Origin of the sequence: Streptomyces sp. S3(2020) (genome assembly GCF_013044505.1) — a bacterium.
In the GTDB taxonomy this organism is placed as follows: Bacteria; Actinomycetota; Actinomycetes; order Streptomycetales; family Streptomycetaceae; genus Streptomyces.
In genome coordinates this window covers 1-57,671 of record NZ_JABERD010000003.1, presented here as the reverse complement: position 1 = coordinate 57,671, position 57,671 = coordinate 1, and the positions used below count along the sequence as shown (strand labels likewise).

The 57,671-nt window shown below is 69.0% G+C and carries 44 protein-coding genes and 4 pseudogenes (1 of these 48 running past the window's edge); 24 read left to right on the top strand and 24 right to left on the bottom strand.

Going from position 1 to position 57,671, the window contains the following annotated elements; translation table 11 throughout:
* From HLK59_RS02045 to HLK59_RS02010, 9 genes and pseudogenes are all read right to left on the bottom strand, one after another.
* Positions 1–649, bottom strand: partial view of a metal-dependent hydrolase gene (locus HLK59_RS02045; protein WP_171139415.1) — the 5' portion only. 23 nt of this gene lie to the left of the window's left edge; the window shows 649 of its 672 coding nt (coding positions 1–649); the start codon lies at positions 647–649; the stop codon falls past the left edge of the window.
* Between the two features lie 651 nt (positions 650–1,300).
* Positions 1,301–2,581, bottom strand: a complete 1,281-nt coding sequence (locus tag HLK59_RS02040) for a hypothetical protein (protein WP_171139414.1) — start codon at positions 2,579–2,581, stop codon at positions 1,301–1,303.
* A 133-nt stretch (positions 2,582–2,714) separates the two neighbouring features.
* Positions 2,715–4,532, bottom strand: coding sequence for a LamG domain-containing protein (locus HLK59_RS02035; RefSeq protein ID WP_240982136.1), 1,818 nt, complete (start codon positions 4,530–4,532; stop codon positions 2,715–2,717).
* Positions 4,533–5,911: 1,379 nt separating this feature from the next.
* Positions 5,912–8,176 (bottom strand): LuxR C-terminal-related transcriptional regulator, encoded by a 2,265-nt coding sequence (locus HLK59_RS02030; RefSeq protein WP_346779624.1) that lies wholly within the window; start codon positions 8,174–8,176, stop codon positions 5,912–5,914.
* Positions 8,177–9,120: 944 nt separating this feature from the next.
* On the bottom strand, positions 9,121–9,789 hold the full coding sequence (locus HLK59_RS02025) for a TetR/AcrR family transcriptional regulator C-terminal domain-containing protein (RefSeq protein ID WP_171139412.1): 669 nt from the start codon (positions 9,787–9,789) through the stop codon (positions 9,121–9,123).
* Positions 9,790–9,957: 168 nt separating this feature from the next.
* Complete coding sequence (locus tag HLK59_RS02020; RefSeq protein ID WP_171139411.1) at positions 9,958–10,908, bottom strand: zinc-binding alcohol dehydrogenase family protein; 951 nt, start codon at positions 10,906–10,908, stop codon at positions 9,958–9,960.
* Between the two features lie 245 nt (positions 10,909–11,153).
* Positions 11,154–11,342, bottom strand: a pseudogene (locus HLK59_RS50710) (hypothetical protein); the annotation flags it as partial.
* A gap of 43 nt (positions 11,343–11,385) precedes the next feature.
* Entirely contained in the window at positions 11,386–12,564 is a 1,179-nt protein-coding gene (locus tag HLK59_RS02015) for an MFS transporter (RefSeq protein WP_346779623.1), read from the bottom strand.
* Positions 12,565–12,735: 171 nt separating this feature from the next.
* Positions 12,736–13,086 (bottom strand): hypothetical protein, encoded by a 351-nt coding sequence (locus HLK59_RS02010; RefSeq protein WP_171139410.1) that lies wholly within the window; start codon positions 13,084–13,086, stop codon positions 12,736–12,738.
* A gap of 531 nt (positions 13,087–13,617) precedes the next feature.
* Between HLK59_RS02010 and HLK59_RS02005 the strand changes: the two genes are divergently transcribed.
* The 6 genes from HLK59_RS02005 to HLK59_RS01980 all read left to right on the top strand — a co-directional run bounded on the left by HLK59_RS02005 (position 13,618) and on the right by HLK59_RS01980 (position 21,008).
* Positions 13,618–15,849 (top strand): MMPL family transporter, encoded by a 2,232-nt coding sequence (locus HLK59_RS02005; RefSeq protein WP_171139409.1) that lies wholly within the window; start codon positions 13,618–13,620, stop codon positions 15,847–15,849.
* 104 nt (positions 15,850–15,953) lie between these two features.
* The gene (locus tag HLK59_RS02000; protein ID WP_171139408.1) at positions 15,954–17,153 is read left to right on the top strand and encodes a sensor histidine kinase; all 1,200 of its coding nucleotides are present in this window, start codon (positions 15,954–15,956) and stop codon (positions 17,151–17,153) included.
* The gene (locus HLK59_RS01995; protein ID WP_171139407.1) at positions 17,150–17,830 is read left to right on the top strand and encodes a response regulator transcription factor; all 681 of its coding nucleotides are present in this window, start codon (positions 17,150–17,152) and stop codon (positions 17,828–17,830) included. Before HLK59_RS02000 ends, HLK59_RS01995 begins: the two co-directional genes overlap by 4 nt.
* Before the next feature lie 220 nt (positions 17,831–18,050).
* On the top strand, positions 18,051–18,674 hold the full coding sequence (locus HLK59_RS01990; protein WP_171139406.1) for a TetR/AcrR family transcriptional regulator: 624 nt from the start codon (positions 18,051–18,053) through the stop codon (positions 18,672–18,674).
* 382 nt (positions 18,675–19,056) lie between these two features.
* Complete coding sequence (locus HLK59_RS01985; RefSeq protein ID WP_171139405.1) at positions 19,057–20,190, top strand: alpha/beta fold hydrolase; 1,134 nt, start codon at positions 19,057–19,059, stop codon at positions 20,188–20,190.
* Between the two features lie 11 nt (positions 20,191–20,201).
* Positions 20,202–21,008 carry an amidohydrolase family protein gene (locus HLK59_RS01980; RefSeq protein WP_171139404.1) on the top strand — a complete coding sequence of 269 codons (807 nt, stop codon included), beginning with the start codon at positions 20,202–20,204 and terminating at the stop codon, positions 21,006–21,008.
* Positions 21,009–21,199: 191 nt separating this feature from the next.
* Here HLK59_RS01980 and HLK59_RS01975 read toward each other — a convergent pair whose 3' ends face one another.
* Positions 21,200–21,790, bottom strand: coding sequence for a TetR/AcrR family transcriptional regulator C-terminal domain-containing protein (locus HLK59_RS01975; RefSeq protein ID WP_171139403.1), 591 nt, complete (start codon positions 21,788–21,790; stop codon positions 21,200–21,202).
* Between the two features lie 209 nt (positions 21,791–21,999).
* Here HLK59_RS01975 and HLK59_RS01970 point away from each other — a divergent pair, with 209 nt between their 5' ends.
* Complete coding sequence (locus tag HLK59_RS01970) at positions 22,000–23,307, top strand: DUF3533 domain-containing protein (protein ID WP_171139402.1); 1,308 nt, start codon at positions 22,000–22,002, stop codon at positions 23,305–23,307.
* Between the two features lie 60 nt (positions 23,308–23,367).
* Here HLK59_RS01970 and HLK59_RS01965 read toward each other — a convergent pair whose 3' ends face one another.
* Both HLK59_RS01965 and HLK59_RS01960 read right to left on the bottom strand, forming a co-directional pair.
* Positions 23,368–24,474: a DUF3500 domain-containing protein gene (locus tag HLK59_RS01965; RefSeq protein WP_171139401.1), complete on the bottom strand. Its 1,107-nt coding sequence runs from the start codon at positions 24,472–24,474 to the stop codon at positions 23,368–23,370.
* 68 nt (positions 24,475–24,542) lie between these two features.
* Positions 24,543–25,622, bottom strand: a complete 1,080-nt coding sequence (locus tag HLK59_RS01960; RefSeq protein WP_240982142.1) for a zinc-binding dehydrogenase — start codon at positions 25,620–25,622, stop codon at positions 24,543–24,545.
* A 257-nt stretch (positions 25,623–25,879) separates the two neighbouring features.
* On the opposite strand from HLK59_RS01960, the gene HLK59_RS01955 reads away from it, so the two are divergent.
* The 7 genes and pseudogenes from HLK59_RS01955 to HLK59_RS50700 form a co-directional block, all read left to right on the top strand.
* Positions 25,880–26,665 (top strand): SDR family oxidoreductase, encoded by a 786-nt coding sequence (locus HLK59_RS01955; RefSeq protein ID WP_171139399.1) that lies wholly within the window; start codon positions 25,880–25,882, stop codon positions 26,663–26,665.
* A gap of 30 nt (positions 26,666–26,695) precedes the next feature.
* Positions 26,696–27,634 (top strand): dihydrodipicolinate synthase family protein, encoded by a 939-nt coding sequence (locus HLK59_RS01950; RefSeq protein ID WP_171139398.1) that lies wholly within the window; start codon positions 26,696–26,698, stop codon positions 27,632–27,634.
* 74 nt (positions 27,635–27,708) lie between these two features.
* Positions 27,709–28,614 carry a LysR family transcriptional regulator gene (locus tag HLK59_RS01945; protein WP_171139397.1) on the top strand — a complete coding sequence of 302 codons (906 nt, stop codon included), beginning with the start codon at positions 27,709–27,711 and terminating at the stop codon, positions 28,612–28,614.
* 407 nt (positions 28,615–29,021) lie between these two features.
* Positions 29,022–31,241, top strand: coding sequence for an MMPL family transporter (locus HLK59_RS01940; protein WP_240982135.1), 2,220 nt, complete (start codon positions 29,022–29,024; stop codon positions 31,239–31,241).
* A 91-nt stretch (positions 31,242–31,332) separates the two neighbouring features.
* The gene (locus tag HLK59_RS01935) at positions 31,333–32,052 is read left to right on the top strand and encodes a response regulator transcription factor (RefSeq protein WP_171139396.1); all 720 of its coding nucleotides are present in this window, start codon (positions 31,333–31,335) and stop codon (positions 32,050–32,052) included.
* The gene (locus HLK59_RS51880; protein WP_171139395.1) at positions 32,049–33,482 is read left to right on the top strand and encodes a HAMP domain-containing sensor histidine kinase; all 1,434 of its coding nucleotides are present in this window, start codon (positions 32,049–32,051) and stop codon (positions 33,480–33,482) included. The genes HLK59_RS01935 and HLK59_RS51880 overlap by 4 nt, the downstream gene beginning before the upstream one ends.
* 496 nt (positions 33,483–33,978) lie before the next feature.
* A pseudogene (locus tag HLK59_RS50700) lies at positions 33,979–34,367 on the top strand (IS256 family transposase); the annotation flags it as partial.
* A 91-nt stretch (positions 34,368–34,458) separates the two neighbouring features.
* Here HLK59_RS50700 and HLK59_RS01925 read toward each other — a convergent pair.
* Together HLK59_RS01925 and HLK59_RS01920 are read right to left on the bottom strand one after the other, a co-directional pair.
* Positions 34,459–35,343 (bottom strand): intradiol ring-cleavage dioxygenase, encoded by an 885-nt coding sequence (locus HLK59_RS01925; RefSeq protein ID WP_171139394.1) that lies wholly within the window; start codon positions 35,341–35,343, stop codon positions 34,459–34,461.
* A complete protein-coding gene (locus HLK59_RS01920; RefSeq protein WP_171139393.1) occupies positions 35,340–36,443 on the bottom strand; it encodes a maleylacetate reductase in 1,104 nt (367 codons plus the stop codon). The genes HLK59_RS01925 and HLK59_RS01920 overlap by 4 nt, the downstream gene beginning before the upstream one ends.
* Positions 36,444–36,535: 92 nt before the next feature.
* On the opposite strand from HLK59_RS01920, the gene HLK59_RS01915 reads away from it, so the two are divergent.
* Both HLK59_RS01915 and HLK59_RS01910 read left to right on the top strand, forming a co-directional pair.
* A complete protein-coding gene (locus HLK59_RS01915; RefSeq protein WP_346779629.1) occupies positions 36,536–37,471 on the top strand; it encodes a LysR family transcriptional regulator in 936 nt (311 codons plus the stop codon).
* Positions 37,472–37,845: 374 nt separating this feature from the next.
* Complete coding sequence (locus HLK59_RS01910; protein WP_171139391.1) at positions 37,846–39,117, top strand: MFS transporter; 1,272 nt, start codon at positions 37,846–37,848, stop codon at positions 39,115–39,117.
* Between the two features lie 63 nt (positions 39,118–39,180).
* Here HLK59_RS01910 and HLK59_RS01905 read toward each other — a convergent pair whose 3' ends face one another.
* The gene (locus HLK59_RS01905; protein WP_171139390.1) at positions 39,181–40,053 is read right to left on the bottom strand and encodes a LysR family transcriptional regulator; all 873 of its coding nucleotides are present in this window, start codon (positions 40,051–40,053) and stop codon (positions 39,181–39,183) included.
* A gap of 172 nt (positions 40,054–40,225) precedes the next feature.
* On the opposite strand from HLK59_RS01905, the gene HLK59_RS01900 reads away from it, so the two are divergent.
* The 4 genes from HLK59_RS01900 to HLK59_RS01885 all read left to right on the top strand — a co-directional run bounded on the left by HLK59_RS01900 (position 40,226) and on the right by HLK59_RS01885 (position 43,916).
* Positions 40,226–40,801 carry an NADPH-dependent FMN reductase gene (locus tag HLK59_RS01900; protein ID WP_346779622.1) on the top strand — a complete coding sequence of 192 codons (576 nt, stop codon included), beginning with the start codon at positions 40,226–40,228 and terminating at the stop codon, positions 40,799–40,801.
* Positions 40,802–41,281: 480 nt separating this feature from the next.
* Positions 41,282–42,064: a CoA transferase subunit A gene (locus tag HLK59_RS01895; RefSeq protein ID WP_171139388.1), complete on the top strand. Its 783-nt coding sequence runs from the start codon at positions 41,282–41,284 to the stop codon at positions 42,062–42,064.
* The gene (locus HLK59_RS01890) at positions 42,064–42,711 is read left to right on the top strand and encodes a CoA transferase subunit B (RefSeq protein WP_171139387.1); all 648 of its coding nucleotides are present in this window, start codon (positions 42,064–42,066) and stop codon (positions 42,709–42,711) included. Before HLK59_RS01895 ends, HLK59_RS01890 begins: the two co-directional genes overlap by 1 nt.
* Positions 42,708–43,916 carry an acetyl-CoA C-acyltransferase gene (locus HLK59_RS01885; protein WP_171139386.1) on the top strand — a complete coding sequence of 403 codons (1,209 nt, stop codon included), beginning with the start codon at positions 42,708–42,710 and terminating at the stop codon, positions 43,914–43,916. The genes HLK59_RS01890 and HLK59_RS01885 overlap by 4 nt, the downstream gene beginning before the upstream one ends.
* 352 nt (positions 43,917–44,268) lie before the next feature.
* Here HLK59_RS01885 and HLK59_RS01880 read toward each other — a convergent pair whose 3' ends face one another.
* Together HLK59_RS01880 and HLK59_RS50380 are read right to left on the bottom strand one after the other, a co-directional pair.
* The gene (locus HLK59_RS01880) at positions 44,269–45,084 is read right to left on the bottom strand and encodes a LacI family DNA-binding transcriptional regulator (protein ID WP_171139385.1); all 816 of its coding nucleotides are present in this window, start codon (positions 45,082–45,084) and stop codon (positions 44,269–44,271) included.
* 486 nt (positions 45,085–45,570) lie between these two features.
* Positions 45,571–45,738, bottom strand: a pseudogene (locus tag HLK59_RS50380) (pirin family protein); the annotation flags it as partial.
* 247 nt (positions 45,739–45,985) lie between these two features.
* Between HLK59_RS50380 and HLK59_RS01875 the strand changes: the two are divergent.
* Both HLK59_RS01875 and HLK59_RS01870 read left to right on the top strand, forming a co-directional pair.
* Entirely contained in the window at positions 45,986–46,186 is a 201-nt protein-coding gene (locus HLK59_RS01875) for a hypothetical protein (RefSeq protein ID WP_171139384.1), read from the top strand.
* Between the two features lie 396 nt (positions 46,187–46,582).
* Complete coding sequence (locus HLK59_RS01870) at positions 46,583–47,986, top strand: MFS transporter (RefSeq protein WP_171139383.1); 1,404 nt, start codon at positions 46,583–46,585, stop codon at positions 47,984–47,986.
* A gap of 64 nt (positions 47,987–48,050) precedes the next feature.
* On the opposite strand, the gene HLK59_RS01865 is transcribed toward HLK59_RS01870, so the two are convergent.
* The 4 genes from HLK59_RS01865 to lnt form a co-directional block, all read right to left on the bottom strand.
* Positions 48,051–49,976, bottom strand: a complete 1,926-nt coding sequence (locus HLK59_RS01865; protein ID WP_171139382.1) for a GAF domain-containing protein — start codon at positions 49,974–49,976, stop codon at positions 48,051–48,053.
* A 65-nt stretch (positions 49,977–50,041) separates the two neighbouring features.
* Complete coding sequence (locus HLK59_RS01860) at positions 50,042–50,842, bottom strand: 3-hydroxybutyrate dehydrogenase (protein WP_171139381.1); 801 nt, start codon at positions 50,840–50,842, stop codon at positions 50,042–50,044.
* 54 nt (positions 50,843–50,896) lie between these two features.
* On the bottom strand, positions 50,897–51,376 hold the full coding sequence (locus HLK59_RS01855) for an NUDIX domain-containing protein (protein ID WP_171139380.1): 480 nt from the start codon (positions 51,374–51,376) through the stop codon (positions 50,897–50,899).
* A gap of 9 nt (positions 51,377–51,385) precedes the next feature.
* Positions 51,386–52,996, bottom strand: a complete 1,611-nt coding sequence (gene lnt, locus HLK59_RS01850) for an apolipoprotein N-acyltransferase (RefSeq protein ID WP_171139379.1) — start codon at positions 52,994–52,996, stop codon at positions 51,386–51,388.
* 235 nt (positions 52,997–53,231) lie between these two features.
* On the opposite strand from lnt, the gene HLK59_RS01845 reads away from it, so the two are divergent.
* Positions 53,232–54,305 carry an O-antigen ligase family protein gene (locus tag HLK59_RS01845; protein WP_171139378.1) on the top strand — a complete coding sequence of 358 codons (1,074 nt, stop codon included), beginning with the start codon at positions 53,232–53,234 and terminating at the stop codon, positions 54,303–54,305.
* A 31-nt stretch (positions 54,306–54,336) separates the two neighbouring features.
* Here the strand turns inward: HLK59_RS01845 and HLK59_RS01840 are convergent, their stop codons facing one another.
* Positions 54,337–54,882 (bottom strand): hypothetical protein, encoded by a 546-nt coding sequence (locus HLK59_RS01840; RefSeq protein WP_171139377.1) that lies wholly within the window; start codon positions 54,880–54,882, stop codon positions 54,337–54,339.
* A gap of 95 nt (positions 54,883–54,977) precedes the next feature.
* Positions 54,978–55,763 (bottom strand): aspartate/glutamate racemase family protein, encoded by a 786-nt coding sequence (locus HLK59_RS01835; RefSeq protein ID WP_171139376.1) that lies wholly within the window; start codon positions 55,761–55,763, stop codon positions 54,978–54,980.
* Between the two features lie 66 nt (positions 55,764–55,829).
* On the opposite strand from HLK59_RS01835, the gene HLK59_RS01830 reads away from it, so the two are divergent.
* Positions 55,830–56,996 (top strand): glycosyltransferase, encoded by a 1,167-nt coding sequence (locus tag HLK59_RS01830; protein ID WP_171139480.1) that lies wholly within the window; start codon positions 55,830–55,832, stop codon positions 56,994–56,996.
* A 4-nt stretch (positions 56,997–57,000) separates the two neighbouring features.
* Here HLK59_RS01830 and HLK59_RS01825 read toward each other — a convergent pair.
* Positions 57,001–57,671: pseudogene (locus HLK59_RS01825) on the bottom strand (Tellurium resistance); the annotation flags it as partial.

Here is a 57,671-nt window from a genome sequence, read left to right as displayed (position 1 = left end):
CGGTGTAGGACAGGCGGATACGGCCCTTCTTGACCTTCAGTGTCGGCAGGACGACCTCGGCCAGGTCGCCGAGGCTGGGCACGTGCGTGCCCCCGCACGGCGCGGCGTGCAGCGCATCCAGATGCACCACGCGCCGCCCTTCGGCGCGCAGCACAGCCGTCACTTCCTCCCGCCCTTCCGGGTCGGCCAGCCGCTTGTCCGCCTGGGGCACGTGAAACTCGATGCGTGCCTGGCCGGGGAAATGATTGCTGGCGGCCATCTCCCAGCCCTGCATCCGCCCGACTGCCTCAATGAGGTGTCCGGCGGTGTGCAGCGCGGCGTGCGCCGTGCGAGCCTGAAGATCGATCCGGGCCCGCACCGCCTGCCCCTCGATCAGGGGCGGCAGGCTGCCACCCTCAGGTGCCATCGCCACGACCAGCCCCGACTCGCGGTCCCGGACCGGGACGATCTCCGCGTCCTCAAGCCAGCCCGAGTCGGCGGGCTGGCCGCCGCCCTGCGGATGGAACAGGCAGTGCTCAACGGCAGCCCACGGCAGCCCCTCCCGCTCGCCGACCGCGATCACCCGCGTATCGACCTGCTCCAGGTAGGTGTCATCGAGGTAGACGGTGACCTGCGCGCCACCCCGGCGAATTTCGGCTGGATGAACCATACGTTCACTATACCGAACATCATTGGTACGGTGAACCTATCGTTCAATTTACTGAACGGCTTGGCTGTCGTTCCGCTGCCTTCGGCCACCCTGGACAGTCCGTCCGGCCCTCCCTTCTGGTGCCCGTCCGCAGGTCAAGCGCCCTATGAGCGGGGAGATCCATCGAGCAGATGCGGGGACACCATCGAGCAGGGGGTGGCCGCTTTCAGGGAGCCTCATCAGTGCCGCCCACTTCGCGAACATGGCCGACAGGATCTGACCCGCGCCGCAGATCCGGAGCCGCCGCCGAGTACGGCGGTGCAGATCGGCCCGTCGGCTCTCTGCCACGGAGGAACACGCGTGACCATCCCCCGGCCGACCATCAACTGCTCAACGAGGACGTCGGGGACGCTCGGGACGACAGTCGTCGCTCGGGGCGGGCATTCGGTGTGCTCGGCGAGCACGGCGACCTGGTCCTGGATGGCCCGGTCCGGCAGGCGCAGCTTGACGGCACCCACCGCTGCCGTCCATGCGGACTGCGGCGACACCTGCGTCGGTCAGCCGACATCCACAGGGGGATCAGCCGGGCCACCGGCCTGTCTACACCCCACTCGACAACCGTGACGGCCCACCAGATGAACCGGCGAGCCGTCACGAAAGATCGAGACCTGTCTAGAACACCACGGGGTTCGCGCCCGCTCCCGGGTCCTTGTCGAATCGGAAGTTGAACCGGGATTCGCCCTTGCTGCAACTCATGGTGGTGACGATCTCGGATCCCCACCCGAAGTCGGTGTCGTCTCCGAGACAAGTCGACCGGTTGAGCGGCTTGATCTGGAGTTGCCCCGTGTCGTTCCAGTACCGCATGTCGAAGAGTTGCGCGTTGTCGCCGCTGACACAGTCGAATCGGGTGAGCTGTGCGTCGGTGGCGTCCAGGCACTGTTCGGGTTCGTTCGCGTTCCTTTTCATGACCCTGATGGTGTAGTTGCCGTTTCCGGCGTTGACGAAACGGAAGTGGCCCCACGGCCCTGGCGTCTTACTGGTGGCCACGATGTAGGAACCAGTGCCTTGCGCCTCCACCTCGAGGGCGCGGTTGTCGTCGTGGGCGTTGAGCAGCTGAACGCTGGCGTTCGCGGCCAGACGGCGGAACCCGACGGCCAGGTGGTCGGAGCCGAAACCTCGGGCGATGCCGCCGTACCCCGCGATCCGTGAATTGGAAACCATATAGTCCAGTTCCCGGTTGGTTCCGTTTCCGCCCATGTGCGTGGCACCTCCGGACGTGTACTTGTGCCAGCCGCGTTGGAGCTGAAGGTTGGCGGGTTCACGGTTCCAGTCGCCCATGGCAGCCCAGGTACGGCCATTCGCCTGCGCAGAAATATTGTTGACCAGTGACACGCCGTCGTTTCCTCCGCTCGACAGCGCGTGCACGCTGTAGAAGAGCGTCTGCCCGAGCCGGATGCCGAGGGCCGGCCGGGACGTCGGAAGCCCGTTGTTGCCGTAGAAGACGGGGCGGGCGACCAACGTCGAGTCGGCCCTGAAGGGGGTCATGATGGCGATGTTCACCCGACCGCCGGACGTGCCGACCGGACCACTGAAGTCGGTGCGTATCCAGTAGATGTTCCAAGGCAGGTTGATGCGGTTGGGGTACGGGTCCCACTCGTACCGCTGTACGCGCCAGCCCGCCCAGTGCTGGGTGCCACCGAGGTAGTCGGAAGTCCATTTCGGCTCCCCGGCGCTCGCCGGGGGACGCGGACCGGCTTCCTGCAGCGCGATCACGTTGTAGCCGGAGTTGATCAACTGCATGATATCGGTGGTCCACTTGCTGCCGCCGGAGCCCGAGCCGCCCTGCATGTTGTAGGTCGCCGGTACGTAGTCCTCCACCGCCGCCTCGGCGCGCTGCGGTGTGGCGATGGTGACGAGGGTGCCTGCCAACATGGCTACCGCGAGCAGTGCCACGAAGGAGTTCCACCATCTGCGACCACCGCGACGGTGGTGCTGGTGTGCCCCGGATGCCCGGGGAAGGGAGATACTCATCGATCGTCCTTTCTGGCCCACGCCGATGACGGCGCGAAAGATGTGTGACACACGGCTATCCCTCGGAGGTTTCGCCGCCGGCGGGGTCGGCGGGCGCCGGGGCCGGGGGCGCGACGATCGTGATCTTGTTCGGGTACGCTGCGAGCAGTGGGTCGGTGACCGACGCGGGGGCATCGGTTTCCACGACCATCTGGTCGCTCTTCCCGTCGTAACGGACTGCCAGGCTGTAGGCCGTCGTGTTGCCGTCCGCCGACACCTGCCGGGCGGCTGCGTCCTGGATGCCGGTGATCTGGGCGAGCGTGAACTGCTGGCTCAAACCCGGAGTGGGGGTGGGCCAGTCGCTCGGGATGTCGCCGTACTCGGAAGTCCACCCCGGTGGCTTCTGGAGGTCGTTGATGTCACCGGTGTAGTCCTTCGGGAAGATGATCACCGGCCCCACATCGGGGTCGGCGAACGCGGCGAGCGCGCAGTTGTAGTCGGCCAGCGCCTGGACCTGCTGCCACTGCAGCTTCGTCAGGGCGTCCTGGACGACGCCGTCCGCCTGCGCTGCTGCGTTCTGAAGTACCGTGCCCGCGGTTCGGTTCTCGGGAGTGCACTTGCCAGGTGCCGGGTGCTCGGACGCGTAGGCCTCGATGTCGAGCTTGCCTGCGTACTGCGTGGCCAGGGGATCGGTGACCGATGCCGGGGCGTCGGTCTCGGCCACGACCTTGTCGCGCATCCCGTCGTAGTAGACGTTCAGCGCGTAGGTGGTGTCACCGTCCGGCTGCACCTTCACGGTGACCGCGTCCTGAAGGTCGGTGATCCCGTCCAGGGTGAACTGCTGGCTCAGGCCCGGGGTGGGGTGTGGCCAGTCGGTGGGGACCTGCCCGAACTCGTTGGCCCAGTCCGGCGGGGTCGTCAGGTTGTGGATGTCGCCGGTGTAGTCCTTCGGGAAGATGACCACCGGCCCCTCGTCGGGGTCCTCGAACGCCGCGAGTGCGCCGTTGTAGGCGGCGAGGGCCTGGAGCTGCTCCCACTGGTCCTCGGTCCCGGTGGCGACTGCGCGCGTCTCCGAGGCGGACAGGGCCCTGTTGTAGACGCGGAAGTCGCGCATACGGCCCTTGAAGTAGAGGTCGCTGGAGTAGAGCGAGCGGCCGAGGTAGTTGGCGGTGGTCGTCCCGCCGCCGATCGCGCCGGGGGTGATGGTCACGTTGGTGTTGCGGGCCTTCTCCACGCCGTTCTCGTAGAGGATGCCGGTGTTGCCGGTCTGCGTGTACGTGACGTGCTTCCACATGCCGCGCGCCAGCTGGTACGAGGTGCCCGGTCGGGTCTGCTGCTCGGCGGCGGAGTTGCTCATCGTGACGCCGGTGCGGAACTGGTTGCCGGTGGAGAACAGGTAGCCGTTGCCGCTGGAGCCGCTGGAGTTGCCGAGCCCGTACAGGAAGTACGGCTTGGCCATGGCCCGGTCGATCCACACGTCGAAGGCGACAGTGATCGAGCTGAGTCCGGCCATGATGTTGTTCGGCATCTTGACGTACGTGTTGGTGCCGTTGAAGTCCAGGCCCTCGGCGCCCTTCCAGGTGGCGGTGCCGTTGACCGTGCCGTCACGACCCTGGCCTGAGACGTCGTGGGCGACAGTGCCGGACGTCTCGTCCAGCTTGTATCGCAGCAGCAGGCCGTTGGTGATCTCGGCCTGCGCCGGCGTTGCGGTCGTCAGAGCGCCGGCGGCCAGCGCTAGTGAGAGGGCGGTGACAAGCCCACCCGTGGATGCCCGTCGCCATGGCGCGACACCCACGTGGAACAGCCGGGACGGTGTCAGAGCTGACAGGAAGCGCTGTAGCGCGGCCACGGGGCGGGCAGTCACACCCATCCCGGTCGCGTCCGATCTTCGCATGATCTTCCCTTTCGGATGGAAGCGATGCAGACGCCGGATGCGGCGACTGCTGGGGCGTCGGACGACCGTCCCGGACCGAGGTGGGGAAGCCGAAGGCCTAGGCAGCCAAGGCGCGTCCGCCGGTCGGGCGTTGCCGATGGAGTGGCCCGGGTGGACCAGGAACGGTCTGTCGGTAGTTGTCGGGAGGCGGTTCCCGCGACGGGTCGCCTGGGCCCGGTCGCCCGGCTCCCCTAGTTCCGACCCAGGAGGCTGGTAACGGACCTGCCGTCGCTGCGGCTGGTCCGCCTCGACGGGCGGCACCGCGAGCATCGGGGCAAAGGCTCACCCAGTGCCATGGGTAATTTTGCGGAGTTGCCTCGGAGCCTTGAGACGCGGATGCTCAGTTCGGCACCCGCCAACGCGTGGTGTCGCCATGTGCGCCGAAGCTGCGCCTGGCCCGGACGTTCTCGCCGTGGCCCTCGGCTGCGCGAGGGAGAGGACAAGACCGGCTGCGACCTGACCATGCTCAGTCCCTTTGGCCGCGAACGCGGCCACCTCCTGCTCCCGGCGGGTCAGCGGGCTCGACGGGCGGCCGACGGGGCAGCCGGTTCGGCCCCGGCGCCCAGGAGGTGGAGGCGTGGTGAATTCCACCCGACGGTTCGGGCCACTGTGGGCCCGTGGCCGTGGTGCGGCGCTCTGGCTGTGAATGTGATACATCCCATGGAAGTGTCACATTGCGCGGGCGTGTGACCTGGCCGCGGTGGATTCGCCAACAGCGTCGAGGAGGTGGCCGCCGGGGCCGGCCGACCTCCTGGCCGCCGCCGACGGTCCGTGGGGCGTGGAAGCCCCGCTGAATTTGCACCTGGCGCGGATCATCGCGCCTGGCCTCCCTTCTCCAAGTCGTCAGGAACCGAGGTGACACGGCCCAGCTTCACAGAGGTTGTGCGGCCCGACCGGCTCTCGCCGTGTGCCGCCCTCGTGCGAGGGCAACTGCAATCGGTCGAACCACAGCCGTCCATTGCCCCGAAGTCCGTCGGTGAGCCGGTGGCAGCACAGCACCGCGGCCGGCGCAAAGGTGTCTTCCCCAGGTCGACGCCGTGATTCAGAGCCGCCAGCGGACTGGCGTATCCGGCGCGGAGGTGGTCCAGGGCCTCGTCCTGGCCGGGGTACCAGGCGTCGGTAATGCGCGCGGCAGGGGCGATGTGCGAGCCGCGTTACCGCAGCAGCAGGCTCTCCACCTCTCCGTACTCGGAGAGCCGTTCCCGGCCGCCCGACGATATCGGGGGTCGGCTTGGGCGGCCTGCCGACCAGACCGTCACCGGGAGCTCCGGCAGGTCCGGCGTCGATCGTTGCCCTGGGCGCTGCACTCGATGCCCGTCGGGTCACGCCTTCCGTTGGTCTTACGGGGTGCGTGCCTGGTTCGCTGTCCACCAGGACGCAAGCCGGGCGCGGGACCCGAAGGCCAGTTTGGCCAGGATGTTCTCGATGTGGCGGTCGACCGTGCGCGCGGAGCGTCCTAGCGCGGAGGCGATCTGCCGGTTACTCATGCCCTCGGCCACCAGCGCGGCCACATCCTGTTCCCGAGGCGTCAGCGGGTTGGGAGTGTCGGTTACGGCGATCGGCCCGGATTCGGTGCGCAGAGCGTAGGTGATGGCCGCGTCGGGGCCACGGTGGTGACCACCCTCGGCAAGAGCCTTCTCGTACGCTGCCCGGCCCACGCCCCGTAGGATTGCTGACTCGCACTGGGCGTGTTGGTCGTCCATGTGAGGGCCGAACGTGGAGATAGTGGTGTCGGTATCCTGCCACAGAGTACGCGCGGTACCCAGCAGCTGCGCCGCCTGCTGGTGGTCGCCTCGCGCGGCGGTGATCCAGGCCAGCTGCTCCAGCATCAGCGCCACCCTGACGTAGTCGCTGAAGCCCTGCTCCTTCTCCAGAGCGGTCCGGATCAAAGCCATCGCCTCATCGTGGTCGCCATGAATCCAGGCGTCGTAGCCGAGGGCCCACAGCGCGTGTGCGTGGGCCAGCCGTTCACCGTGGGCTTCGGCGAGGACGACCGCCCGTCGGCACGTCTGCGTGGCGCGCGGGTCCCCGAGGTGGGACTGTGCGGTACCCAGCTGCAGCAGCGAGTGAACCGCCCCGATCTCTTCGCCCGCCTTCGTGTGGGCGGCCACCGCCTCTTCGAGGAAGGACACAGCCTCTTCCATACGGCCGCTGAACATCGCCAGTGTGCCGCGCAGGCCCTGGACGTAAGCACGCACCACGGGGTCGTCCAGTTGCTCGCCCAACTCTGCGGCCTCGTCCAGCCACCGGTGAGCGGTAGCGTGATCGCGTTGCATCACCGCTACCCAGGCGGTGACCCACAGCCCCCTGGCCCGGGCCGGGCTGGGTTCGGGCGCGGCGGCGAGCGCCTGGTCGAGCCAGCGGCGTCCCTCACTGAGGAATCCGCCCTCGCACCAGTGGAAACGCAGAGCTGCGGCCAGCTCCAGTGTGGCCTGCGGATCGCGGGCTCCGTCCAGCGCCGCACGCAGGTTGGCATGCTCGGCGCGGAGCCGGGTCAGGCTCACCTGCTGGCCGGGGCCGTACCAGCCGTCGGCGATGCCCTCGGCGAGGGTCAGGTAGAAGGTGTGGTGCCGTTGCAGCAACCGCTGCTCCTCCCCGGACTCGACGAGCCGTTCCCGCCCGTACTTGCGGATGGTCTCCAGCAGGCGGTAACGCGGCAGGCCCTCGCGCTCGATGGGCACGACGAGCGACTGGACGACCAACTGGTCGAGGAGATCGAGCACTTCGCCGGGGTCGATGCCGTCGCCCTCGCCGACGGCCTCGGCCGCGTCCAGGCCGAAGTCACCGGCGAAGACGGACAGCCGGTGCCACAGCAGCCGCTCGGAGGGGGTGCACAGTTCGTGGCTCCAGTCGATCAACCCGCGTAGCGTCCGTTGGTGCGGCCGGGCAACGCGGCTGCCGCTGGAGAGCAGCCCGAAGCGGTCCGTCAGCCGGTGGACCGTCTCGTCGACGGTCAGGGTCCGCAACCGGGACGCGGCCAGTTCGATGGCCAGCGGTAGTCCGTCCAGGTCTTCGCACAATCGGAGGACCTGGGCACGGTTGCGGTCGGTGACCTGAAACTCCGGGCGCACCGCGGTGGCCCGGTCCCGCAGTAGTTCTACCGCGTCATCCGGCTCCAGTGGGGGGACGGCGAATACGTGCTCGCCAAAGATTCCCAGAGCCCGGCGGCTCGTTGTCAGTATGCGCAGCCCAGGGGAGGCTGAGAGCAACACCTGCGCCAGTTCGGCGCAGGCCTCGACGAGGTGCTCGCAGTTGTCCAACACGATCAGCGGACTGCGGTGGGCCAGAAAGGCGGCGAGCTGGTCGATGACCGGTCTGGTGCCCAGGTCCGGTACCCCCAGCGCGGTTGCCGTAGCGTTCGCTGTCAACGACGGGTCCCGCACCGGGGACAGATCCACGAGCCACGAGCCGTCCGCGAAGTCCGTGGTCGACACGGCGGCCACCTCCAGCGCCAGCCGTGTTTTGCCCACGCCGCCCACCCCGGTGAGCGTCAGCAGCCGCGTTGCCCCCAGACGGCGGCGGACCTCGGTGAGATCCCGGCGCCTGCCCACGAACCTCGTCAGGGGTGCGGGCAGATTCCCCGCCCGTGATTTCTGTATGGTCACGTTCCTTCTCACCTTCCAACGGCTCGCAGGCATCCTGGAAAATCGGTACGCCTGTCCGCGGTGGCTGCACGATTCGTCGTGGGCGGTCGCACGCAGCCCTGTCGCCAGTTCCGGCCATCGGTATCGGTAACAGTTCCGAGGTCCGGCACTCGGGTAATCAGTGCGGCGGACCATATCGCGCTTGTCTCGCGGCTCCCCCTGTCAGTGTGCGTAATCACACCGCGCACACTGCCCGGCGCGGGTGAGTGCGGCCATGTTGAGGAACGCGACGACCAGGCGGGTGTCATGACAGGCGGCCATCGCGAAGCCGAGCAGCAGCGGGAGAACAGATCGACGACCGTCGCCGACCACAACCTGCCCCTGCCCGTTTCGATCCCGATGAGGTCGCCTGCCCCACGAGATCGGGCGCCCTGGGCGGCGATGCCCTTGCGTGCGAAGCCCAAGACAACCAGCCGCTCGCCCGGCCCGGTCTGCGACCGGCGGCAACGCGCCTTCGTCCGGTCGGCCCGGGCCCGGCCATGACCTTCACGACCGTGTTCACCGACGCCCGCCAGCTTCTCACTGACTTTGACGAGCTGCTGGCCTCCGCCCGCGCGATCGCTGTGCCGTCGGCGGTACGGGCGTCGCCGGTGGCAGGACGATGGCGACGGTCGCCGTAGGAGTTGTGCCACCCAGCACATTTCGGATACATCGTACACGAAATATTGTCGGACAGAGGTGGCGGCGCTCGATTCCTGAACCTTGGCCTGGTCGCACGTGCAGGGGGCCGTCTGATGGATTGGGGAATCAAAGGGCGCCGGGCGCTCGTCCGTGCTTCGTCGCAGGTGCTGGGGCTCGCCTGCGCGCGGGCCCTCGCCCGGGAAGACGCGCACGTCATCCCCAACGGGCGGGATCCGGACAAGCTGAGCCCAGTGGGTGTCGTCACGCTCAGGTGTCGTAGGCGATCAGTGACCGGCTGGGCGGTGTGGTGGGGCTTTGCCCGCTCCCGAGGACCGTACGGTCGCCCGTGTCGTCGCGCGGACCATTGCTCGATCGGCTGCCCCCTCACGCCCTGCCGAGTCAGACGCCTCGGAGAGTCGCGCTTCAATGCCGTCCAGGAGCGACCGCAGGCCGAAGGAGACATTCGGGTCGGGAGTGTCGGCGAGAGCGGAGCCGATCGCGAATGTGACGACGCTCTGAGCGGCTCGCTCGGCATCCCGTCTGGTGAAACCAGCGGACGTGCAGACGGCGAGGAGATGCTCGTCATGGCGGTCCCTGGCAGCGCCGTCAAGAGGCTGCATGGTCATGGCGACCAGGAGCCAAGGGTGCCGGAACAGCATCGAGCGCAAGTTGCCTGCCATGGCCAGCAGTGCCTGACGCCATTCGAGGCCGTCAACAGCAGAGAGCGGCGCCTGCGACCACACGGTGTCAGTTGCCAGCAGGAGCAGGTCATGCCGGCTCTTGACATGCCAGTAAAGAGCTGCCGCAGTGGTGCCGAGGAGGCCGCCCAGTCGTCGCATAGTCAGACCGTCGATGCCTCCTTCGTCCAACAGGGCGATGGCGGCCTGGACCACCTGCTCCTGACGCAGGACGTCATGGGGTGTGCGCGGGGTCGGCGATGTGGAGCTGGTCATGTCACCTCCTGTCGTGTTCGAAACCGCTGCTTCACCGGGCTGAGCGGGCGGCCCTCGCGCCGCCGACGACAGGGAGCGCACGCGTCGGGACGAGGCGGATGCTTTCGAGCACTCGCGGCCCGCCGCCACATCCGGGCGGTGTATGGCTCCTGCGGCGGATCCGTACTCTCAGCCGGGGATCAGGACGGGGCGGGGGCCCTGGGGAGCGGTCCACGCTTCGCTGACCTTGGAGAGCGGGTAGGTTTGCGCGCTGACGTCCACCTTGCCGTCGGCGATGAGTCCTGCATACGTGACGAGCTGGGCGACATAGCGCCGCATGTCGAAGGAACCGATGCCGCTGCCGCTGAGCCGGAAGGGGCGGCTGCGCAGCAACGGGGCCGGCACCAGGGCCTGCTGACCGGCCGCACCACCGATCTCCACGTAGCTGGTGCTTCCGGCGCCGGGAACGGCCGCCAGCGCCTGGAAGGCGGACTCGGCAGCACCGCCCCACAGGAAGTCCAGCACGAGGTCGGGCGCCTCGGTGCCCAGGGCGGTGCCGATGGCCGTCGCGTCCACCTCCTTGTCGCCGATGATCTCGACCGTTTCGGCGCCCAGCCCGGCCACACGCTTGAGGCTGTCCGCACCGCGGCCCACGCCGATCACGCGCCGCACTCCGAGCGCTCCGGCGTTCTGCACAGCGAGGCCACCAGCCGCTCCGGTCACCCCGAGGATCATCACGGTGTCCGGTGTGCCGAACTCGTCCGCGTGAGCGGTGAGCGGCATCCAGGAGGACATCCCCGGATTGATGCCCGCCGCCACGGCGACGGGGTCGGCGTCCTCCGGTAGCGGGAGTGCCAGAGTGACCGCCATCCGCTCGGCGAACGTGCCCCAGGGCGCGTCGATCTCGCCGGTGTACACCAGCGTGCCGTCGGCGGTGCGGGCCACCGCGTCCACCCCCGGAACCAGCGGGAACTGGCCCGTGCTGCTGTAATGCGCACCGGACGCCTTGGCGCGCACGACGGGATGGATCGCGGTCGCGACCAGGTCGACGATCTGTTGGTCCTGGCGGGCCCGGGGATCGGGGAAGTCCTGGTACTCGGGCACAGCACCACCCGCTGCCGCCACCACTGCTGCCTTCATCACTGCTCTCCTCGACTCGGAAATCGCCTCGACGTCTCGCCCCCGGCCGGGACAGTTCACATCTTGCGGATACAGTGTATCCAGAAAATAGAGAGCCTGCCATCTCAAGCCGCGCTTGCCGGGTCCTGCGCATGCCTCCGTCGTCACAGGCGAGGTAGCCGCGGCCGCCCCCAAGCGTGGAGGCCGGTGCCTACCGGAGCGGCGTCGCCCGGGGTGGTTGGGCCGGGTCCGAGGTGGGGGTGCCTCTATTGCCTTTCGTCAAGGCGTCCATGTTGGGGATTGGTGTGGTTGGGCTCGCCGAGGTCATGCGGCGAGTTCGACGTCCGTGGGGTTCGGGGTTCGTAGAAGGTGCCGTCCTGGAGCATGGTGAACAGGACGCGGATGTGCTGGCGGGCGAAACGGAGGAGGGCCTGAGTGGTGGGTGAAGGTCCTCGCCGGGACAAGGCCGATGCGGCGGACCGCTCGACAGGGAATCCGTCACGGGCGTGCCGGCATTCGAAGCTCCGGGGACGCGGCACCGTCCCGCCCGGCCCGAAGCAGGGCGGCCAAGACGCTCGCGGCCAGCAGCGCGACGGCCAGGCTGAAGCCGATCCCGGCTGTCCGCAGTCCCACCGCCTGCGCGGCCAGCCCCTCGCCGATGACGGGCAGGGATATCGCCACGTAGAGCACGAAGAAGAAGGTCGAGGCCACTTCGGCGCTCTGCCCGCTGGGAGCCTCGGCGTTGATCGCGGCCAGCCCCGCCCGAAAGGTCACGCCCTGTCCGAGTCCGGCGACCACTGCGGCGGCGAGGAGCAGCACCAGCGATTCTGCGGCCAGTCCCGTCGCGAGCAGGGCCATTCCCACGATGAGCACGGCACACCCGGCGGGCAGGGCGGCACGGCCGAGCCGCGGTACGAGCGTGATCTGCCCGAGCGCCGAGGCGGCGAACAAGGTGCAGACCACGGCACCGGCCAGCGCCGGACTGGACAGCCCGAGCAGCCGCCCCAGGAACGACGGCGCGACCGCCGTGAACAACCCCATCACCGCGAACCCGGCGAATCCCGCGGTCGCCGCCGGCATGAAGGTGCCTCGCATCGGCTCCGGCACGCTCGGACGCGCGATCCGCCAGCGCGGGCGCACCGTGACCGCCACGGGTTCGGGCATCAGCCAGACCCCTACGGCGACCAGGGCGAGCATTGCAAGGTGAACGATGAACGGAAGCTTCACTGGGGCCGGGGCCAGCTGCGCGAGGAGGCCGGCCAATAGTGGTCCGGCACCCAGCCCGCCCATGTTCGCCACGGTGGCTACCAGGGTGGCGCGCTCGCTTGCGCCGTCCTTCGCCAGGTCGGCCAGGGTGGCGGTCGCGGTGCCGGTGAAGATGCCCGCGGACAGGCCGGAGAGCACCCGTCCCACGAGCAGGAGTGGCAGATTGTCGGCGACCAGGAACACGCCCGCACTGAGCACCGCGAAGGCCAGCCCCGGCAGCAGGGTCAGCCGCCGTCCGATGGCATCCGAGACCCGTCCGAACAGCACCAGGGCGGCCAGGACCCCAACCGCGTAGGCGGCGAAGATCACCGTGCCCATCAGGGACGAGAAGCCGAGCCGGTGCTGGTAGAAGGCATAGAGCGGCGTTGGCAGGGTCGTGCCCAGCATCGTCACGGCGAAGGCAAGGGCCACCAGCCAGAACGCGGCGCCGCGCGGTACCGGCCACCGGCGCCCACGGCTCCTCGGCGCCGCGGGTCGGCAGGCATGTGAACCGTGCACGCTCGTGTGTCCGCTTACCGGACGAGCGCTCTCAACCCTGCGACGTTGGACTTGCAGATCGTGGACAAGCACTTGGCACCCGCTTCAGGCCTGGGCGGTGCTCGGAGCGTCCAGCACGCGGAGGAGCCGTTGGCCCGATTCCAGAAGCCTGGCCTTGGTCCCCTGAACGTCCCCCGCGAGTAGGACATGAGCGCGAAGTCCGCTCTGGCAGATGGCCAGGTGAGCGTTGACCAGGCCGGGGATGGTGACGGTTTCGACGGCGTGCCCGTCCAGGTGATCGCCCGTATCGGCGATGCGGTCGTCGCCGACATGGATGTCGACGCGCTCCACGTCGGGTCGGCCGGGCGCCATGGTGATCATCTGCGCTCCGCGCAGCAAGGTGCGGGCTCGTTCCGCACCCTCCCCACCAGGGAAACGGTGACTCTTCGCGGGCATGCCGAAGCTCCTTGCCAGTGGGGTCTTTGCCGGAGTGGCGGTATGTGCCGGGGCCTCGGTCGACATGTGCACGAAGTCGTGCCTGTGGACCGGGAGTCTGGGATGTGGGCCAGGGCGGACTACTATAATGGCTACAATGTATCCATTATCAAGACAGGGCGTCAAGGTGAACCGCCTTGACACCGCACCCTCGCCCGACTAAGCATCCTTCCGTTATGGTTACATGGTAACCATAAGTATCCGGGTGCTGCTGGCGTACTCGAATCGGCGTACTCCGCCGCAGCCCTGCGCCTCCTTAGTGGCGTGTTACCGCTACCTGCCAACGCCAGGTGGACCGGCACTTCCAAGGTCCGCCGGGACGGGTCGACGCCGACCAGGAGCCGCGGGAGGGGCCTGTCATACCGGAGGGGCCTGCCAGCCGATTCTGTACTACCTCATCAGTAGTGATGTTTGTGTCCAAGGTATGACGACGGGACGACCCGCCCCCGACAGGCTGAGCAGGTACCCGACAGCAGATGTGGAGACCCTTTCGTGGCCACCTTTCTTTATCGACTGGGCCGACTGGCCTTTCGGCGACGATGGACCGTCGCTCTGATATGGCTGGCCGCCATGGTGGCCGCCGTCTTCGCCGCGTCCCAGACGCCGGGGACCTCCGACGAGAGGTTCTCCATGCCGGGCATCGAGGCGCAGAAGGCCTACGACCTGGCGGAGCAACGCTTCCCCGGGGCCACGGCCGACAGCGCGACCGCCCGGGTCGTCTTCATCGCCCCAAACGGACAGAAGGTGACGACCTCGGACAACCGGGCGGTCATCGAGAAGGCTGTGGCAGAACTGGCCACCGGCCCTCAGGTCGACACAGCCGATGATCCCTTCCAGACGAAGGCGGTCAGCAAGGACGGATCGACGGCCTACTCGACGATCACCTACGACGTCAAGGTCGCCGAGGTCACCGACGCCAGCAAGGAGCAGTTGCTCGCGACCGTCGACAAGGCGCGAGATGCGGGCCTGACCGTCGAGGCCGGTGGCGAGGCGCTGGACAGCGGCGAAGCGGGCGGGTTGGCCGAGCTGATCGGCATAGCGGTGGCTGCCTTGGTGCTGATGATCACCTTCGGCTCGATGGTCGCGGCCGGGCTGCCGCTGCTGACCGCGCTCATCGGTGTCGCCGTGAGCCTTTCCGCCCTCACGGCGGTGGCTGACATCTTCGGACTGTCGGACACGGCCAGCACGCTGGCCATGATGCTGGGTCTCGCGGTCGGCATCGACTACGCCCTTTTCGTCGTCTCCCGCTACCGGGAGGAGCGCGCGCGCGGCCGTACGGCACAGGAGGCGTCCGGGCTCGCGGTCGGCACAGCAGGCTCGGCGGTCGTCTTCGCCGGGCTCACTGTGGTCATCGCGCTGGTGGGGTTGTCGGTGGTCGGCATCCCGATGCTCACCAAGATGGGCTTGGCCGCCGCGGGCGCGGTCGTCGTCGCCGTACTCGTCGCGCTGACGTTGGTTCCGGCGCTGTTCGGTATCTGGCCGAATGCCGCGCTCTCGCGAAGCGCCCGCAAGGCAGCCCGGAAGGGCGGGCATACCAAGGAGAGTGGCGGAGACAACGGGGGAACCCGCTGGGCGCGGTTCGTGCTGCGACGCCCGCTGCCGGTGCTGCTGCTCAGCGTCGCGGGCCTGGGCGCGATCGCGCTCCCGGTGGCCAACCTGCAGCTGGGCATGCCGGGTGATGAGGCGAAGCCCACCTCCACCTCCGAGCGCCGCGCCTACGACGCGCTGGCCGAGGGCTTCGGGCCGGGTTTCAACGGGCCGCTGACCGTCATCGTGGACGCCAAGGACTCCAGCGACCCGGAGGATTCGGTGAAGGTGATCTCGAAGGAGATCGCCGGCACGAAGGGGATCGTGGCCGTCTCCCCGGCTCAGTTCAACAAGGCCGGGGACACCGCGATCTTCGAGGCCGTGCCCTCGACCGCACCGACGGACGAGAAGACCAAGGGCCTGGTGAAGGCCGTCCGGGCCGAGCGTCCCGGAATCGAGTCGAAGGCCGGTGCGACCTACCAGGTCACGGGGACCACGGCGGCGAACATCGACATCGCCGACAAGGTCCAGGCCGCGCTGGTTCCCTATCTCGCGGTCGTGATCGGTCTGGCCTTCATCTTGCTGCTGGTGGTTTTCCGGTCCGTGCTCGTACCCATCAAGGCGGCCCTCGGCTTCCTGCTGTCGGTGCTGGCGGCCCTCGGCTCGGTGGTCCTGGTCTTCCAGCAGGGGCACGGCGCCGATCTGCTGGGCGTCGATCAGACCGGCCCGATCATGACCTTGATGCCGATCTTCCTGGTCGGCATCGTCTTCGGCCTGGCGATGGACTACGAGGTCTTCCTCGTCTCCCGAATGCGCGAGGCGTACGTGCACGGAGACCGGGCCCCGCAGGCGGTCACGACAGGCTTCCGCCACAGCGCCCGGGTCGTGGTAGCGGCCGCACTGATCATGATCGCGGTCTTCGCCAGCTTCGTCACCGAGACCGACTCCATGATCAAGATGATCGGGTTCGGTCTTGCCGCCGCCGTACTGCTTGACGCCTTCGTGGTGAGGATGGCGATCGTGCCGGCGGTCCTCGCCCTGCTGGGCGACCGGGCCTGGTGGCTTCCGGGCTGGCTGGATCGGCTGCTGCCCCGCGTGGACGTCGAAGGCGAAGCGCTCACCGGTCGACCGGTCGAAGGCGACGGAAGCGAGCCGGGCGACCACGCCGCGGACAGGCCGGCCGCGGTGCGGGTCTGACCGATCCGGCGACAGTCCATCCCCGCCGCCCGTGGCTTTGTCCACGGGCGGCTCCTGTCACCCCTACGGGGCAAGCAAGCCCGCAGTCGCTCACCGGAGGGCCAATGACCACCCCACCCCAGCAACAGACGCCGTTCCGCCCCCGGGCCGCCGGCCTGGTGATGTCGTTGGCCCTGTGGACCTGCGTCGCTGTCGGCGACTCGTTCACCACGCCCGATGCCACGTCGCCGGCCATGGAATGGCCCGCCGAAGCCCTTGCCGCCCTGTCCTGCGTCGCCCTGCTGGCCAGTCGCCGCCGCCCGCGCGCCGCCCTCGTCGTCACCGCCGCCGCCACCGTGACCACCATCGCCCTGGACTACGTCGTCACCCCCCTGCTCCTCGCGCCCCTCATGGCCGGACTGTTCCGACTGGCGGCCGGCACCGACTCCAGGACCACCCACACCTACGGCTTCACCACCGTGGGCGCGATGGTGGCCACGATGGTGATCAACGACCCCTCGGACTTCGAGGTGGCCGGCCCCCTCCTGTGGCTGCTGCTGCCCCTCGCCTGGGGGCGCGGCGCCCGACTACGCGGCGCCTATCTGCAAGCCGTCCAGGCCCGCGCCGAACACGCCGAGCGGACCCGCGAAGAAGAGGCACACCACCGCGTCACCGAGGAGCGCATGCGCATCGCCCGCGACCTGCACGACGTCGTCGCCCACCACCTGGCTCTGGCCAAGATCCAGGCAGGCGTCGCCGAGCACTTCACGCGGACCCGTCCCGAGCAGGCGCAGAAGATCCTCGCCGACCTGGTCGGCACCACCACCACAGCGATGCGTGAACTCAAGGCCACCGTCGGCCTCCTGCGCCACGCGGACGACCCCGACTCCGCGCCCTTGGAACCGGCCCCCGGCCTCCACCTCCTGCCCGAGCTGATCGAATCCTGCGAGTCAGGGGGACTCACCGTCACCGTCACCAGCCAAGGACAAACCCAGCCGCTGTCCCCCGGAGTGGATCTGACCGCGTACCGCATCGTGCAGGAGGCGCTCACCAACGTCGCCAAGCACACACCCGCGAAAACCGCGCACATACAACTCGCCTACGCCAGGACCAGCCTGACCCTCACGATCACCAATGACACAGACGCCCTCACCACCACAACGCTCCAGTCCGCCAAAGGCGGCGGCTTCGGCCTCATCAGCATGACGGAGCGCGCCCACTCTGTCGGCGGCGAACTACGGGCAGGCCCCCGGCCCGCAGGCGGTTTCCAGGTCACCACCGCCCTGCCACTGCATCCCCACGACCCCAGGGAACGAACTCCATGACGATCCGTGTTCTGCTCGCCGACGACCAGGCGCTGATGCGGGCCACCTTCCGGACTCTGATCGACTCCTGCGACGACATGGTGGTGATCGGCGAAGCCTCCGACGGCAGAGAAGCGGTGGAACTCGCCCACGCCCACCACCCCGACATCGTCCTCATGGACATCCGTATGCCAGGGATGGACGGACTGACCGCCACGGCCGCGATCTGCCGGGACCCAGAGCTGTCCGCCACCCGAGTCCTCGTTCTCACCACCTACGAGACCGAGGAGTACGTCGCCCGGGCCCTGCAAGCCGGAGCGAGCGGCTTCCTCGGCAAGGACGCAACCGTGGACGAACTCTTCACCGGCATCCGCACCGTTGCCTCCGGTGAGCCACTCCTCTCACGAGGGGCCACCCGCTCGCTCATCGCCCGCTTCCTCACCGTCCGCCCCTCGCACGACCGCCCGGTGAGGCCACAGCGCCTGGCCCATCTGACCTCCCGAGAGCGCGAGGTCATGGCCCTCGCTGCCAACGGCAAGTCCAACGAAGGGATTGCCGACATATTGGCGATCAGCCCGCTGACCGTACGCACCCACATCCAACGAGCCATGGCCAAACTTGATGCACGCGACCGTGCCCAGCTCATCGTCATCGCCTACCAGACCGGCCTGGTACAGCCGGCCCGGGCCGCAGACTAACCGTGCCCCGTTCGGGGGTGCCCCGCACCACCGCCGAAAACGGATACGATAAGACCGAAAATCCCTTCAGAGATGCGTGTCCTCAGCAGAATCCGACCGAAAGGGTGAGCGCTTCATGACTTCGGAGGTCCAGTCCATTGCGGGAAGTCCTGCCTGGTGGGCCGGCCGGACGCCGCCCCCCGTGTATCGGCGGGGGCGTCCCCCGATGGACGCCGGGCGGATGGTGGACACGGCCCTGAAGCTCATCGACGAGGTCGGCATCCAGGCACTGACCCTGCGCATGCTCGCCGACACTCTGAACTCGGGTACGGCGACGCTCTACCGGCACTTCAACGGCAAGGACGAACTCCTCGCTCTGGTCGCCGACAGAATCCTGGGCGAAGTCCGTATCCCGGTGGAGGAGTTGGACGGACTCTCCTGGAGGGAAGCCGTGAGTGCCGCGGCGGAGGCGTTCTACGGCACGCTGTGCCGGCACCCCAACGCGCTGTCCTTGCTCGCGGCCCAGGTCCCTGTCGGCCCCAATGCCCTTCGGGGCAGGGAACGGCTGGTCACACTCTTCACCGGGCACGGGTTCCCGATCGGCCTGGCCGCTCGTTCTTACACGGCCATGGGCCACTACGTGATCGGCTTCGCCATCCAGCAGTACGGCCCCGGGACACCGCGCACCGAGGACCAGTTGCAGCTTCGGGACTACTACAAGTCCCTTGACCCGGTTGCCTATCCGGCCACCGTCGCGGCGGCCGACGAACTGACGTCCGTACCGCTGCACGAGGAGTTCCGGTTCGGCCTGGAACTGCTCCTCGACGGGCTGGAACGGCAGAGGCAACTCCACGCGGAGGCCTGAAGCAGTCACGGGGCGCCGAATCGGACAGAGTTCGTGCTCTGTCGCCCACGAAAGTCGTCCCGGGGAGTCCACGCGCGATCCGAGGGCTCATCGCCACCCGGCAACCGTGTCCGTTGTGTCAGGACAGAATTACGGATACGCTGTACTCGAAATCATCGGCTGGCGGTCCGGGACGGGCCGCTGCCCGGCACCGTGCCATCTTCCGGGCGGCGCCGGATTCCAGCTCATGGTCAAGCTGCACACCAGCGACGAGCCGCACCTCTCATGTCGCCGCAGCTCACGGGACAGCCGCCCTGGCAATCGCATCGCGCCAGGCCGAACAGGAGGAACTTCAGGAATGTCAGCACAGCAGGAGGTCACCGAGGGTCGCACGGCCCCGGTCGTGAACCTGACGTTCGTGGGCAGCCGCGCTGAGACGGAGGAGGCCATGTCGAGGCTCTCGGTCGAATCGCAGGCCGGGCTGCGTCAGTTCTCGTTGGAGCGCATGACCGGCTATGGCGTCGACTACGCAGATGCCGTCGAGCTGCGCGCCCGCGTGATCGAGGGACAGGACTGGCACTCCGCCGCCACCGAACTTGCGGGCGTGTGCCTGCGCCGCGCCGAGGGCACCGCGGGGGCTGCCGGGAAACCCACGCAGGTCACGTACCTGCGCCGTGCGTCCGCCCTGCTGCGTATGAGCCAGATGATGATGCTGTCCGACACCGCGGAGCGCCGGGTGATCTTCGCGCGGGCTGCGGAACTCTACGCGCGGGCTGCGGAAGCAAGCGGTGACCGTGAGCGTGTCACGATCCACACCGATAGTGGTCCGCTGGTGGGGTGGCTGGTTCCCGCGGGCGACACCGCGGTCGGCTCGGCCATCGTCATCGGCGGCGTCGAGGGCTGGGCAATGGATTTCGACAGCATCGGCGAGGCACTCGCGGCACGGGGCGTCGACGCACTGCTGCTCGACGGTCCGGGGCAGGGCGAAACGCGGCTGGCGCACGCGCACTACCTCACCACCGAGTGGCGCGACGCGTACGGGCGAGCCGTCGATTTCCTCGACGGGCGCTCACCGGGCCGCCCGATCGGCTTCATCGGCAACAGCATGGGGGGCAGCGTCGCCATGGCCGTCGCGGCACAGGACACCCGGATCAGGGCGTGTGTCGACAACGGCGGCATCCACGCGCCGTGGCTGGTGCCGCCGACCATGGGGACCTTCTTCTCGAAGATGGTGGCCGCCTGCGGAACAGGGGACCCGGACCGGGCGGTGGACGTCTGGAAGACCGTCACCCCGCTCGCCGACGGGCCCAACACTGGATATCCGCTGCTGGTCGTGCAGGGCGGCGCGGACCCGATGATCTCGACCGACCTCGCACAGATCCTGCTGCAGGGCGCACCGACGGCAGACAAGCGGATGGTGATCTTCTCCGACGGCAACCACTGCGTCTACAACCACAAGCACGACCGTGACGCGCTCATCGCCGACTGGATGACCGCGCGCCTGCGCGGCCTGCCGATCCCCGACATCACGAACTGAGAGGAACACCCGTGCACATCATCGACGCACAGATCCACCTCTGGGCCGGCGAGAGCGCGCCGCCGCACCACTGGCGCGCGCCGTACACCGTCGAGACCGCCCTGCGGGACATGGACGAGGCCGGGGTACACCGCGCCGTCAACTGTCCGGCGGTCTGGGACGCCGACGCCAACGACTACGCCGTGGAGGCGGCGAAACAGCATCCCGATCGGTTCGCGACCCTCGGCTGGTTCCCCCTCGACGAGACCGCGGACGAATCCCGCGTCGACGCCTGGCTGGACAAACCCGGCATGCTGGGCCTGCGCTTCATGCTGGCGGCGCCGGATATGGCCGACCGCATCGCATCGGGCGACCTCGACTGGCTGTGGGCCGCCGCCGACCGACGCAAGGCCCCCATGGGGATCATGGTGCTGCCGCCGTACCTGGCCGCCGTAGGAGACGTCGCCGCCCGATACCCGAATATGCGCCTACTGATCGACCACCTCGCGGTCAACCCCTTCGAGAAGCTGCCCGACGCCGCCGCGCACCTTGACGCCCTGCTCGCTCTCGCCCGCCACCCCAACATCGCGGTCAAGGCGACGGCTGTACCGAGCATGGCGACGGACGCATACCCGTTCGCGAGCACTCACGGTGTGCTCCGGCAGGTCTTCGACGCGTACGGCGCCCAACGGATGTTCTGGGGCACCGACATCACACGTCTGCACTGCTCGTGGCGCGAGGCAGTGACGATGTTCACCGAGGAACTGCCCTGGCTGCGAGGCCGCGACCTGGAGCTCGTCATGGGCCGTGCCGTGGCCGACTGGATCGGCTGGCACTGAGACGGTCGGCGACGCCATGCCGCCGCCGGGCCACAGCACTCAGCGGCACATGGCGTCCTCAGGCCGCTGCGCAAGGTTGAGCCGGACCTGTTCCAGCCCGTCGAGGCGCAGGTCCCGACCGGAACTCCTCGTGCGGCGGTACGGAGGTCAACTCGTCGGACGCGGCGGTCGTGGCCGGATGGACGGCCGCGTCAAGGGAGTTGCAGTAGTCGCAGCAGACGCAGGTGGTCCTCGGGACCCGGAGTCCCGGGGCCGTGCTGCTGGATGGCGAAGCCGATCACGTAGTGGCCGATGGCCGTGAAGGCACGGGCGGCCAAAGCGACCGAGAAGCCGTGGCTCAGGAACTGTGTGATGAGACGTTCCCTGACACGGAAGCCGTTGGGGCCGCCGGGAACTTGGGCCGTCAGCAGGGAAAGCGTGTTGGGGTGCCGGCACAGCGTGCCGTAGAACGCCTCCGCCGACATGGTCACGGCTTCCCGACAGGACATACCGTCCAAAATCTCGGGAGGGACGCGGACTTCGCCCAGGATTCTACCGGCGACCAGAGCGAGGAGTTCATCCTTGCCGTCGAAGTGCCGGTGGAGCGTCGCTGTACCCGACTTCAGGGCACCGGCGAGCATGCGCAGGGTGAGCGTGTGGATCCCGACCTCCTTGATGAACTTCAGGGCCGTGTCGACGATCCGCCCGGCGCCCATCCGGGGGACACCCTCGCCGATGCGGGGGGGGGCGGCGTCCGGCCGGCCCACCAGGCAGGACTTCCCGGAGCGGGCTGAACCTTTCAAGTCATGAAGCGGCCACCCTCTCGCGCGGATCTCCCTGAGTGCACGTGGCGGAGTAGGAGTTTCGGTCTTACCGTATCCGTTTTCGACAGCGGTACGGGAGCAACGTCCGGTCGATGCCCTCGCTCGCCCGCACTCCGGTTGACGGCATGACGACAGAACATCATTATGGTTACTTCGTATCCAAAACATTCCCAGGAAGGTGCACGACGATGGCGCACGGCAAGGACTCCGCAAAGAGCAGACCTGGCCCACGCATGTGGCTCATGCCCTCGATAGTTGTCACCGTCGTCATGGCGGTATTGGCCGCCATGTACCTGGGAGGGATGGTCAGTTCACCGGACGACATCGACGATTTCCCGATCGCGATCGTCAACGCCGACACCGGGGCCACCACCGCGTCGGGGCAGCACATCGACGTCGGCCGGCAGATCGTCGACAATCTGCGCAAGAACGTCGACGGCGACAAGTTTGACCTGCACATGCTCAGCCTGGCCGACGCGAAGAGCGAAATGGGTGAGGCGAAGACCTACGGTGCGATCGTCCTGCCCGGCGACCTCAGCCGGAAGCTGGCAGCACTCTCCGCGGACGCAACGTCCACCGGCTCCGTCGAGCGGCCCGTCATCACCGTCTACACCAACCAGCTCGCCAGCGCTTCCAGCGGGTCCATCGTCACCAAGTTCGCCGACCAGGCACTGACGCGTGCCAACCAGGCGGTGGGCGAAGAACTCATCACGGCTGTGACATCGGCCAAGGCAACCGGCGCGTCTCACGATCGAAGCCTGTCGGGGACCGCGCGCCTCGTTCTTTCCGAGCCCATGGACACCCGGGTCGCGCCCTTCCAGAACGTTCCGGACGGCACGGGCAACGGGATGTCGGCGATGTACTACGCGCTCCTCCTCGTATTGGCCGGCTTCACCGGTTCCCTGATCGCCAGCAACCTCGTTGATGCGTACCTCGGCTTCATCCCGACGGAGATGGGGCCGGTCTACCGGCTGGAGGGAAACTCGGGATACAGCCGGCTGGCAACCCTCACGATGAAGTGGGCCCTCATGACCGGCCTTGCGGTGGTGGTCGGCACGGTCTATCTGGGGGTGGCGAAATGGGCCGGGATGCCCTTGGAGCACCCTTGGACGCTGTGGATGCTCAGTGTGCTGGTGATCACCGCCGTCGCCGTGGTCGTACAGTCGATACTCGCGCTGCTGGGCGGCCTGGGCATGGTGGTCAACCTCTTCCTGTTCATCGTGCTGTCGGTGCCCAGTTCGGGAGGCACGATGCCGCTCGAGGCCAGCCCTTCCTTTCTCCGGTTCCTCTCCTCGTTCGAACCGATGCACCAGATCTACCTCGGCACCCGCTCAGTTCTGTACTTCGGAGCCACCTGGGACTCGGGCCTGGGCCGCGCCGTGATCGCTTCTCTCGCAGCGGTCGTTCTCGGCATCCTCGTCGGCTTCCTCGGCACCCGCTCCTACGACCGTAAGGGCATGGTCCGACACACCGCGCCTGACTCCGTCCAGGTATGACCCCGACCTCGCCGGCGGACGCCGTCGCGCATACCTGAGGCGGCCCGCCCGCGCGGTCCGTCAGTGGGCCGACCGTGCCCGGTGTTCCGCGAGGACGTCCAGGCCGAAGTCGGAGGCCGGGTCGCGCCATACCGAGTGGGCGTGGTTGGCGTGCCGTTGGGTGTTGTCGTACTCGACGAGGACGCCGGGGCCGTGGAGCCGGTAGTAGTGCGGTTGGTCGGCGTCCAAGCTGCCGGCCCAGCTGAAGTGGACCTCGTCGAGGACAGGGTCGGAGGCGTAGTGAGCGCCGTATTCCCTGGCGAGATCCTGCGGGGCCCGGCCGGTGTACAGGGCCAGCAGCCTTCGCAGCCCATGGCGTTGCTCTTCGTCCAGGTCGCGTGCGCTGACGCCTCGGGGCGGGACCGTGATCGCCACGCGCGCGTGGTCGTCCTCGGTGTACCCGCTGCCCGCCTCGGCCCGACGGTCGATGTCGTCGACGAGACGAGTCAGAGCAGGGTCCGCGAAGCTGCCCCGCCACAGGTCCTGCATGTGCATCATGGTGTCGCCGTGGCGGATGCGCGGTCGGTTGCCGGAGACGATGTCGGACACGGCTGACGGGTGGAGCAGTGCCTGCCGCATCTGTGGTGCGCTCAGCGTCCGTGCCAGTTGCCGTGCCTGGTCCTCGATCCCTCCCAGTGCGTTCAGGGATCCGCCCAGCAACGCGGTCTTCGCGGGGTCGGCGCCGATGAAGCACGGTGTCGTCGAGACGAGCCGGTCCGCCACGATCAGGTTGTTCAGGGAGATGTGGTGGCCCCCGAACCTCCAGGCCCAGACCGGGTCGCCGGGCCGGCCGAAGATCCTCAGCCAGTACAGGCCTGGATCACGCCCGCGCTCCCGCCCCCAGGCGGTCCGCCACCCTTCCACCTGGTCCAGGACGTTCTCCAGGCCCATCACGGTGGCGACCGTGGCGTACCCGGCCTCGGACAGCCCGGTCGCCACCAACTGCATGACCAGGCTCTGCTGGTAGGCGCTCTGCTCCCGGACGGTCAGTCCGCCGTGATCGGTCGGCGTGTAGAACCACCGCAGTCGCTCCTCCTCGGCCGCGGAGTCGAGCGGCGAGTCATACAGGGCGAAGCGCAGCTGTTCCTGGCTCAACGTGCCCAGCCAGGTGGCGGCAGCGTGCGTCATCGCCGCTGCCGCTCTCTCGCGTCCAGGCGCCGGGGCGGGTGGCGTCAGACCGTTGCGGCCGTCGTTCGTCACTGGTGCGTTCCCTCGTCCTCGGACACGTCCAGCATGACTTTGATGGCGTTGCCCCGGCGTTCGGCGTAGGTGTCGAAGGCTTCGCCGACGTCCTGCAGGGGGAAGTGGTGCGTGATCAGTTCAGCGGTGCGCAGACGTCCACGGGCCGCGAGGGAAACGGCGCGGGCCAACGAGCCGGTGCCCTCACCGCGGACCGTCTCGATCGCGATGCCGTTCATCACGGCGTGATTGAGATCGGCCCGTACCGGCTCCTCGAAGAAGCCCACGAGCACGACCTTGCCGGCTCGCTTCGCCATACGGAGTGCGTCGTCCACCGCGCTGGGAGCACCCGAGCATTCCAGGACGATGTCAGCGCCGGTGCCGTGCGTCGCCTCACGCACCGCGGCAACGGCGTCTTCGCGACGGGAGTTGAGCACGAGGTCCGCACCGAACGACTTGCCGATCTCCAGGCGGGCGTCACGTGTGCCGATCAGGGCCACCGTCCGAGCGCCGAGTTCGCGGGCGACCTGGGTGGCGAGCAGTCCGATCGGGCCCGGCCCGATCACGGCAACACTCGCGCCCACCAGCAGGGAGTCGAGTATGTCGAAGGCGTGCATGACCGTGCCCACCGTCGTGAGGACTACCGCCGCGTCGAAGTCGACCGAGTCCGGAAGCCGGTGAAGGGTGGAGACATGGTTGAGCGCGTACTCGGCGAATCCCCCGTTCACCGTCATCCCCTGCACACGGTGCCCCTTGTGCCGCTGACCGTAGTTGAGGCAGTCGGTGTAGCCGCCGGCCAGGCAGTTGGCACAGCGCATGCAGCCGCGGTGTGCCTCGGTGACGACCCGGTCGCCGACGTGGAACTCGTCGACCGAGTCCCCGACCGCGACGACGACTCCTGCGTACTCGTGACCCGGAACGAACACATCGGGGGCTGGCCCGCCGTCAGAGAAGAAGTGCCGGCTTCGGACCTTGAGGTCCGTGCCGCACAAGGATGCTCTGCGAACGTGAACCAGAACGTCTTCCGGACCCACTTGAGGCAAGGGCAGCGTCGTCGTTCGGATGACACCGGGCTCGCCCAGCACCGCCGCCTGCATGGTCGCCGGCAAGGACATATCGAGTCTCCCACTGCGGGCCAGGACGCCACGCATCAGCTTCGGTGAACGGGACGTTCACACCCCGTCACTATCCTTGCCACACTCATGCCGCCAGTCCTACGGGTGACGCATAGGGGTTTCCTATATGACACGGGATGAATTCCTATTGGTCATGGCTAGCGCGCCGTGCCATAGTCTCCTGAAAAATGCGATGATTCATATCGCTGCTGCATCGGGCGCCATGAGGAGCTGAAACCGTGCACCTAGGAATTTCCGGAAAGACTGCGCTTGTACTGGGCGGTGGCGGAGGCATCGGCGGCGCAATCGCGCAGGCGCTCGCGGAAGAGGGCGCCATAATTGCCGTAGCCGACATAAATTTGCAGGCGGCAAAAAGGCGTGCGGAGGCGGTTAAAAGCATTGGCGGAAACGCGCTGGAAGTGCAATGGGATCTCAGCGATCTGAGTGCGATCGATGCGAATGTCGCACTGATTGAAGATTCTCTCGGTCCGGTCGACATTCTCGTCAACAACACCGGCGGTCCTCCGCCCTCGCCTGTGTTGGGTCAGGGGCACGAGGTCTGGTTGGGGCACTTTCAGTCCATGGTGCTGTCCGTGATGGCGATCACCGACAGGGTGGCACCGTCGATGAGAAGTCGGGGCTGGGGCCGAATCATCACCAGCACCAGCTCGGGTGTGGTTTCCCCCATTCCCAACCTGGGGCTTTCGAACACCCTCCGAGCCAGCCTCCTCGGGTGGTCGAAGACCCTGGCTCGAGAAATCGCGGCCGACGGAATTACCTGCAACGTCATTGTTCCCGGACGGATCCGCACGGAGCGAGTGCAGTTTCTAGACCGGTCAAAAGCCGAGCGCGAGGGAAAGACGGCCGAGCAGGCCGCAGCTGAGAGCGTCGCGTCGATCCCGGTGGGGCGCTATGGCGAGCCGCATGAGTACGCGTCCACGGTCGCCTTTCTGGCAAGCACGCACGCCGCCTACATCACCGGATCCGTCGTCAGGGTCGACGGCGGCCTCATCGCCAGCATCTGAACCTGACAACTGATTACAGAAGGTTGCGGTATGACACTGCTGACTCGCATGACACAGGGCGTATTCGCTATCGCGCCGACTCCGTTCGACGACGAAGGAGCCATCGACTTCGACTCACTCAGCCGACTCACGGACTTCTACGAATCTGTGGGTGTCTCCGGCCTGACGCTGCTCGGTCAGTTGGGTGAAGCCCCCAAGCTGTCCCACGAGGAGGGCGTGCGCGTCGTCAGGCACGTGCTCAAGCAGACCGACCTGCCGGTCGTCGTGGGGGTGTCGGCGCCCGGCTACGCCGCCATGGGAGCGCTGTCCGCCGAGGTCATGTCGGCGGGGGCGTCAGGCGTCATGATCGCGCCCCCCAACACTCTGCGGACGGATGACCGGATCGTGTCCTACTACGAGGGAGCCGCCGCGGCCATCGGCGCGGACGTGCCCTTCGTGATCCAGGACTACCCGCTGTCGTTCTCCGTGGAGATGTCCCCGTCCGTCATCGCCCGGATCGCGAGCACCCTGCCCGGGTGCGTGATGCTCAAGCACGAGGACTGGCCGGGCCTGGAGAAGATCAGCAGCCTGAGGCAGATGGAGGCTGCCGGTGAGATGCCCCGCCTGTCGATCCTGTGTGGGAATGGTGGCCTCTTTCTCGACTTTGAGACGGAGCGTGGCGCGGATGGCGCTATGACGGGGTACTGCGTTCCCGAACTGCTCGTGGACGTGGTCCGCTATGCAGCGGACGACCACCGTGACGCCGCCCATGATGTCTTCGACGATCACCTGCCCTTGATGCGCTACGAGCAGCAGCCGGGCATGGGTCTGGCCGTGCGCAAGTACGTGATGAAGCGGCGGGGCCTGTTGACATCCGATGCGCAGCGCAGGCCCGGAGCCAGCCTGTCCGCCACGGCCCGCGCCGAGGTCGACTACCTGCTGACACGGCTGGCGCGCAAGGACAGCAGGGTCGTCCTCGCCACCGGATGAACCCGGCTGGTCCGTCCACTTCGAGGAGCCGAGCGGCGGACCAGCGTCCGATGAGGCAGGAGTAGCTTGATCGTATGCAGCTACGTCAGCTGGAGTACTTCGTTGCCATCTGTGAGGCCGGTTCCTTCAGCGCGGCCGCTGTCCGACTGTATGTCGCGCAGCCCTCGCTGTCTCAGCAGATCCGTGCTCTTGAGAAGGAACTTGGGGCGGAGCTGCTTGAACGCGGGCGCCATGGCGTCACGTTGACCCCGGCTGGCCGAATTCTCCTGCCGCAGGCCCAGCGCGCAATCCAGGCTATTCAAGAAGCCCACGACTCTGTTCGGCAGGTGGTCGAGGGCCGAATCGGCGATGTGCATGTCCTGACCGTGAGATCCGTAGCGTCGGGCATCCTGCCGTCGTCCGCTGCACGTTGGCACGCGTTGTTCCCCTCAACAGTCCTGCGTCTGCACGACTTCTCGCACCGTCGCGCTTTGGAGGACGCCGTGCGGAGCGGCCAGGGGGACATTGCCGTTGGGCCCCGGCCTTCTTCGTGGGAGGGACCGGTTGTGTCACTCGGCTATGAGGAGATGGTCGTGATCGGTCCCGCCGGACATGGGGCGGGCACGATTGCCGAACCGGCCGAGCTGGCTGATGCCGACTGGGTGCTCTACGAAGCGGAGCAGGGCATGAGTGAGGTCGTGGACTGGGTAACGGGACATCTCGGGTTCACGCCGCGTGCCGTTGCCCGCACGGGGCAGGTGTCGGCGGCTCTCCTGTTCGCGGTTGAGGGCCTCGGAATGACGGTGGCGCCAGAGAACGCAGTGCCCCTGGGATGGGCCAGACACGCGCGGAGAATCGGCCCCGGGTTCTACCGGGAGCTTGTGGCGTACAGCCGAAAGCACCCCTCGCAACTGGCGCAGCGCTATCGGGACATGCTGACCTCCGTTGAGCTGCCGCTGATCGCGGAGGGGGATCTGCCCGAGGGCACGGTCCACTGCTGATGCCGGTGCCGACAGTTCCCGACCGGGGTTCCGCACGAGAACCGCACGCGTCGGCTGGACGGCCGGGTTCGTGGCCTTCGCGTCGAGGGCAGACGCCCGGATGACTCCCAGCGAGACAGACCTCGACAGGGCACGGCCGGGGTTCCGCCGCTGCTCATCCCTGGCAACACACACATGCCGACGCCCGGCCCGCACAACCGGGGGCTACAGCGTCGGCGAGCATTTTCGGTACCATTGTAGCCGTTAAATGGTCGGTCGGCGTGCCAACGCTGCGGTGGACAAGGCTCGACGGCCCCTGAGGCCCGCACACATCCGTCAAGAAGCCCTCAGGTTCACCGTGGGCGGGACGTCAACTCCGTTTTCGATGATCAGCCATGTCGCTCCCCCTCCTATCGAAAGAAACGGGTATGGCAACGCTCCTCCACCGGCTGGGCACCTTCGGGGCCACGCGCTGGCGAACGATGTTGATCGGATGGCTGCTCGCTCTCGGTGCAGTGGCCGGCCTGGGCATCTCGTTCGCCGGCACATTTCAGGACAGCGACTCCATCCCCGGTTCACCGGCGGAGACGGCACTGACCAAGATGGACGGGCATTGGCCGGACCCGGACGTCATATCCGCGCAGATCGTCTTCCAGGCGTCCGCCGGCCGCAAGGTGTCCGAGCCCGAGTTCCAGAAGTCCCTCACGGCGGCCCTCGACGCGACCCGTCGTGTGGCCGGGGTGTCCTCGGTCAGCGACCCGGCCGAGGACGGCACGGTCTCCGAGGACGAGCGCACCGCGGTCGCTCAGGTCACCTTCGACGTCAAGAAGGACAGTGATGCGGCCGCCGGGACGCTGAGCGCGGTCAAGGACGCGGGGGCCGAGGCGCGACGGGCGGGCCTCCAGACCGTGTATGGCGGTGACGCCTTCGCCCCGTCGGAGTCGCCGGTCGGGCCCAGCGAGCTGATCGGCCTCGGTGTGGCGCTGGCCACCTTGGTGATCACGTTCGGTTCGCTGCTGGCCGCCGGTCTCCCGCTGCTCACCGCCGTTCTCGGCGTCGGCGGCACCATGGTCGCCATGATGGGCCTGGCCTCGGTGTTCGGGGTGTCCGACAACGCCCCGACCCTGGCGATCATGCTGGGCCTGGCCGTCGGTATCGACTACGCCCTGTTCATCGTCTCCCGGCACCGCGCCCAGCTCGCCGACGGCATTCCCGTCCGGGAGTCCATCGCCAAGGCCACCGCGACCGCCGGCAGTGCCGTCGTCTTCGCCGGCGCCACCGTCGTCATCGCCCTGGCCGGACTGTCCGTCGCGGGCGTCCCGATGCTGACCTCCATGGGACTCGCCTCCGCCGGAGCCGTCGCGGTCGCCGTCGTCATGGCGCTCACGTTGCTGCCCGCTCTGATGGCCATGGCCGGACGCAAACTCGTTCCCAAGGCCGGTTCACGTGCCGCCGCCCGCCAGGCCGGCCAGAACACGGGCGCGGCCAGTCTGGGTGTGCGCTGGACACAAGGGGTGCTGCGCCACCCCCTGCGCAACCTGATCCTGGGTACGGTCACCCTCGTCGTCATGGCGATTCCCGCCCTGCAGCTCAAGCTCGCCCTCACCGACGACGGTTCCAACGCCACCACCTCGTCCAGCCGCCAGGCGTACGACATGATCAGCGACGCCTTCGGGCCCGGCGCGAACGGCCCTCTCGTCATCCTCGTCGAGGACGACGACCCGGGCACCCTGCAGTCCACTGCCACCGCCGTCGGGAAGAGGCTGCAGAGCGTCAAGGGCATCGCGGACACAAGCGGCATCGATGTGGCCGAGGACGGGAAAGCGGCCCGCATCCAGGTCATTCCCACCACCGGACCGCGCACCCAGCAGACCAGCGACCTGGTCTCCCACCTGCGCGAGGAGATGCAGCCCATCGCCCGCTCAAGCGGCAGCTACGTGGCGGTGACCGGGCTCACCGCGGTCAGTATCGACGTCTCGTCCAAGCTCAGCGGCGCGCTGGTGCCCTTCGCCATCGTGGTGATCGGCCTCTCACTGCTGCTCCTGATGGTCGCGTTCCGGTCCATCGCCATCCCCGTCAAGGCGACCGTGGGATTCCTGCTGTCCGTCGGCGCGGCCTTCGGAGCCACCGTCGCGGTCTTCCAGTGGGGCTGGCTGGCCGGCCCGCTCGGCGTACCCAGCCAGGGACCCGTGGCCAGCTTCGTCCCCATCATCGTCATGGCCGTGCTCTTCGGCCTCGCGATGGACTACGAGGTCTTCCTCGTGTCAGCGATGCGCGAGGACTACGTCCGCCACCGCAACGCCCACGCCGCCATCATCAACGGCGCACGCAACGCGGCCCGCGTGGTGACGTCGGCCGCGCTCATCATGATCTCGGTGTTCGTCAGCTTCCTGTTCTCACACGACATCGACATCATGCCGATCGCGTTCGCCCTGGCCTTCGGCGTCCTGGTCGACGCCTTGCTGGTCCGCATGACTCTCGTACCCGCAGTGCTGGCCCTCCTCGGCGACCGGGCCTGGTGGCTGCCCCGTCGGCTCGACAGGGCCCTGCCCCACATCGACATCGAAGGCGAAAACCTGGATATCCACGACGCGGCCCAGCGCGCCACGGTCAACGAATCCCACCCCGGTGAGCCGGCAAAACGATGAACAGCCACGCCGCCGCCGGAGGTGCCGCGGCAACTCCCTCCCCGAGTGCGGCAGAAGCCGGGCAACTCCGGAGCCCGGACCGGGAGAGCGTATGCACGCCGTAGACGCACGGGGCACCAGGGACCGCGTGCTCGTCATAGACGACGACCCCGGTATCCGGAGCCTGCTGGTCTCGGCACTCGGGTTCGCCGGTTTCGCGGTGGACGTGGCGGGTGATCTGATCGAAGCACTCGAACAGGTCGCCCGCCGGGCACCGGATGTCATCGTGCTCGACGTCATGCTCCCGGGCGTCGACGGCTTCGAGATTCTCCAACTTCTTCGAGCCCGGGCCATCGACGTACCGGTCCTCTTCCTCACCGCCCGCGATGCCGTCGAGGACCGGGTGCGCGGTCTGCGCCTGGGAGGCGACGACTACGTCACCAAACCCTTCAGCGTCGTGGAGGTCGGAGCACGTCTGCAGGCCCTGCTCCGCAGAGCCCGTGGCGGCGCCCCCGTCGCCGACGACGCCCCCTTGCACTGCGTCGACCTAGAAATCGACGACCCTCGCCACGAGGTCCGCCGTGCGGGCCTGCTCGTCGAACTCTCGCCCACCGAGTACCGGCTGCTGCACTACCTCATGAGCCACCAGGGCCAGGTCCTCTCCCGCGCCCAGATCCTCGAAGCCGTCTGGCAGTACGACTTCGGCCGGGACTCCGTCGTCGTCGAACGCTTCATATCCAACCTGCGCCGAAAGATCGACCATGGCCGTACGCCGCTGCTGCACACCGTCCGCGGTGTCGGATACACCCTTCGAGAACAGGCCCGCCCGTGAAGCTCCGCAGCCGTCTTCCGTGGTCCTTCTCCAGCGTCCGTCTCCGCTTGCTGGCCGGACTCGGCGTCCTCCTCACAGCCGGCCTGATCGCCGGCGCGGTCAGCGGCACCCTCCTCCTGGAGGACTTCCTGCACAAGCGGGACGAGGACACGCTCAGGACCAGCGCGGACCGGCTGACCGACGTCTTCGCCCGCGGCCCGCAGTCCGCCGATGCCGACCAGTTCGCCGCACTGCTCGAACCACGGCTCGGTATCGTCGCCGTCGACGGCGACAACCGTGTCCTGGCCTCGACGGGGGCAGCCTCCACGGCCGCAGGCACACTCGCCGACCTGACCGGCGCCCTGCCACTCGGTGAAGTCGCCACCTACGACGGAGCGGGCGACCAGAACAACTTCACAGCCGTCCGGATCCCCAGCCCCGGGCTGACGCTCGAACGAGGCCCGAACAAGCGCACCGTCAAGCCGGCCGCCCTCGTCCTGGCCGTGGACACATCCGTGGACGACGCCACCACCGACACACTCGTCAAGCGTCAACTCGCCCTCGTCGGCGCCGCGCTGGCACTCCTTCTCGGCCTTGCCACCATCGTTCTTCGTCTGGGAATGCGTCCCCTGGCCCGCATGGCTCACACCGCCGACGCCATCGCCGCCGGCTCGCGCACCGAGCGCCTGCCCACCCGCGGCGACAACAGCGAGACCGACCTGCTGGCGGAAGCCGTCAACCGGGCCTTCGACGCCCAGGCACGCGCGGAAGCGACCGTCCGGTCGATGGCCGCCGACACCTCCCACGAACTACGCACGCCCCTGTCCACGATCTCGGGCTGGCTCGACCTGTACCGCCAGGGCGGCGTGTCCGGGCCGGGCCTGGAGACAGCGCTCGACCACATCGAGAACGAGGTCGGCCGCATGCGCCTGCTCGTCGAGGACCTCGCCCTGCTCGCCCGCCTGGACGCCGGACGCCCCATGGACCAGGACGACGTCGACCTCACGGCGCTGGCCGCCAGCGTCTCCGAAGACGCGCAGATCATCTATCCCGACCGGAGCATCACACTGGCGGCGTCACCGCCGACACCGGTCCACGGCGACGCCGCCCGACTGCAGCAGGCCCTGCGCAACCTCGTCGGCAACGCCGTCCAGCACACCCCTGCCCGGACCGCCGTCCTGGTCGGCATCACTCGCACCGACAGCGTCGTCCAGCTCAAGGTCAGCGACAACGGACCAGGCATCTCACCCCGTGACCTGCCCCGCGTCTTCGAACGCTTCTGGCGCGCCGAGGCCAGCCGCAGCCGCGCCTACGGCGGTTCCGGCCTCGGTCTCGCCATCGTCGAAGCCATCGTTCACGCCCACCATGGGTGGGTGACCGTAGAGTCCGAAGTCGGCGTGGGCACCACCGTCACCATCCGGCTCCCGCGCGCCACCAAACGTGCACCCTAGTGCGGCATCGAGTGGTCCGACCGCCACGCCTTCTTCGTCCGTCACCTCCGGCACAAGCAGGTCCGTCCGCTGCTGCCGCCACACGCTGGACGCGGCGCGGCGACACCCGCTGGACCGGCTACCTCGTGCACGTGACCAAGACCTGCGACGACAAGCGCGACAACGTCATCACCGACGTGGCAACCGTCGTCTCCAGCGCGGACAGCCAGGCCCTTCCCGGCATCCATGCCCGCCTCAGGAGGCCGCGCCTGCTGCCCGGTCAGCACCTGGCCGACGGCGGCTACACCTCCGTGGCCAGCATGGAGGCCGCCGTCCGCCTGCACCGCGTCACCCTGATCGGACCGCTTCCGCCCGGCACCAGCCCACAGCACCGCGCCAAGGACGGCCTCGGCCGGGAGAACTCCCGATCATGGACCGACCGAGCGGCTGCTGGAGTCCGCTCTCAAGGGGGAGATGGAGATATCCGTGCCCCGCGCCCGGGACGGCTCTTTCGCATTCCATCCACGTGCCGATCCGCGACAGCGCGGCCGTCAACTAGCCCGTCCATGTGGCCCTGGCCGTCACCACCGAAGGCCGGCGCGGCATCCTGGCCTGTGGGCGGGCGACGGCGGCGAGGGAGACGAGCACTTACTGCACACATCCTCACCGAGAGCAAGAGCCGCGGCGTGCCCGACGTACCTCGCCCACCAGGACTGGGACAAGATCGCCAACCTCCGCTGCCCCGTCTACACGGCACCGACCGAAGAGGCCACCCTGAGGTGTGTCTGCATGGCCATCATGTCGCTCGATCCCACCGGCAAGAGCCAGGCCCGCCGGACCATGCGCTGGAAGACCGCGCTGAACGCCTTTGACATCACCTTCGACGGCCGACTCTCAGCGGCCCGTCAGATAACCAACAACCCCGGTCACACCGCGCGTTTGCCAGACCCCGCAGGGCGATGCCCGCGCCTACGCGGAGCCTTTCGGAGACGTCTGTCTATTTTGGTTCCGGCTTGCTGAGCAGGGCGACGTCGAAGTGGACCGTGCAGTACGGGTTGTCGAAACCGAGCTCGGCTGCGCCGGAGGGGTCGTCGACCTCGGCGAACTCGCGGACGAGGCTCTCCTTGACGCCGAACACCACGTCGGACCCGAGGTAAGGGCAGTCCTCGACGAAGAGGTGGGTGACCAGCGGGCGGTGGCCCTTGGCGGTCGCGAGGAAGTGCACGTGAGCGGGCCGGTGAGGGTGTCGGCCAGTGGCCTGCAGAAGTCGGCCGACCGGGCCGTCGACCGGGATGGGGTAGTGGCGCGGGACGATCGAGCGGAACCAGAACTCGCCGTTGTCGTCGGTGGTGAACAGGCCGCGCAGATTGCCTTCCGGCTGGACGTCGGGCTGCTGCACGTCGTAGAAGCCTTCGGCGTTCGCCTGCCAGACGTCCACCGTGGCGTTCGCCAGTGGCGCTCCCGTCTCGTTCGTGACCCTCCCGGTGACCAGGCAGTCCCGGCCCTTGCCGTCCAGGGCGATGGTGTCTCCGCGCTCGCGGATCGGTGAATCGACCATGTGGAAAGGGCCGAGGACGGTGGATTCGGTGGCGAGTTCCAGCGAGCGGTTGTTGACCGTCTCGACGAGCATCGAGACACCCAGCACGTCGGAGAGGAGGATGAACTCCTGCCGGACGTTGGTACACGTCTGGCCGGTCTCGGTGAGGAAGCCGATGGCGGCCTCCCACTCCTCGTTGGTCAGTTCGACCTCTTTGACGAAGTCGTGCAGATACCGCACGAGCGCCCCCAGCACGTGGCGGAGCCGGGGATCGGTTCCTTCACCGAAACTCGCGAGGACGACCTCGGCCGACTTCTCCTCGCTGAACAGCGAAAGGTTGTTCATCGTGGGCTCTCCTTCTCGGCTGCGGGCAGCACTGCGGGCGGCTCCCCTGCCCAGGCCCGGCGCAGCAGATGGGTCAGATTCTCTGCAGTGACCGTGCGGGGGTTCGGGTAGGTGTCGGCGAGGGTCAGGCCGACGATCTCGTGGATGGCCTCTTCGGGCATGCCCAGCTCCGCGAGGGAGCGGGGCGTGCCGAGGGTGCGGCCCAGTTCCCACAGGGCCCTCGCGGGGTCGGCAGTCCCACCCAGGGCTCGGCTCAGGGCTGTCACCGCCTCCGGAACGGCGGGTTGGTTGTAGGCGAGGGCGTGTGGCAGTACGACCGTGTGGGTGGGGGCGTGAGGCAGGTCCAGGGTGCCGCCCAGGACGTGGCACAGCTTGTGGTGCAGGCCCATCGACGTGGCGCCGAGGCATGCGCCGCACAGCCAGGCGCCGTACTGGGCCACGCCCCGCGCCCGCAGGTCGAAGCCATCGGACACCACCTCGGGGAGCGCGGCGGCGAGCGCGCGCACCCCCTCCTCCGCCATCAGGCGGACGATCGGCGAGGTGTCCGGCGCGTAGAGGGACTCCACCGCGTGCGCGAGGGCGTTCATGCCGCTGGTGGCGGACACGGCGGCCGACAGGCCCACCGTCAGCTCAGGGTCGTACACGACGGAGACAGGCAGTGCCCGAGGGTCCCGCCCTGTCCGCTTCCGGCCGTTCTCGGTCAGACCCCACACCGAGGTCATCTCCGAGCCCGCGTACGTCGTCGGAACCGCGACGATCCGCAGCCCGTACTCGAGGGCCACGGCTTTGCCGAGCCCGATCGCGGAGCCCCCGCCGACCGCGACACAGCCGTCCGCCCCGAGCCGCTTGGCCTGGTCCCGCGCGGCCTCGGCCGACTCCAGCGGGACGTGCGTCCTGGCATGGGGATGGACGCCGGCGGCCCGTTCACCGAGCAGGTCGGCGACCCGCTCGCCGAGTTCCTGCTGTTCCGGGGAGCATAGGACGAGAACCCGCTCCATCGCGGCCTGGTCGATCTCCCCGCCGAGCCGTGCGAGCGACCCCGGGCCCATCACCACGCGCATCGGCAGCGCCTGGTAGTTGAACATGTGCGCCTGAGCCATCGGACAGCCTCTCTGCAGGTCTTGGGCTCCCCATGCTTGTTCGACCCATTGATTCTGTCCAATACTTGTTGTGCTTATCATTCATATGTTTGGTGACTGAATGCCGCCAGGAGGGCACGGGCGTGGAGCTGCGTCAGTTGGAGTACTTCTTGGCCGTCGCCGAAGAGCTGCACTTCAGCCGGGCGGCGGCCCGCCTCAGCATGACCCAGCCGCCGCTCAGCTCCCAGATCCGCCGCCTCGAGGAGGAGATGGACGTCCTGCTCTTCGAACGCACCACGCGCCAGGTGCGCCTCACGGCGGCCGGCCGGCTGTTCCAGCAGAGCGCGCGGCGGCTTCTCGCTCAGCTCCGTGACGACGTTCTCGACGCGCAGCGGGCGGCCCGGGGGGAAGTCGGCCGGCTGGCACTGGGCTTCGTGCCGTCGGCGACCATCGAGAACCTGCCGCCCGTCCTGCGCGAGTTCCGTGAGCGGTACACCGGGGTGCATCTGGACCTGTATGAGCTCACCCCGCCGCAGCAGGTGGACGGCCTGCGTGACGGATCGCTGGACTGCGCCTGCTTCTATCTCCCGTTCGCGGACGAGCCTCCGTTCGGTGACCGCGGCCTGCGCTACACGGCCATCTCGCGGGAACCATTGATGGCCGCGCTTCCGCCGGGCCATCCGCTGGTGTCCCAGCGGAGCATCATCGTCGCCGATCTCGCCGACGAGCCGTTCGTGCTGGTGGGCGGGCACGCCGGTCAGGGGTTGCGGGAGACCGTCATGGAGCAGTGCCGCCGCGGCGGGTTCGTGCCCCGCGCTGTGCAGGAGGCGGTGCTCGTGCAGACCATCGCGGGACTCGTCGCGAGTGGGGTGGGCGTGGCGCTGGTCCCGGCATCGGTGCGTCACATCCAGCGGGCGGGTGTCATCTACCGGGCACTGCGGCACAACCCACTCCACGTCGAGATGGGGCTCGTCTGGAGCGCCGAAAACGTCAATCCTGCGCTTGCGGGCTTCATCGACGTCGCGAGCGGGTGCGGCACGACGTCTTGACACGGCCAAACGTGTAGGTCAGCCTTCTCGGCAAGTTCGCGGCAGCAGGTTGCCCGAACCTGGACCGATGTGTCCGGTCCCCGACGTGTTATCTGTGGCGAGGCCCTGGAGCAGGCCCCCCACGACCCGACTGGTCGCTGAGACGCCGCCCGGCCCTGGTAGCCGCCTGGTTCCACTGGGTCGGATGCGCCCGCGCTCTGTTCCTTCCTCTCGCTTTCTCATCCCTTCCGTTCCCTCACACGGACGGCCCGCCGTGTTCGGCACCGAACAACGGCGCGTGCCGCCGTGCCCTCCAGCGACCGCCCGCGCCCATGGCTGCGCTCCTGCGCTGTGCCCGGACACGGGTCGGATCGTGTGAGCCGTTGGAGAATCCCATGACTGACCTCGTTGACCACCCTGACAAGCCGAAGACCGGCACTGACCGGTCGGACCGTCTGTCCCGCGCCGCGGTGTGTACCGGAGTCGCACTGCTCGTACTGTCCTTCACCCTCAACGCGATGGACCGTCAGCTGTTCTACCCGCTGCTCCCGAGCATCCGGCTCGACTACGGACTCAGCCTCCAGCAGGGCGGGTTGCTCGCCACCGGGTTCACGCTCGGCATGGCGATCGCGGGTCTGACGGCCGGTCATCTGTCCGACCGTTTCTCCCGCAAGGCGGTCCTTGTCGGCAGCGTGGTTGTCTACTCACTGGGGACGATCGCGACTCCGCTGGCCAAGGGATTCCTCGACATGCTCGCGTACCGGCTGGTGTCCGGGTTCGGCGAGGGCATGCAGGCCGCCGCCCTGTTCGCGGCGCTGGGCGCCTATTTCCACCGCCGCCGCTCGCTCGCCATGGGCGGGCTGGTGACCGCCTTCGGCGTGGGCGTGTTCTTCGGGCCGCTGGCGGGGATCGCCTTCGCCGAGGCGAGCGGTACCTGGCGGACGCCGTTCGTGTGGTTCGGCACGGCCGGGCTGGCACTGGCTGCTGCCATCGGCCTGCTGGTGCGCCGGGGGATCACCGAGCGGGCCACCCGCACGGCACCCGGTGCCGCGGCCGATCTCGCCCACGTCCCCGACACCCTCCTCAACCGCAACTCTGTCGCCCTGTCCGTGACATCGGCCATCGGCGGCCTGGTCTTCTACGGATTCCTGGGCCTGTACCCGAGCTTCCTGAAGATGGAACTGCACTTCACCGTCGGCCAGACCGCTCTCGCCGCCAGTCTCGTGGGGCTCGGCGCCACCTTCTCCCTGCTGGGCGGCTGGCTCGGCGACAGCGTGGACCAGCGCAAACTGCTGATCTTCACCTACCTGATGGTGTCCGCCATCGGGGTGACCACCTACCTCGGGCCGACCGACCCCGGCTGGCAGTACCTGCTGGCGTTCAGCATGGGTGTCTTCGCCAGCGGCTTCCTCTTCACCAACTGCACCAGCGCCATCCAGCGGGCGGTGCGCCCGGATCGGGTCGGTATGGCCGCTGGCCTCTTCGTGAGCAGCTACTACGTTGCTGCCGCCGGCTCGGGCCTGCTGTTCGCCACGTTGGCGCAGACACTTGGATGGCGAGGGGCCGGTTTCTGGCAGATCGGCATGCTCCCGCTCGCCGGTGTCATCGCGCTGCTCTTCGTCCGCTCCGACCGGCAGCAGAACGGGAAGCCCGCGGCAGCCGGCTGAGAGACGCCGACCGGGCGGTAGTACGAGCGGCAGTACGAGCGACCTGGTCCCTGACCCGGTCGGTCAGGCCGCTCGCAAATGGCCGAGGACGGCACTGATATGGGCCAGTTGCTGTCGGCCTCGGCGGGTCGCCGCGTAGATGGGATTGACGACCGGTTCCTCCGGCTGATGCAGCACCGCGAGGGCACCGGCGTCGATCTGCCGTTGGGCCAGGTACCGCGGCACCACGGACAGCAGAGAGGTGGAGGCCACCACGGTCACCACACTGCGCATGTCCGGGACGGTCACCGTCGGGGCCGGCGGTGTCATCCCCCAACAGGCCCGGAAGTAGCGCCGCGCCATGGGCATCGCCTCGGAATAGCCGACGAACGGGCGAGTCGCCGGATGCTGGGGCTCGTACGGGTCCTGACCGGCCCGGCCGACGAGTACGAACTCCTCGTCGTAGCAGTGCACGAGATGCAGCTGTTTCGTCGGCGCACCCTCGATCTTGGTGACCAGCGCGACATCGAGTTCGTCCCGAAGGACATCATCCACGAGGCTGGTGGAAAGACCGACCCTGCAGTGGACTGCGATGCCCTGGTCGATCAATGGTGCCAGCCTCGTCAGCACACAGCCGTCCAGCTGGTCGCCGGGCGCACCCACGAAGACGGGACCGTGCGGCATCGCCGCGTCGGGCGCCAGCCCCTTCAGCGTCTCCTCCAGCAGGTCCAGATGGGGGGCGACCCGTGAGGCCAGGGCGTGACCGGCCTCCGTCGCGGCGATACCGCGCCCGGACCGCACGAACAAGGGCCGCTGGGCAAGCCGTTCCATGGCCCGCAGATGGTGGGAGACGGCCGGCTGCGACATGTGCAGGGTTTCGGCGGCCTTGGCAACCCCACCGGTGCGATACACGGCGAGGAAGGAACGCAGGGCAACCAGATCCTGACCCGAGGACATGGCTCGGGATGCTAGCAGTACGCCCGACCACGAAAAACGATGAATGAGTAGAGCGAGAAATCGTAATGGCTCACGGCAGTACCGCCGTGCTTCCATAAGCTGCAATCTCCAAATCGTGGTGTCGACGGCGCCCGCTCCAGCGTCCTTCGGTACCGGAAAAGGAAAGAGTCGCGTGACCGATGTGAACATTCTGGCCATCAGTGGAAGTCTTCGCGCCGGATCGATGAATACCGCGTTGCTGAGAGCGGCGCAGAAGCACGCCCCCAACGACGTCTCGATAAGTCTTTACGGAAATCTTGGCGCCATTCCGCTCTACAACGGGGACCTCGACACGGACAGCCCGCCGAGTGCCGTACAGGAACTCCGGGCCGCGATAGCCCGAGCGGACGGGCTGCTCATCGCCACTCCCGAATACAACTACTCTATCCCTGGCGTCTTGAAGAACGCCCTGGACTGGGCCTCGCGACCCGCACAGAGTTCCGCTCTGCTGCACAAGCACGTCGCGATCCTGGGCGCGGCGCCTGGAAACTTCGGGACAGTCCGCGCCCAACTCGCCCTGCGCCAGGTGTTCTTGTGGACCCAGTCGAAGGTCGTCGTGCGCCCCGAGATACTGGTCTTCAACTGTGCTCAGCGCTTCGACGAGGCGGGTAACCTGACGGACGAGACGACCATCGAACTCATCCGTGAGCAACTTGCTGTGCTGCGCGACCAAATTCGTGGTCTCTTGCCTCCCCTGCACAGTTCTTAGGGTCGGGCATTCCCGAATCGCGTTGTGACCGGAGCCGACGACCGGGGGTGCTGCCGAATCCTGAATCCAACGGAACTGCTGATTACGGACGCGCGTATCAGAAATTCGGGGACAGGGCATCGAGAACGGCGTGTCGGGTGTGCTGTCGCTCGCCCTTCGAGCTGACACAGGCCCGCGACGGTGTCCCCGCTCCCCCCGGCGTATGTCCGCACCACCAGGCCCGCCCGCTCGCCCCCTCCCCGGACGACACACAGGTCCGAACCGTCTGAGGTGCTTGAACCGGATCTCGCAGTGCGGGGCTGCCGCGCCGCTGGACCGGATTTGTTGCACTTCTACCGCTCTCGTCCTCTCAGGGCTGCCCTGAGAGGACGAGAGGCCTATTCGCAGCACATATAAATCTGTGGACCAATCGGTATAGGAAAGAATGAATGGCTGGGAAGAGACATGACCGTGGCGCAACGACCGTGAAGCAGGCCTGACATGGATAAGGTGATTGCCTCAGCTGCTGAGGCCGTGGCGGACCTACCTGATGGTGCGTCGCTCGCCGTCGGCGGTTTCGGACTGAGCGGCGTGCCCGACGTGCTGATCAGGGCAGTCCATGATCTCGGGGTCCTCGGCCTGAGTGTCGTGTCGAACAACTGCGGCGCCATGGATTCGGGACTGGCCGTGCTGCTTGCCGCAGGGCGGATAGCCCGCGTGACCGGTAGCTACATCGGAGCCAACAAGGAGTTCGCCCGTCAGTATCTGGCCGGGGAGCTGGAGGTCGAGATGATTCCCCAGGGCACGCTGGCCGAGCGGCTGCGCGCCGGTGGATGCGGCATCCCCGCCTTCTACACACCCGCCGGTGTCGGCACACAGGTGGCGGAGGGCGGGCTGCCGTGGCGGTACGACGGGCAGGGCGGAGTCGTGCTGGCCTCACCTCGCAAGGAGGTGCGGGAGTTCAACGGCACGGAGTATGTGCTGGAGCACGCGATCCGTACCGACTTCGCGCTTGTGCGCGCGGCCAAGGGCGACCGGCACGGCAACCTCCTCTTCAACAAGTCATCGCGGAACTTCAACCCCCTCGCGGCGATGGCGGGACGGGTGACGGTCGCCGAGGTGGAGGAGCTGTTGGAGCCTGGAGAGCTCGAACCCGACACTGTGCATCTGCCAGGGATCTTCGTGCAGCGGATCATTGCTCTCACTCCCGAGGAGGCCGCGGCGAAGATGATCGAACAGCGCACGGTCTTCGTGCCTGGCCGACGGCAGGAGGCGAGGCGCTGATGGCGTGGAGCCGCACGGAGATGGCAGCCCGGGCCGCACGCGAGCTGCGGGACGGCCAGTACGTGAACCTGGGCATCGGCCTGCCGACACTGATCCCCAACCACCTGCCGCACGGCGTGGAGGTGATCCTGGAATCCGAGAACGGCATTCTCGGCACCGGCCCCTATCCAGCCGAGAGCGAGGTCGACCCGGACCTCATCAACGCCGGCAAGGAGACCGTGACCGTCCTGCCCGGGGCCTCGTTCTTCGACTCGGCGCTGTCCTTCGGGATGATCCGCGGAGGGCACATCGATGTCGCCGTACTCGGCGCCATGCAGGTCTCCGCAGCAGGCGACCTCGCGAACTGGGCGGTCCCGGGCCGACTGGTCACCGGCATCGGTGGCGCCATGGACCTGGTCCACGGGGCCTGCAGCGTCATCGTGGTGATGACCCACACCACCAAGGACGGCAGTCCCAAAATCGTCAAGGAGTGTTCTCTGCCGCTGACCGGCAGGCGGTGTGTGAACCGGATCATCACCGACCTTGGCGTTCTCGACGTGACGGACGGCGGCCTGGTGCTGGTCGAAACGGCACCCGGGGTCACCGCCGATCAAGTGCGGGAACATGCCGAGCCGAGGGTCCGTGTCACAGAAGGGGACGGCGGATGAGCCGACGTGATGTCTATGTCGTCGACGCGGTGCGTACGCCGGTCGGCAAGTACGGCGGTGCGCTGGCGGCCGTGCGTCCCGACGATCTGGCCGCCCACGTCGTGCGGTCTCTGCTGGAGCGTTCTCCCGGCCTCGACCCCGCGCGGGTCGACGACGTCTTCCTGGGCAACGCCAACGGTGCCGGCGAGGAGAACCGAAATGTGGCGCGCATGGCGGGGCTGCTGGCCGGTCTGCCGGTGACCGTGCCCGGTGTCACCGTCAACCGGCTGTGCGCCTCCGGGCTGGAGGCCGTCATCCAGGCCGCGCGGGCCATCGCGCTCGGCGACGCCTCCGTCGCGGTGGCGGGCGGAGTCGAGTCGATGACACGCGCACCCTATGTCCTACCCAAGAACGACCGCCCTTTCCCGGCCAGACACACGGAGCTGTACTCCACCACGCTCGGCTGGCGCATGGTCAACCCGGCGATGCCGCCGCAGTGGACCGTCCCGCTGGGGGAGAGCGCGGAACTGATCGCGGACAAGCACGGCATCAGCCGGGAGCAGCAGGACGCCTTCGCGCTCGCCAGCCACCAGAAGGCCGCCACCGCCTGGAAGAACGGGCTGTACGACGCCGAGGTCCTATCGGTGTCGGTTCCGCAACGCAAGGGCGAGCCGGTGCCCTTCGACCGCGACGAGTGCGTACGCGAGAACGCGTCCCTGGAGGAGATGGCCAAGCTCAAGCCGTCATTCCGCCCCGCGGGAGGCACCGTCACCGCAGGCAACGCCTCGCCCCTCAACGACGGCGCCGCAGCCCTGCTGCTCGCCGACGAGGAGGGACTTCGGGAGACCGGCCGCGAGCCGCTGGCCCGGGTGACAGCCTCCTCCGCGACCGCAATCGAGCCCCACTACTTCGGCCTCGGACCCGTCGAAGCGGTCAACCGTGCGCTGGCCAAGGCGGGTCTCACCTTTGCGGACCTGGACGTGCTGGAGCTGAACGAGGCGTTCGCCGCCCAAGTGCTGGGGTGCGTCGCCGAGTGGCCCGAGCTCGATCCCGCGATCCTCAACCCACGGGGCGGGGCCATCGCCATCGGCCATCCGCTGAGCGCGTCCGGCGCCCGGCTGGCCGGGGCCGTCGCCCACCAGCTCGCGGCCGCAGGCTCGGGCGTCGGTGTGGCGACCCTGTGCATCGGAGTGGGGCAGGGCCTCGCCCTCGTTCTCGAGCGTTGAACCGCGGCAACCACCATGGGGCCGTTCGGCGCGAGCCGCGTGATCAGGTTCGTTCAGGTGGATAGGTCGTACGCCGCCTGATCCGGCGCAGCCTGGGTGGGCCGCGCCGCCGTCCGCTGGGGCGGTATCGATGCCGGTGGGTACGCCGTAGCGAAGTCAGCTACCCGAAGGCGTAGTCCTCGTCCATTTTGAGCAGCGCGCCGGGTGCGGTGCCGGAGGCGGGCAAGGAGGGCACTGCGCCCACGCGGGCCGACTAGTCGCTGAGGTGCTCCGCTCCCTCGCCGTCGACTTCGACGGGGACCTGGCTCGTCGGCCGTTCCCTTGCTGCGATTGTGTGTCGCGCAATCGATGCTCAGGCGGACTCGCGTTCCACCACGTGAGGCCGGTAGGAGATTTTGGCTTCCTGCGGCTGTTCGCCGCGAAGGGTGGCGGTCACGGCCTGCGCAAGGCGGTAGGCGGCGTTCGAGAAGTCGAAGGCGATCGTGGTGAGCGGTGGTGCGGCGAGCGCCGCGGTGGGAATGTCATCGACGCCGATCACGGCCATGTCGTCGGGCGCGGTGAGGCCGAGCGTGCGCAGGCCCGCGAGGACGGCGAGTGCCGTCTCGTCGTTGTAGGCGGCGACGGCGCTCACCGACCGGTCCCGCCACTCGGCGACCGCCCGCGCGGCGTCCGCAGCGACCGGCTCGACCGTCAGCGCGCTGGGTGGCTCAAGGCCGGCGGCGGCGCAGGCATCCTCGACACCGCGCAGACGGGCAAGCGGCATGTGCTGGGGAACGCGCTGCGCGGGCGGCGCGAAACCGATCCTGCAGTGGCCGCGGGAGAGCAGATGGTCCGCCTGCAGCCTCGCCACGACCTGGTCCGGGCCGGAGGCGTCGTCGCCGAGGGACAGTACGGTCGCCACGCCCGCGCGGCGCAGGGCGGCGGTGGTCTCGGGCGCGAAGCTCTCCAGGCCCACCACGGCGGAGGCGTCCACGCTTGCACAGACATCGACCAGCGAACGGCACGGGAAGCCGGTGAGGTGCGCCACCATGGTCAGGCCGTGTTCAGCGAGGGCGGTGGCGAACTCCGCGGCGAAACGACCCGCGCTGGCCGAGATCGGCAGGTGGGGCATGGAGAACAGGACGTTGTCGCTGCGGCCGGCGGCCAGGGCTTGCCGAGGATCCTTCATAACCTCGTGAACGCAGGATCAAGCCGGAATTTTGCGGTCGATGTCCGGGCTAGGACTCAGGCAGGGCCCGGGCCTTCCGCTGAATGTCCGCAACCACAGGCTCGCTCACCACTACGGCCACTTACACGTCGTCGGATTCCGATAAGACGCCGGGCGAGTACCGAGTACCTGCACCAACGTGCAACTCAGCCACGCGCCAGCTCAGCCTCGTCCGGTGACCACCCAGCCTGTAGTGACCGCTGTAGCGCCAAGAGGGCACGTCACAAGCCCCACACGCGACCTGATGACGCGTCAGTAGAGTTAGCCAAGGGTTAGCAAGAGTCCTGCCACAGCTACCCATAGACGGACACATGCTGGGATGCCACAGCACCGTACACCGGGCATGCAGCACCCCCAGCGGCCCTCCCCGGCGCGATGGAAGGGCGGCAGACAACACAGGCGTCCGACTCGCCCACGCGGCGCCAACCAACCAGCCGTTTCCACAGGTCAGCGAACTCTTCCTCGTGACTTCAGAGGCGTCACCGGCAGCTCGAGGGCCGACAGCCTGACCCCGTCGTACCCCTTCACCTCCCCGAACCGGACCCCTTCCATCCAGTCCTGACAGGCCCGTACGATCTCCTCCTGCGACCGTCCGATCCAGTTCCAGAACAACTGGGTCGAGAGCGGCTTCGAAGCATGAAGGGCCTGCGCCCCATCCTCACCTCCGCGAGCCGGCAACCCGCCGTCGCCTTCTACCTCTAGCAGAAGCGCCAAGTCGCGTACCTGCCACTGACGATCGATGCCCTGTGCGTCACCGGCGGGGGGATCACCGAGATCGTCACATTCCACGACGACCAGTTCCCGCGGCTCGCGCTCCCGGAGCGCCTGCCTGCAGACGGCACGGAGTAGTCCAGTAGCCCCGATGCAGACGCTCAGGCTGCGCGGTGGCGAGCGTGTCGCGGTGGCGTCCTACGACGCCTTCGACGTCGTCACCCGCAGGCGGGTGAACGCCTACTCCTGGCGGAGAATCCCGTACGGCCAGTCCGCCGATTCGACAAACTCTACCGTCCTGTCCGGTTGCCTGGAACGCAGACAGCAGCCGGCACCAGCACTGAGCGAGTAGCCGCAGAGCAGATCCGGGCGGCTGGGCTTGATGGGCCCCTGTCTCGCAACGGCGCTCGCCAGTCAGCCACTAAATGTCCGAGTTCAACGGAGCGTAGTCAGCACCAAGTCAGCACGGGAGCGACGAAGACGGGTGATGACGTGGGCTTTTAGTCAGCACCAAACCAGCACGGGAGTCAGCACGGCACCGTCAAAACACCCCTAACTACGCGTCCCGGACAGCGCCTTCCTCGGCCCCCTACGGGCCTCTCAGCCACGGTTCAACGGGCGAACATGGCGAGCACGCGCATAGCCTCACCCCGAACTATGTTGCCCCACCACATGTGCCCCTGACCTGCACCTTCCTACGGTGTGCAAACACATACCCGTCCCCACCGCACACGAGGAAGTGGCGCACATGGCCTCCGGAACCACCGCTCCCCCGCCACCCGCCAGCCTCAAGCGCATCGTCGCCGCCAGCCTCATCGGCACCACCATCGAGTGGTACGACTTCTTCCTCTACGGATCCGCCGCGGCCCTCGTCTTCAACAAGCTGTTCTTCCCGGGCTCCGACCCGCTCGTCGGCACCCTGCTGTCGTTCCTGACGTACGCCGTCGGATTCGCCGCCCGTCCGATCGGTGCCCTTGTCTTCGGGCACTACGGCGACCGGCTGGGACGCAAGAAGCTGCTGGTGCTGAGCCTGCTGCTGATGGGCGGGGCGACCTTCGCGATCGGGCTGCTGCCCACCCACGCGACGATCGGTTCGGCCGCTCCCGTGCTGCTGACCGTGCTGCGCCTGATCCAGGGCTTCGCGCTCGGCGGCGAGTGGGGCGGGGCCGTGCTGCTGGTGTCCGAGCACGGGGACGCCCGGCGGCGCGGATTCTGGGCCTCGTGGCCGCAGACCGGCGCCCCCGCGGGGCAGTTGCTGGCCACCGGTGTGCTGTCCCTGCTCACCGCCGTCCTCTCGGACAGCGCCTTCACCAGCTGGGGCTGGCGGATCCCGTTCCTGCTCTCCGGCGTCCTCGTGATGGTCGGTCTGTGGATTCGTCTGTCCGTCGACGAATCGCCGGTCTTCCAGCAGGCCCTGGCCCACGCCCAGGCCCGCGAGGCCGAGCAGGGGGCCGCCGCGGAGAAGCTCCCCCTCGTCGCCGTACTGCGCCACCACTGGCGAGACGTGCTCATCGCGATGGGCGCGCGCATGGCCGAGAACATCAGCTACTACGTGATCACCGCGTTCATCCTCGTCTACGCCACCACCGCGGCCGACGTCTCCAAGCAGACCGCGCTGAACGCCGTACTGATCGCCTCCGCCGTGCACTTCGCGGTGATCCCGATGTGGGGCGCCCTGTCGGACCGGGTAGGACGGCGCCCGGTGTATCTGCTGGGCGCGGCCGGGATCGGCCTGTGGATGTTCCCGTTCTTCGCCCTCATCGACACCGGCGGCTTCGGCAACCTGATCCTCGCCATCACGGTGGGTCTGGTGCTGCACGGGGCGATGTACGCGCCCCAGGCCGCCTTCTTCTCCGAGATGTTCGCGACCCGGATGCGCTACTCCGGCGCCTCCATCGGTGCCCAGTTCGCCTCGGTCGCCGCCGGAGCGCCCGCGCCGCTGATCGCCACCGCGCTCCTGAACGACTACGGCAGCTCCACCCCGATCGCCCTGTACGTCATCGGGGCGGCCGTCCTGACCCTCATCGCGGTGGGAGTCGCCAAGGAGACCCGCAACCGGGACCTCGCCGACATCGGCTCCCCCGCGGACACGCACACGGACCCGGAGGCGGACACGGCGAAGGCCGCGACCGTGGACGCCCGCACCGTCTGATCTCCCCCGACCGGCCCCCGTACGCCCACGCGTGCGGGGGCCGGTGCTGTGCCGACACGAACACTCAGTGCTGTGCCGGCGCGGACAACCGGTGCAGGCGCAGGGCGAGTTGGATCTCCAGAGCGCGTGCGGGGCTCTGCCAGTCCTCGCCGAGGAGGCGGCCGACGCGCTCCAGGCGCTGGGCGACCGTGTTCACATGGACGTGCAGTTCGTCCTTGGTGCGGGCCGGGCTCATACCGCAGGCGAAGTACGCGTCGAGGGTGCGCAGAAGATCGGTACCGCGCCGTTCGTCGTAGGCGACGACCTGGCCGATGGTGCGGCCGACAAAGCCCGTGATGTCACGGTCGCCGGCCAGGAGCAGGCCGAGGAACCCGAAGTCCTCGGCGGCGGCACCGTCGCCGGAACGGCCCAGAAGCCGCAGGGCGTCGAGGCAGCGGCGGCCCTCCTCGTAGGCGGCGACCACGATGTCCGGGCGGGTGGCCGGATCCTCGACGGGGGCCGACGCGCCGACGGTGACGGCCTCGTGGACGGCCGTGCCGAGGTGGCGGGCGGTGCGGCGGGCCAGGGCGGTCGCGGTGTCCCCCGCTTTCAGGGGCAGCAGCAGGACGGTGCCGCCGTCGCGGGCGGCGGCCAGTCCGTGCCGGGTCGCCGCGAGGTGCGAGGCGGCGGACCACAGGCGTCTGCGGGCGTCCGCCTCCTGCTCGGCGTCGGCCGCGGTGCCGTCGAGGCGGGCGGCGAGGACGACATGGGTGGCGTCGAGGTCGGCGTGCAGCCGGGAGGCGCGTTCGCGCAGCAGGCGTGGGTCGCGGTCGCGGGCGTCGAGGAGGTCGTCCAGGAGTTCGCCACGGACGCGCTGTTCGGCTTCGGCCGCCGAGCGTCTGGCCAGCAGCAGCAGCGAGGTGACCATCGCGGCGCGCTCCAGGGTGCGTTGGTCGACGGGGTCGAGTCCGGGGTGGCCGTGCAGCACGAGCGCGCCGAGCAGTTCGCCGCCGGCGGCGACGGCGGCGATCCAGTCCTCCCCGTGCCGTACGGCGTGGCCTTCGGCCCGGGAGGCTTCCAGTGCCTCGGCCGGTGTGGCGGCGGCCTCGGTGAACTCGACCTTGCCGGCGAGGACTTCGGCGACCGCCGCCGCCACGTCGTGCACCCCGCCGCCGCGCAGCACGAGTTCGGCGAGCCGGTCGTGGATGTCGGAGGCGCGCTCGATGACGCCGCTGCGGTCGCGGATGATCTCGTTGGCGCGCTCCAGGTCGGCGAGGGCCGAGCGGGTCTCGGTGAGCAGGTTCGCGGTGTCGATGGCGGCGGCCGCCAAGGCGGCGAAGGAGCCGAGCAGGGCGATCTGCTCCCGCTCGAAGACCCGGGCCCGCCGGTCCGCGGCGAACAGCACCCCGATGACGTGGTGTCCCAGCATCAGCGGCACGCCGAGGATCGCGACCAGGCCCTCGTCCCGTACCCCGCCGTCGATGGTGCGGGTGTGCTGGAAGCGCTCGTCCTTGAAGTAGTCGTCGGTGACGTAGGGCCGGGCGGTCTGTGCGACGAGGCCGCCGAGCCCCTCGCCCATGCCGAGCCGCAGCTGCTGGAAGCGGGCGGCGACCGAGCCCTCGGTCACGCGCATGTAGGTGTCGCCGCGGCCCGGGTCGTTGAGGCTGAGGTAGGCGACGTCCGTGCCGAGCAGGGAGCGGGCGCGCTGCACGATCGCCTGGAGCACGGCGTCCAGGTCGCGCAGCCCCGCCAGGTCGTGCGCGGTCTCGAAGAGCGCGGAGAGCTCCGCCTCGCGCCGACGCCGTCCCTCCAGCTCCGAGCGCACACGCAGGGCGACCAGCTTGGCCTGCTCCAGTGCGGCGATCCGCTCGGCCGGCCGTCCCTCGGCGCGGGCGAGCAGCACCGGCTGCTCGTAGGCGTCGGCGGACGCGCCCCTGGCCAGCAGTTCGAGGAACGGTGCCTCGGCGCTACCGGCGGGGCGCTCGGCGGACTGCACGTGATCGCGGGACATGCTCACAGGATTCCTCATCGCACCGTCACCTCGTCAGCCCTGTGGACAACCCGTCGGACCACGGCTCAGTGCGCCGTCCAGCCCCCGTCCATCACCAGGGACGTGCCGGTCACGAAGGACGCCCGCGGGCCGCACAGATACGCCACGGCCTCGGCGACGTCCTCGGGCTCGATGAGCCGCTTGACGGCGCTGTCCTGCAGCAGCACCTCGGCAAGGACGCGCTCCTCGGGGATGCCGTGCGCCCGCGCCTGGTCGGCGAGCTGCTTCTCGACGAGGGGGGTGCGCACATAGGCGGGGTTCACACAGTTCGAGGTGACGCCGTGGGGCGCGCCCTCCAGGGCGGCCGTCTTGGAGAGCCCCTCCAGGCCGTGCTTGGCGGCCACGTACGCCGACTTGAACGCCGAGGCCCGCAGCCCGTGGACCGAGGACACGTTGACGATCCGACCCCATCCCTGCCCGTACATGTGGGGCAGGGCACCGCGGATGAGCCGGAACGGCGCCTCCAGCATCACGGTGAGCACGGTGTGGAAGACGTCGGGCGGGAACTCCTCGATGGGGCGCACCAGCTGAAGCCCGGCGTTGTTGACCAGCACGTCGGTGCCGGCCGCAGCGAGCTCGGCGGCGTCCAGGTCGGTCAGGTCGAGGACGTGCGCTTCGATGGCGCCCGCCAGACCCCGGGCCCCGTCCGCGAGCTCCTCAAGGCCTCGCGCGTCCCGGTCGACCGCTCTGACCTTGGCCCCGGCGGCCGCGAGCCGCAGCGCACAGGCGCGGCCGATGCCACCGGCGGCGCCGGTGACGAGAGCGGTGCGGCCGCCGAGGTCGAGCGAGGAGGCGTGGGGGGCCGTAAGGGCGCTGGGCGGGGTCATGGCTCGACCCTAGGCAGCGCCCCTGGCTCACCCCATGTGGTCAGCGCCCATACTTCAATTGGAACTCATGGGCTCGAACCATGTGGGTTCATCGGACAGTGCTTGCTTGATCCGGAACAGCTGGCGTTCGCCCATCGTGGGCAGCGCGTCCACCTCGTACCAGCCCACCGCGAGGGACTCGTCGTCGTTCACCCGCGCCTCGCCGCCGACGGCCCGGCAGCGGAAGGTGATGTCCATGAACTGGCACCTGTCGCCGTTGGGGTAGACGACCTCGTTGCCCGAGCGGACCAGGACGATCCGCTCGACGACGCAGTGCACGCCCGCTTCCTCGTACACCTCGCGGACGGCGGCCGCCGCGGGCTGCTCGCCGGGGTCCGGGATGCCCGAGATCACCGTCCACTCGTGGTTGTCCGCGCGCTGCCCCAGCAGGACCCGCCCCTCGTCGTCGAGGACGACGGCGCTGACGCCGGGCAGCCACAACAGCTGGTGCCCGGCGGAGGCCCGGATCTCACGGATGAAGTCAGGAGTAGCCATACGCCGACCCTAACCGGCGGTTCCGGCCCGCCTGTTGCGCACACCCGAACCGATCGCCCAGCCCAGTCCGCCCGCCGCGACCAGCGCCAACAGCATCTCCGGCAGGATGCCGAGCTTCGTGGCCGGCGTCTCGGAGGAGCGCAGCGGCACCTTCTGGACGAGGGAGTCGGCGACGAACATGCCGGTCTTCTGCGTGATCCTGCCGTCCGGCATGATGATCGCGCTGACGCCGCTGGTCACCGGCACCGTGACGGTCCGGCTGTGCTCGACGGCGCGGACCCGGGACATGGCGAGCTGCTGGTAGGTCATCTCGCTGCGGTCGAAGGTGGCGTTGTTGCTGGGCACGGAGATCAGCTGGGCGCCGTCGGTGACCTCGGAGCGCACGGCCCAGTCGAAGGCCGCCTCGTAGCAGGTGACGAGCCCGACCTTGGCATTGGCCATGGTGAACACACCCGGTTCGGTGCCGCGGCTGAAGTCCTGGCGGACCATGGACGTCCAGTCGCTGTTGATCGCCCCGATGAGCGAGCGCAGCGGGAGGTACTCGCCGAACGGCTGGATCTGGCGCTTGTCGTAGGTGTCGGTCGGTCCCTTGACCGGGTCCCACAGGATCTGCTCGTTGTAGAGCTTGCCGTCCCGCTCGACGACTCCGCCGACCGAGATCGGCGCGTCGATGGCCTTGGCGGCGGCATCGATGACGGCACGCGCGTCCTCGTTGGCGAACGGGTCGATGTCGGAGGAGTTCTCCGGCCACAGCACGATGTCGGGCCGGGGCATCTTGCCGGCCTTGACCTGGGCGGCCAGCCGCTCGGTCTCGCGCGCGTGGTAGTCGAGCACGGCCCGTCGCTGGGCGTTGAAGTCGAGACCCGCTCGGGGCACGTTGCCCTGGATGGCCGCGACGGTGACGGTGCCGTTCTCGGCCTTGTCGCTGACCAGCGGGCGGGCGGCGACGGCCCCCAGCACGGGGACGGCCACGCTCAGCAGGGCGACCACCGCGGCCGACCGCCGTACCTCTCGGGAGCGGCGCTTGGCCACGACGAGGCGGACGGCTTCGTACAGCCCGAATCCGCACAGGACGACCGCGAAGCCGAGCACCGGGGTGCCGCCCACCGCGGCGAGCGGGAGGAAGACGCCGTCGGCCTGACCGAACGCGATCTTGCCCCAGGGGAAGCCGCTGAACGGCGCACGCGCGCGTGCCGCCTCGCCGGCGATCCACAGGGCTGCCGCCCACAGCGGGAAGCCGGGCAGCTTCGACACCGCCGCGACACCCGCGCCGACCAGCGCGACGAAGACCGCCTCGATCACCACGAGCGCCAGCCAGGGGCCGGGCCCGACCTCCACGCCGGTCCACACCAGCAGCGGCAGCAGGAAGCCGAGGCCGAAGAGGTAGCCGAGGCCCAGGCCCGCCTTCCAGCTGCGGCCGCGCAGCACCCAGCCGAAGACGGCGAACGCCGGGAGGGCGAGCCACCACAGCGTGCGCGGCGGGAAGCTGACGTAGAGCAGCACTCCGGAGAGTGCGGCGGCGAGAGCCGGGACGAAGCGCGCGAGACGGGCCGTGCGCGAGGCGGGCGCGGTCGGCTGCTTCTGGTCCGACTCGTCCACGGATGTTGCGGTGACGGTCACTCCGGGAGTGTACGGCGGTCGACCTTGACGCCGACAGCGCGGTCCGGATGGCAGCACGGGGCCCATCAGCGCGATCGTGCCGCATCCTTCCTGCGCAACTCGTCCACAAACCGTCCATCAGCCGTTACCGTGTGCCGGAGCCTTTGTCGTACCGCCGGTCAGGCGGCCGTGCGACCGGGGCCCGGCACAGGTCGCGGGGGCGACGGGTTCGGGGGGTCGGGTGGGGTCCACGGGGATGACGTCTGCGGCCGGTCCGGCGGAGGACGGCGACAGACGAAACGTTTCGGACGCGACGGGCGTAGCGGTGCTCGGGGCCTGCGCCACCTGGTCCCTGATCACGGCGGCCGTGCACGACGGCCGTCCCGAGGGCGTGCTGCTCGCCGTCCTCGCCGTGGCCGCCGGGTATGCGGCGGGACGAATCTGCGGAGCGATCCTGCCGGTGGCGGCGCTCTGTGCGGCGGCCGCCGCCGGGGTGGGCCTCACCGCCGCCGCTCCCCACCTCTCCGCCGGGCCCGAGATCGCCGCACCGCTGGGCCACGCCGGCTCCACCGCCGCCGTGCTGACCCTGTCCACGGGGGCCGTGTGCTGTGCCGCGTGGGCCGTGCGGGCGCCGGCCTGGCGGCTCGTGCTGCGGACGTCGGCTGTCGGGATCACGGTGACCGCCGCCGTCCTGGGGTCGGCGACCGGATGTGTCGCCTGCGCCGCGGTGCTGCTGTGCTCGCTCGCGGCAAGCCGTATGCAGCACCATCGCGGCGCGGGTTTCGCCGGGCTCGTCCTGACGGCGGCCCTGGTGACCGGGCTGACCTGGGCGGTCGCCGGCCGGGCGGTACCGGAGGGACTCGCCGTGTCGCTGGAGGGCCAGCTGACCCGGCACCGCGTCGACCTGTGGCAGGACGCGCTGCGCATGGCGCACCGGGACCCCGCGCTGGGCGTCGGCCCCGGACGCTTCGGCGAGCTCAGCACGACGGCGGCCCAGACGCTGCTGCCGGACGGCAAACCGCACTCGGCGCCGCTCCAGCAGGCCGCCGAACAGGGAGTCGTCGGCGTGGTCCTGCTCGCCGCGGCCTTCTGCTGGCTGCTCTACACCCTCTGGCGCTCCCCACGCCCCGCTCCGGTCGCGCTCACCGCGGGGGCGGCCCTCACCGCGCTCGCGGCGATCGCCTCGGTCGGCAACGCGCTCAGCTTCACGACGGTGTCGGTGGGCGCCGGCCTCCTGGCCGGGCTGGCCACGGCCCGCCCCCTGGCCGACGAGCCGGCACGGCGCGAGACGGACGGGCTCCGCCCCCGGAACGACCGACTGGCTCCGTGACCTGGTAGGCCGTGACCCGGTGGCCCGTGACCTAGTGGGCCGTGCCGTGCGTGCGTGAGCGCAGTCGGTCCCTGATGATCTGCACGGCGGCCTCGGCGTCGTCCACGGTGATCGTGAACGTGTGCCCGTCCCACAGGCTCAGCACGATGCCCTCGCCACGGCGTACGACGACCGCGGTGCCCTTCTCGGGCCGCCAGCGGTAGCCCCAGCCGCCCCAGTGGCGCGGGGTGACGTCATGGTCGACCTCGGCGTCCGCCACGTTCGACAGCAGGATGCGGCGGCGCGGCAGGCCCATGTGACCGCAGCGCACCTCAAGGGACTCCTCGTCGACCTTGAGCGCGACGTGCACGAACGCCAGGGTGCCGAAGAGGACGAGCAGGCCGGCCGCGATGCAGCCGACGACCGCCATGGCGAGCGGAGCGATGCCCGAGGTCCACGCCGAGTCGACGGCCAGCTCGATGCCGAGCGCCATGCACGCGGCGCCGACAAGCGCCAGCAGCCACTGAGCCCGGTTGGTGGCGCGTCCGGTCCAGACGTCGGGATGCGGCGCGTCCACGCCGTGGGGGTGGTCCCTCATGCCTACGAGATTACTCAGGTTTCGCTCCGCGGGTACCGCGTAGCAGAGGGTGAGTGGGCCGGTGGACCGACCGGAGCCCCTTTCGTCACCCTGGGTCAGCGGGCGGGGCTGACCGCCGAGAGGAATCGGCCTTCCGTGTAAGTGAGCGCGGTCTCGGGCAGCTCGGCCTCGCGTCCGCTGAGCAGCACGGTGAGACTGCCCTCGGCGGGCGCCTCGGGGGCGGGCGGCTCGCCGATCCGGCGCAGCGCCTGGGCGACCACGGCTCCGGCGGTGCCGTGCAGGATGAGCGGCGCCCGGCCCGGCTGCTGCACTGCCGCGCGAATGCGCTCGGCCACCAGTTCGTAGTTGGTGCAGCCGAGGACGAGGGTCGTGATGTCCGCGGGCGTACGTGCCGCCGCGGCGGCGATCGCGGCCTCGATCGCCGGTTCGTCGGCGTGGTGCACGGCGTCCGCGAGCCCGGGGCACGGCACCTCGGCGGCGTCCACCCCCATGGCGAACCGCTCGATGAGATCGCGCTGGTAGGGGCTGCCGGTGGTGGCGGGGGTCGCCCAGATGGCGAGGGGGCCACCGCCCGCGGCGGCCGGCTTGATCGCCGGGACGGTGCCGATGATCGGCAGGTCCGGCTCGAAACGGGCCCGCAGCGCGGGCAGCGAGTGCACCGACGCGGTGTTGCAGGCGACGATCAGCACATCGGGACGGTGCGCCGCGGCGGCCTCGGCGACGGCCAGCGCCCGTTCCGTGATGTCCTCGGGTGTGCGCGGCCCCCAGGGCATCCCGTCGGGGTCCCAGGACAGGACGAGATCCGCGTCGGGCCTGAGCCGGCGTGCCGCGGCAGCGGCTGGAAGCAGGCCGATTCCGGAGTCCATGAGCGCGATCTTCACCCGGCCACGATAGACGATGAGCCCTTGCGGGCCGCCCCGGTGGGGGACACTGCGCACGTGAGCGCCATGACGTGGACCGCCGCCGCTTCCCTCGCCGCCTGGCTGTGGCTGTTGCTCTGCCAGGGCTTCTTCTGGCGCACGGACGTCAGACTGCCCGAGCGGCGGGAACCCGACGAGTGGCCGTCCGTCTGCGTCGTCGTCCCCGCGCGCGACGAGGCCGCCGTGCTGCCCGCGAGTCTCCCGTCGCTGCTGGCCCAGGACTATCCCGGGCGGGCCGAGGTGTTCCTCGTCGACGACGGCAGCTCGGACGGCACCGGGGAGCTCGCCCGGGAGCTGTCCCAGCGGTACGGCGGGCTGCCGCTCACCGTGGGCTCGCCCGGTGAACCGCCCGCCGGGTGGACCGGCAAGCTGTGGGCGGTGCGCCACGGTATCGGCCTGGCACGCGCGCGTGACCCGGAGTACCTGCTGCTCACGGACGCGGACATCGCGCACGAGCCGGAGAGTCTGCGGGAGTTGGTCGCGGCGGCGCGCACCGGCGGGTTCGACGTCGTGTCGCAGATGGCCCGGCTGCGGGTGGAGAGCCTGTGGGAGCGCCTTGTCGTGCCGGCGTTCGTCTACTTCTTCGCCCAGCTGTATCCCTTCCGCCGTATCGGGAAGAAGGGGTCCCGGACGGCGGCGGCCGCGGGCGGCTGCGTGCTGCTGCGTACGGAGACCGCCGAGCGGGCGCGGATCCCGGACGCGATCCGGCACGCCGTCATCGACGACGTGGCGCTCGCGCGCGCGGTCAAGGGCGGGGGCGGTCACATCTGGCTGGGGCTGGCCGAGCGGGTGGACAGCGTGCGGCCGTATCCGCGGCTGCACGACCTGTGGCGCATGGTCTCGCGCAGCGCGTTCGCGCAATTGCGGCACAGTCTTCCGCTGCTGGCCGGAACGGTGGCCGGGCTCACGCTGATCTACCTGGTGCCGCCCGTGGCACTGGCGGTGGGGCTCGTCGCGGGGAGTACGGCGACCGCCGTCCTGGGCGGGCTCACGTGGCTGGTGATGACGGGGACGTATGTCCCGATGCTCCGCTATTACCGGCAGCCGCTGTGGCTCGCTCCCCTGCTGCCGTTCACGGCCTTCCTCTATCTCCTGATGACGGTCGACTCGGCCGTCCAGCACTACCGGGGGCGCGGTGCGGCCTGGAAAGGCCGCACCTACGCACGTCCGGACACGGTGCCCGACAAGGGCTGACCCGCTACTTGCGGCCGGGGGTCCAGTTCATGCCCCAGCCGTAGGCGTAGTCGACGGTCCGCTGGGGGCTCACTCCCCGCTCGGGCACCAGATAGCGGGCTTCGCGCTGGACGACGAGGTCGGAGCCGGTGTTGGTGATGAGGGCGAGCGCGCAGACCGTCGAGGGGACGGTGCACTCGTCGAGGGAGAAGTCGATCGCGGCGCCGAACTGCGGTTGCAGGGTCACGGTGGCCTGCAGGTCGGCGAAGGAGCGCGCGCCCTCGTAGATCGTGACGAAGACGAGGACGCGCCGGAAGGCCTGCTTGTGGTCGAGGTTGACGGTGAGGTTCTCGCCGCTGGTGACGGCGCCGGTGCGGTCGTCGCCGTCGAGGTGGATGAACGGCGGCCGGTCCAGCGCGCCGAAGGCGTTGCCGAGGGCCTGGACGACGCCCTTGCTGCCGTCGGAGAGCTCGTACAGGGCGCACAGGTCCAGGTCGAGGTCGTTGTGCATCGCGACCGGGCGGCCCAGCTTGCTCGCCCAGCCCGAGAACTGCTTGCGGACCTCCCAGTTGAGGTTCACGCGCATCGCGCCCGAGGTGCCGCCCTGTTTGGTCAGGGAGACCGACGGTGACGCCTTGGTGAGCGTGACCTTGGTGAGGCGGACCGGTTGCGCCGGGGGTGCGGGAGGGGCGGCCG

Coding starts and splice junctions, on each gene's coding strand:
- HLK59_RS02035 (WP_240982136.1), bottom strand. CDS start 4,532: ATGCGAAGATCGGACGCGACCGGGATGGGTGTGACTGCCCGCCCCGTG.
- HLK59_RS02025 (WP_171139412.1), bottom strand. CDS start 9,789: ATGACCAGCTCCACATCGCCGACCCCGCGCACACCCCATGACGTCCTG.
- HLK59_RS02020 (WP_171139411.1), bottom strand. CDS start 10,908: ATGAAGGCAGCAGTGGTGGCGGCAGCGGGTGGTGCTGTGCCCGAGTAC.
- HLK59_RS02010 (WP_171139410.1), bottom strand. CDS start 13,086: ATGCCCGCGAAGAGTCACCGTTTCCCTGGTGGGGAGGGTGCGGAACGA.
- HLK59_RS02000 (WP_171139408.1), top strand. CDS start 15,954: ATGACCACCCCACCCCAGCAACAGACGCCGTTCCGCCCCCGGGCCGCC.
- HLK59_RS01995 (WP_171139407.1), top strand. CDS start 17,150: ATGACGATCCGTGTTCTGCTCGCCGACGACCAGGCGCTGATGCGGGCC.
- HLK59_RS01990 (WP_171139406.1), top strand. CDS start 18,051: ATGGTGGACACGGCCCTGAAGCTCATCGACGAGGTCGGCATCCAGGCA.
- HLK59_RS01970 (WP_171139402.1), top strand. CDS start 22,000: ATGGCGCACGGCAAGGACTCCGCAAAGAGCAGACCTGGCCCACGCATG.
- HLK59_RS01965 (WP_171139401.1), bottom strand. CDS start 24,474: ATGACGCACGCTGCCGCCACCTGGCTGGGCACGTTGAGCCAGGAACAG.
- HLK59_RS01960 (WP_240982142.1), bottom strand. CDS start 25,622: ATGCAGGCGGCGGTGCTGGGCGAGCCCGGTGTCATCCGAACGACGACG.
- HLK59_RS01950 (WP_171139398.1), top strand. CDS start 26,696: ATGACACTGCTGACTCGCATGACACAGGGCGTATTCGCTATCGCGCCG.
- HLK59_RS01945 (WP_171139397.1), top strand. CDS start 27,709: ATGCAGCTACGTCAGCTGGAGTACTTCGTTGCCATCTGTGAGGCCGGT.
- HLK59_RS01940 (WP_240982135.1), top strand. CDS start 29,022: ATGGCAACGCTCCTCCACCGGCTGGGCACCTTCGGGGCCACGCGCTGG.
- HLK59_RS01935 (WP_171139396.1), top strand. CDS start 31,333: ATGCACGCCGTAGACGCACGGGGCACCAGGGACCGCGTGCTCGTCATA.
- HLK59_RS01925 (WP_171139394.1), bottom strand. CDS start 35,343: ATGAACAACCTTTCGCTGTTCAGCGAGGAGAAGTCGGCCGAGGTCGTC.
- HLK59_RS01920 (WP_171139393.1), bottom strand. CDS start 36,443: ATGGCTCAGGCGCACATGTTCAACTACCAGGCGCTGCCGATGCGCGTG.
- HLK59_RS01910 (WP_171139391.1), top strand. CDS start 37,846: ATGACTGACCTCGTTGACCACCCTGACAAGCCGAAGACCGGCACTGAC.
- HLK59_RS01905 (WP_171139390.1), bottom strand. CDS start 40,053: ATGTCCTCGGGTCAGGATCTGGTTGCCCTGCGTTCCTTCCTCGCCGTG.
- HLK59_RS01895 (WP_171139388.1), top strand. CDS start 41,282: ATGGATAAGGTGATTGCCTCAGCTGCTGAGGCCGTGGCGGACCTACCT.
- HLK59_RS01890 (WP_171139387.1), top strand. CDS start 42,064: ATGGCGTGGAGCCGCACGGAGATGGCAGCCCGGGCCGCACGCGAGCTG.
- HLK59_RS01885 (WP_171139386.1), top strand. CDS start 42,708: ATGAGCCGACGTGATGTCTATGTCGTCGACGCGGTGCGTACGCCGGTC.
- HLK59_RS01880 (WP_171139385.1), bottom strand. CDS start 45,084: ATGAAGGATCCTCGGCAAGCCCTGGCCGCCGGCCGCAGCGACAACGTC.
- HLK59_RS01875 (WP_171139384.1), top strand. CDS start 45,986: ATGCAGACGCTCAGGCTGCGCGGTGGCGAGCGTGTCGCGGTGGCGTCC.
- HLK59_RS01870 (WP_171139383.1), top strand. CDS start 46,583: ATGGCCTCCGGAACCACCGCTCCCCCGCCACCCGCCAGCCTCAAGCGC.
- HLK59_RS01865 (WP_171139382.1), bottom strand. CDS start 49,976: ATGTCCCGCGATCACGTGCAGTCCGCCGAGCGCCCCGCCGGTAGCGCC.
- HLK59_RS01860 (WP_171139381.1), bottom strand. CDS start 50,842: ATGACCCCGCCCAGCGCCCTTACGGCCCCCCACGCCTCCTCGCTCGAC.
- HLK59_RS01855 (WP_171139380.1), bottom strand. CDS start 51,376: ATGGCTACTCCTGACTTCATCCGTGAGATCCGGGCCTCCGCCGGGCAC.
- HLK59_RS01845 (WP_171139378.1), top strand. CDS start 53,232: ATGACGTCTGCGGCCGGTCCGGCGGAGGACGGCGACAGACGAAACGTT.
- HLK59_RS01840 (WP_171139377.1), bottom strand. CDS start 54,882: ATGAGGGACCACCCCCACGGCGTGGACGCGCCGCATCCCGACGTCTGG.
- HLK59_RS01830 (WP_171139480.1), top strand. CDS start 55,830: ATGACGTGGACCGCCGCCGCTTCCCTCGCCGCCTGGCTGTGGCTGTTG.